Here is a 57,671-nt window from a genome sequence, read left to right as displayed (position 1 = left end):
AAATTAGCCCTTAATCCCGTAGTGATCCAGCATCGCGTCCAGCTGCGGCTCACGGCCGCGGAAGCGTTTGAAGAGGATCATCGGCTCTTCAGAACCGCCGCGACTCAGGATGTTATCGAGGAACGACTGGCCGGTTTCGCGGTTGAAAATCCCCTCTTCCTCAAAGCGGGAGAAGGCATCCGCCGCCAGCACGTCGGCCCACAGGTAGCTGTAGTAGCCCGCCGCGTAGCCGCCGGCAAAAATGTGGCTGAAGGCGTGCGGGAAGCGACCCCACGACGGGCCAGGCACCACGGCGACCTGCTTTTTGATCTCCGCCAGCGTCTCGAGGATTTTCGCCCCTTGCTCCGGCTGATACTCCGCATGCAGACGGAAGTCGAACAGGCCGAACTCCAGCTGGCGCAGAATAAACAGCGCGGCCTGGTAATTCTTCGCGGCGAGCATTTTTTCCAGCAGCGCCTGCGGCAGCGGTTCGCCGGTCTCGTAGTGGCCGGAGATAAACGCCAGCGCCTCCGGCTCCCAGCACCAGTTCTCCATGAACTGGCTCGGCAGCTCAACCGCGTCCCACGGCACGCCGCTGATGCCGGACACGCCCGGGGTATCGATGCGGGTCAGCATGTGGTGCAGGCCATGGCCAAATTCGTGGAACAGAGTGATCACTTCATCATGGGTAAACAGCGCCGGCTTGCCGCTAACCGGACGGTTAAAGTTGCAGGTCAGGTAGGCCACCGGTTTCTGCAGCGAACCGTCCAGCTTGCGCATCTGGCCGACGCAGTCGTCCATCCACGCGCCGCCGCGCTTGTGCTCGCGCGCATAGAGATCGAGATAGAAGCTGCCGCGCAGTTCGCCTTTTTCGTCATACAGCTCGAAGAAGCGCACTTCCGGGTGCCAGACGTCAACATCGGTGCGCTCTTTGGCGCTGATGCCGTAAATGCGTTTAACCACTTCGAACAGGCCGTTAACGGCTCTGTTTTCCGGGAAATAGGGGCGCAGCTGCTCATCGCTGATGCTGTAGAGATGCTGCTTCTGTTTTTCGCTGTAGTAAGCGATATCCCACGGCTGCAGCTCATCAATGCCAAACTCCGCTTTGGCGAAGGCGCGCAGCTGGGCCAGCTCTTTCTCCCCCTGCGGACGGGCGCGCTTCGCCAAGTCGGTCAGGAAGTCGAGCACCTGCTGCGGGTTTTCCGCCATTTTGGTCGACAGCGATTTTGACGCGTAGCTGTCAAAGCCCAGCAGCTGCGCCAGCTCGTGGCGCAGGGCGAGGATCTCCGCCATCACCGGGCTGTTATCCCATTTGCCGGCGTTCGGTCCCTGGTCAGAAGCGCGGGTGGAGTAGGCGCGATAGAGCTCTTCGCGCAGCGCCTGATTGTCGCAGTAGGTCATCACCGGCAGGTAGCTTGGGATATCGAGGGTCAGCAGATAGCCTTCCTGCTCTTTAGCCTGCGCCTGGGCCTGAGCCGCGGCCAGCGCGCTCTCCGGCATCCCGGAGAGCTCGGCTTCATCGGTGACCAGCTTGCTCCAGCCCATGGTGGCGTCGAGCACATTGTTGCTGTACTGGTTACCCAGCTCGGAGAGGCGCGCGGCAATTTCGCCGTAGCGCTTCTGCTGCTCTTTTGCCAGGCCAATACCGGAGAGTTCAAAATCACGCAGCGCGTTATCCACCGCTTTTTTCTGGGCGGTGTTGAGGGTGGCGTAGTGGTCGCCGTCGCGCAGGTCGCGATACGCCTGGTACAGGCCTTCGTTCTGGCCCACCCAGGTGCTGTATTCCGACAGCAGCGGCAGGGTTTGTTCGTAGGCTTCACGCAGCTCCGGACTATTTTTTACCGAGTTCAGATGGCTGACGGGAGAAAAAATACGCCCCAGCACGTCGTCAACTTCCGCCAGCGGCTGGCACAGCGTCTCCCAGCTATAGGGCGCGCCCTGCGCCACGACGCTCTCTACCGCTGCCCGGCAATCGTCCAGCGCTTTGGTGACCGCAGGCACCACATGCTCCGGCTTGATTGCAGAAAAAGGCGGCAACGAAAAAGGCGTCAGTAATGGATTGGTCATATGCGCAGTCCTGTTGAAAAGGGGAAATGAAGCGCGCGTTCCGGCGCTTTAGCATGAGATCTAGAATGGGGGATAGTTGGGTGAATTTCAATGTCGTGCGATGCGCAGAGCCGGGTATTGCTGCAATAAGCCCGGCCGTTGAGCAAAATCCCGGCGGGCGCGCTGCTTCGCCGGGCTGGGTGAGATTAATGCGCCTTCTGCGCCATCTGCCAGGCGGCAGGCAGGTTGAGGCGCTGCCAGAACTGCTGGTCGGCGGTCTCTCCCGACAGCGGATAGCCGGCCGGTAGCGCGCTTTTCACCATCAGCGCCCGACGCTGCGCGGCGGAAAGATGCGGCAAGGCGGCCTCCAGCAGCACCTCGGCCCCTTCCGGTACCTTCAGGGCCGGCTTCTCGCCCTTCTGCTGCGGCAGATCGTAGGTCATAGTGAAGCGATAAAAGGCGTGCATGGCCGGGTCGCGGTACGGATCGTCCTTGCCGGCGGTTTTCGCGCATTCGGCAAGCGAAGTGCCGCACTCTTTCTCCAGCGCGGCGCGCAGCTGGTCGCGCGCCTCGTTAAACAGCGCGCGATATTTTGCATCGTTCAGATAGTGGGCGACGTTACGCTGCGCCACCATCCGCGAGCCCATCACGTCCAGCGGATAGTGCACGCCGAGCACGATCCGCGAGTAGCCGTAGCGCGCGCCGCGGGTCACCAGCGCATCGAAGCGCTCCGGGATCATTTCGGCCATCAGCAGGGCATCGGTATAGCCGGTATTGGTGTGCCCGCTGGGGAACGAGCCGCCGTCGGCGGTGTAAGGCTTGCCATCCTTCACCACCACGTCATCCGGCACCAGGTGGATGGTGTTGCCCTGAATCAGGAACGGACGCGGGTTATTGAAGTGCTTTTTCGCCGCGCCGGTGCTGACTTCGCTGGCCTTAATCAGCGCCGCCGCTTTACCCAGCTCGCCTTTGTCGTAGGCCGCAAGGAACGCTTTGCCCAGCCGGGGCCCCATCGCATCGCTGAGGAAGTAGAGATAGCTTATCCCCTCGGCATCGGCCAGCGCCTGCTGGCGGGTAGCCTGGGTAGCATCGCGGTTAATGGCGGTGACGGTGGCGAGGTTATCTTTCACCACCGAATCCGGGAGCTTGCTGAACGCCGAGAGCAGCGCAATCCCCGCCTGCTGGTTCGCTTTAGCCTGAAAATCGTAGCCGCTGGCCTTAAGCCAGGCTTTATCCGTCTGGGTTTTATTCTGTTTTGCGTGCTCCAGCTGGTCGCGGGTGAGGGTTGCGGCATCCCCTTTCAGCGCCTGGCGTAGCGCCGCCAGCGTCTGGCTTTCCAGCGCGTCAAACGCCGGACCGGCGGCCGCAGGCGTCACGCTGGCGGCGATCGCCGCGGCCTGATTGAGCGGAAGGTCTTTAGCCAGCGCCGGCAGCGCCAGGATCAGCGCCGACGTCAGAAGTGTGATTTGCAGTTTCATTATTTTTCCTTTTATTCAAACGATTACCTTGCCTGCACGCGACGCTAGCGCGACCGTTTGACGCTTTTATGACACCGTTATGTTTTGCAACGCTTTTGCCACAATTGAAACAGCACGGCGCTACAGCGGTAATCCGCACGGATCTGCGGTAAACTATCGGTTATCTTGTTTAATTCCCGGAATCTCTGCATCCATGCTCAGTTATCGCCACAGCTTTCACGCAGGCAACCACGCCGACGTCCTCAAACACACCGTTCAGAGTCTGATCATTGAATCGCTGAAAGAGAAAGAGAAGCCGTTTCTCTATCTGGACACCCACGCCGGCGCAGGTCGCTACCATCTGAGCAGCGAGCACGCCGAGCGTACCGGTGAGTACATGGAAGGCATCGCCCGCATCTGGCAGCAGGATGACCTGCCGGCCGAGCTGGAGCCGTATATCTCCGTGGTTCAGCACTTCAACCGTAGCGGCCAGCTGCGCTACTACCCTGGCTCCCCGCTGGTTGCCCGCCAGCTGCTGCGCGAGCAGGACAGCCTGCAGCTGACCGAGCTGCACCCGAGCGACTTCCCGCTGCTGCGCTCGGAGTTCCAGAAAGACGAGCGCGCGCGCGTAGAAAAATCCGATGGCTATCAGCAGCTGAAGGCAAAGCTGCCGCCCGCCTCCCGTCGCGGTCTGATTCTGATTGACCCGCCGTACGAAATTAAAAGCGATTACCAGGCGGTGGTGACCGGCATTCATGAAGGCTACAAGCGCTTCGCGACCGGCACCTATGCGCTGTGGTATCCGGTGGTCCTTCGTGCGCAGATTAAGCGCATGATCAAGGAGTTAGAAGCAACCGGTATTCGTAAAATCATGCAGATTGAGCTTGCCGTGCGCCCGGACAGCGACCAGCGCGGCATGACCGCGTCGGGGATGATCGTGATCAACCCGCCGTGGAAGCTGGAACAGCAGATGAACAACGTTCTGCCGTGGCTGCACAAAAAGCTGGTTCCGACCGGCATCGGGCACGCAACGGTCAGCTGGATCGTCCCGGAGTAATCGCAGTCATCGGCGGAACCTATTGATTTACGGTATACAATCGCAGCATTCAGATATTAAGGATATGACTCATGAGCAAACATTATGACTACATTGCTATCGGCGGCGGCAGCGGCGGCATTGCCTCCATCAACCGCGCGGCGATGTACGGCCAGAAGTGCGCCCTGATTGAAGCGAAAGATCTGGGCGGCACCTGCGTTAACGTCGGCTGTGTACCGAAGAAAATAATGTGGCACGCGGCGCAGATCCGCGAAGCGATTCACCTGTACGGCCCGGACTACGGTTTCGATACCACCATTAACCACTTCGACTGGGACCGACTGGTTGCCAGCCGCAGCGCCTACATCGACCGCATTCATACCTCCTACGACAACGTGCTGGGTAAAAATAAGGTCGACGTGATTAAGGGCTTCGCCCGCTTTATTGACGCCAAAACGGTGGAAGTCAACGGCGAAACCCTGACCGCCGATCATATCCTCATCGCCACCGGCGGCCGTCCGAGCCACCCGTCAATTCCGGGCGTAGAGTACGGCATCGACTCCAACGGCTTCTTCGAGCTTCCGGCGCTGCCGAAGCGCGTGGCGGTTGTCGGCGCGGGCTATATCGCGGTTGAGCTGGCGGGAGTGATTAACGGTCTCGGCGCCGAGACGCATCTGTTCGTGCGCAAGCACGCGCCGCTGCGCAGCTTCGATCCGCTGATTGTCGAGACGCTGGTTGAGGTGATGAACGCCGAAGGCCCGCAGCTGCATACCAACGCCATTCCGCAGTCGGTGGTGAAAAACGCCGACGGCAGCCTGACCCTGACCCTCGAAGATGGCCGCAGCCAGACCGTCGATTGCCTGATTTGGGCCATCGGCCGCCAGCCGGAGACCGATAACTTCAACCTCAAGGCCACCGGGGTGGAAACCAACGACAAAGGCTATATCGTCGTGGATAAGTTCCAGAACACCAGCGTGCCGGGGATCTACGCGGTGGGCGATAACACCGGCGCGGTCGAGCTGACGCCGGTCGCCGTTGCCGCCGGCCGCCGTCTCTCCGAGCGTCTGTTCAACAACAAGCCGGAAGAGCATCTGGACTACAGCAACATCCCGACCGTGGTCTTCAGCCACCCGCCAATAGGCACCGTCGGCTTAACCGAGCCGCAGGCTCGCGAGCAGTACGGCGACGAGGCGGTGAAGGTCTATAAATCGTCCTTTACCGCGATGTATACCGCCGTCACCTCGCACCGCCAGCCGTGCCGCATGAAGCTGGTCTGCGTCGGTCCGGAAGAGAAGATTGTCGGTATTCACGGCATCGGCTTCGGCATGGATGAAATGCTGCAGGGCTTTGCGGTCGCGCTGAAGATGGGCGCCACCAAGAAGGACTTCGACAACACCGTAGCGATCCACCCGACCGCCGCGGAAGAGTTCGTGACCATGCGCTAAACGTCAAGGCCCCGTACTCACGGGGCTTTTTTCAACGCCTCATGGCGCAGCCGATAAGCCGTTCCCGCCGCCTGATTTTGCAAAATCGCATGCCCGATGTAGTTACTCCAGTTAAAGCTATTTTGCAGCACCACCACCGCATTCTGGTTCGCTTTATCAAAGCCGATATAGCTGGAATAGCCGCCGATGTAGCCCACCTGATAGGTAATCTTCTGCCCGCCGATCGTATCGGTCACCCAGGCAATATTCGCCGCCTCCGTCTGCCGCGGATAGTAGTCGTGGACAACGTCGGTGAAGGCTTTATCCAGCGCCGGATTGCCGGTCGGTGAAAAGTGGGCGCGGGCGTAAGCGATGAGGTCGCGGGCGTCGCTGTACAGGTTTGCCGCCCCCACCATATTGTTGCTGAACTGCCAGTCCGGCGTCAGCGCACCGCGGGTTTTAAATTTCGGCTGATCCCCCGCATGCCCGAGGGCGCGCCGGGAGTATCCGCGCAGCGTTGACGGCACGAAGCTGGTGTTATGCAGGGCCAGCGGCTGGAAAATCATCCGCGATGCCAGCGCCTCAACGGATTCTCCGGTCTGATATTTGAGGATGTAGCCGAGTATGGCGTAGCCGAGATTGGAGTACTCAGGCTCGCGCACCAGCGGCGCGTTGAAGGTGCTGAGATAGCCCAGCGCACCGTCGCCGTCGAGCTCGTGATAGAAGTTTTCCCCATCGCTCAGGTAGGCCAGCAGATGCTCCAGCGACAGCAGGTTCATTGGCTGGCGCGGCAGTCCGGAGGTGTGCGTCACCAGCTGCAGGAGCGTGATGTTTTTGGCGTCTGCGCTCAGCCGGGTCTCCGGCGGCAGCAGCATGGCGAGCGTATCGTCCCAGTGCAGCCGCCCCTCATTGACCAGCAGGGTGATCGCCTCGGCGGTAACCCCTTTGCTCAGCGAGCCGAGGGCAAAGAGCGTATCCGGGGTAATCGGGTAGCGATTTTTGGCATCGGTCACGCCGTAGCAGTGAAATTCCGCCGGGCCGTTATGACGGATAATCGCCACCACCACGCCGCTCACCTGCTTGCTCTGCATATAGTGGTTGACGAAGGTATCGACGGAGAGCCGATGCCCGTTTTGCCCTACCTGACTGGTTTCGTCAGAAGGGACACTCATTTGCGAAAGCGTTCCGGAGCATCCGACAAGCAGCACAGACGCCAGCAACACAGGGCTCAACCGCCTGCTCAAACCATACCTTCCTGCCGTACGCGCTACCGGGTGGATAAAAAAGGGACGCAGATCGTAACGGCAGTGGTCGGTGATTGCAAAGCGAATAGGCTGAATTTAACGTCCGCGGCGCTGTAAAGCTGGACGTTTTTTTATCCTGCCGTCACGCCATGCCGTTGTTGCCGTGGCGCATAAACGCCGGGCGCTGGTTGAGCGCCATATACCAGCGTTCGACGGCCGGCATCTCCGGATGGGCAAAAGGCGTCATTTTCCAGCGATGGACCGACAGCCCAAGGACGATATCCGCCAGCGTAAACCGACCGCCGGCCAGCCAGCCGCCGGTTTGCTGAAGCTGCTGGTCCACTATCTGCACGCAGCGGGTCCAGCTGGCAATGCTCTCTTTCAGCGCCGCCGGGTCCTGAAAGCGCGGGTCCTTGCGCACCAGCCCCATAAACGCATAGCGCCAGGCGTTGTTAAACTCCGTTGCCTGCCAGTCCATCCAGTGCTCAACCTCGGCCGCCGCCTGCGGCGCAACGGGCAGCAGATCCTCCCGTCCGGCCTTACGCGCCAGGTAGCGACAAATACTGTTCGATTCCCACAGCACAAAGTCATCATCCAGCAGAACCGGCACCAGGGCGTTCGGATTCAGCGCGCGGAACTCCGCGGTATCAATCGGCTGAAATCCGCTGCCGTAATCCTCCTGCTGATACTCAAGGCCCGCTTCTTCGCAGGTCCACAGCACTTTACGGACGTTAATTGATGAGCGTTTACCCAATATTGTTAGCATTGTCAGGGATTCCTTAACTAAAGAGACGTTTTATTCACCATACTCCATCGGCTACGCGAGTACAGCCAACAAAGAGTAGCCCGTCGGATAATGTGTCGATACTCGTCATGCTTCACGCTGCGTCCCGGTCACTTACCTGCGCTGCCGCCTTCCTGCAACGCGAATAATTTAGGTTATAGTGGATGCTTGCCTTTTTTGCCGATACAGGAGCCCGTGATGCTGACCCCCTTTAACGTTTTAACCCCGGGAAATATTCGTTTTGGTCGCGGCCTGGCGCCGAGCGCTGCGCCCTGGCTGGCCCAGCGCAGCGACAAGGTGCTGCTGGTACACGGCGCCAGCCCGCAGCGGGCCGACTTTCTGCTGGCCGAACTTCGCGCCCATGCGCTGGAGGTGACGACCCTCTCCATCGCCCATGAGCCCGACCTGCAGGCGATCGAGCAGGGTGTACGCCTGGCGCGCGAAAGGGGCGTCGGGGCGGTGGTAAGCCTCGGGGGCGGCGCGGTGATCGACGCCGGGAAGGCCATCGCCGCGCTGGTGCCGGCATCCGGGGAGGTTATCGAGTATCTGGAAGTGGTCGGCAGCGGCCGGGTGCTGGAAGCGCATCCGCTGCCCTTTGTCGCTATCCCCACCACCTCCGGCACCGGCGCCGAGGTGACGAAAAACGCGGTGATTAACGTCGTGCAGCAGCAGCGTAAGGTCAGCCTGCGCGATGACCGGATGCTGCCGGACCTGGCGATCGTCGACCCGTCGCTTACCGATAACGCGCCGCGGGCGGTAACCCTGGGCTCCGGCCTCGATGCGATCGCCCAGCTTATCGAACCCTGGCTGTGCACCCGGGCCAACCCGTTTACCGACGCCCTGTGCCGGGAGGCGATCCCGCGCGGCATCAAGGCGCTGAAAACGCTAATGACAAAAGAGTGCCCGCAGAGTCGCGATGAAATGGCGTGGGCCAGCCTGTGCGGCGGCCTGGCGCTGGCCAATGCCGGTCTCGGCGTTGTTCACGGCCTGGCGGGGCCGCTGGGCGGCCTGAGCAACGCTTCCCACGGCGCGCTGTGCGGCTGCCTGCTGCCCTTCGGCCTCGCGCTTAACGAATCACTGGTCACCGATGAAGCCCTGCGCGAGCGCTTTAACGACGTGCGCCGCTGGCTGGCCGACGGGCTCAACGTGCATCCGGATACCGCCTGGGAGAGCCTGCACGAATGGAGCCGCGGCGCCGGTCTCGGCAATCTCAACGATCTGGGCGTGGCGCATCGGGCGCTTGAGCCCGCCGCGCTAGCCGCCAGCGGCTCGTCGTCGATGAAAGCCAACCCGGTCACGCTAAGCAGCGAACAACTGCTGGAGATGCTGGAAGCGGCGTGGGAGTAATCCCGCGCCTGCGCCATAAAATAAGATTTTGTTGCAAAACGATTGCTCTGAATTTTTCCACGCGATTCAGAGCACCCGTTCATAAATTAACGATATAAATCAATTAGTAATAAAAATTCCGGCTTCAGGTATTTGCACAGAAGCGTGACCTGACGCACAGTTTCCCCCACGAAAACCGAAGCGAATGACTAAGCTTAAAAGCCATGCCGGGAATATCCGGCGCCATTTAGCGACGCGATCCGGAGGTCCGTATCACTATGTCCAGCCAGACATTACGCAACGATAATAGCGATGAGTTAAAGATCGACGTCGATCTGCGCTACGAAGCCGATCCGTATGAGTTAAAACTGGACGAAATGTTCGACGCCGAACCGGAGCCAGAAATTATCGAGGGGCTGCCGGCGTCTGACGCCCTGACCCCGGCCGATCGCTACCTGGAGCTGTTCGCCCACGTGCAAAAATCGCGCATTTTCGCCGACAGCAAAACCTTCCCCGACTGTGCGCCAAAGCAGGACCCGCTGGATATTTTAATCCACTACCGGCGGGTGAGGCGCACTCCAGGGTTCGATCTGCGGCAGTTCGTCGAGGACCACTTCTGGCTGCCGGATCATCGCGCGGAAGATTACGTTTCCGATCCTAAGCGATCCCTGAAAGAGCATATCGATCACCTCTGGCCGATCCTCACCCGCGAGCCGCAGGATCATATCCCGTGGTCGTCGCTGCTGGCGCTGCCGCAGTCGTATATTGTGCCCGGCGGCCGCTTTAGCGAGACCTACTACTGGGACTCCTACTTCACGATGCTGGGGCTGGCGGAGAGCGGCCGCGAGGACCTGCTGAAGTGCATGGCGGACAACTTCGCGTGGATGATTGAAACCTACGGTCATATCCCTAACGGCAATCGCACCTACTACCTCAGCCGTTCGCAGCCGCCGGTTTTCGCCCTGATGGTTGAGCTGTTTGAAGAGGACGGCGTGCGCGGCGCTCGCCGCTACCTTGAGCACCTGAAGATGGAGTACCGCTTCTGGATGGACGGCGCCGAGTCGCTGATCCCGAACCAGGCCTATCGCCACGCGGTGCGTATGCCGGACGGTTCGCTGCTCAACCGCTACTGGGACGATCGCGACACCCCGCGCGACGAGTCCTGGCGCGAAGATGTCGAAACGGCAAAGCACTCCGGCCGCCCGCCCAACGAGGTTTACCGTGACCTGCGCGCCGGCGCCGCCTCCGGCTGGGACTACTCCAGCCGCTGGCTGCGCGATATCACCCGTCTGGCGAGTATTCGCACCACCCAGTTTATCCCCATCGATTTGAACGCCTTCCTGTTCAAGCTCGAAAATACCATCGCCAATCTCTCCGGCGTTGAGGGCGATCGCGAAACGGAAGCCGCGTTTCGCCAGAAGGCCAGCGACCGTCGGGCGGCGGTGACCCGCTATTTGTGGGATGACGACAGCGGCTGCTTCCGCGACTACGACTGGCGCCGCGAGCAGCTGGCGCTCTTTTCGGCCGCCAGCATCGTGCCGCTGTACGTCGGAATGGCGACGCATGAACAGGCGGATCGCCTTGCCGACGCGGTGCGGGCTCGCCTGCTGACCCCTGGCGGCATTATGGCCACCGAGTATGAAAGCGGCGAACAGTGGGATAAGCCCAACGGCTGGGCGCCGCTGCAGTGGATGGCGGTGCAGGGCTTTAAAATGTACGGCCAGGACCCGCTCGGCGATGAGATAGCCCAAAGCTGGCTGCAAACGGTGAACCACTTCTACAAGCAGCATCATAAGCTGATTGAGAAGTACCATATTGCCAGCGGCGTCCCGCACGAGGGCGGCGGCGGTGAATACCCGCTGCAGGATGGTTTCGGCTGGACCAACGGCGTGGTGCGTCGGCTGATAGGCCTCTACGGCGAGCCATTATAACCAGGTGCTATTCGGGCGGAGAATGTCCTGCTATGGTCACGCTATCGACCTTTGCAGGAACTCCGATCTATGCCTGAACTGCTTACGCCACGGCTGCGCTGCTCGCCGCTGCAGCTGGATGACTGGTCCTTCTTTTTAGCCCTGCAGCGCGATCCGCAGGTGATGCTCTATATTGCCGATTCGCGCCCGCTCGCCGAGATCCGCGAAGCGTTTGATTCGCGCCTGTCGCCGTGGACGCCGGGCGCCAGGCACTGGCTGTGCCTGATCGTCCGCGATCGACAAACCCACGAGCCGCTCGGCATGACCGGCTACCGGCACCACGAGGACGACTGCGCTGAGGTCGGGTTTCTGTTCACTCCCCAGGCCCAGGGAAAAGGCTACGGCTACGAATCACTGCAGGCGCTGTGCGATTTTGCCTTTTCCGCAGGCGGCGTCCGTCGCCTGACCGCCACCGTCACCGCCGGCAACATCGCTTCGAAAAGCCTGCTGCAGAAAACCGGCTTTCTGCTGGAGGGCGAGCTGCGCGAATGCTACTGGCTCAACGGCCGCTGGCATAACGACTGGCTATTTGGCCTGCTGCCGCGCGATTATCACCGGCCCGCCGCTGCGGCAGGCTAGCGCCGCCGGCAGTAGAATACGCCGCCGCGTCCGTTGCAGAGCCAATTGACGCGGCGGCCTCGCCGCTTACAGGAACATCCCGCCGGAAACCTCCACCCGCTGGGCGTTCATCCATTTCAGATCGTCGCTCAGCAGCGCCGCTATCGCATCGCCGATATCGTCCGGCAGCCCTACCCGCCCCAGCGCCGTTTGCGCCGCAATATGCTGGTTTACCTGCGTATTATCGCGCACCACGCCGCCGCCAAAGTCCGTCTCGATGGCCCCCGGCGCAATAATGTTCACCGAGATCCCGCGCGCGCCCAGCTCTTTTGCCTGGTAGCGGGTCAGTACCTCCATTGCCCCTTTCATTGCCGCATAGGCGGCGTAGCCCGGCAGCGCGAAACGGGCCAGCCCGCTCGAGACGTTGAGGATCCGCCCGCCGTCCTGCAGCAGCGGCAGCAGGCGCTGGGTCAGAAAGAACGGGCCTTTGAACTGGATATTCATCAGCTCGTCAAACTGCGCTTCGCTGGTCTGTGCAAAGGCGACGTTGATACCAATCCCGGCGTTGTTTAATAAATAATCAAAGGTGCCGCGCTGCCAGCGCTGCTGCAGGAGCGTCTTCACCTCGAGAGCAAAGCTTTCGAAGCTCGACGTATCGGCGACGTTAAGCGCTAATGCCGCAGCTTTAACCCCTTTTTGTTCGATTTCAGCGACAACTTCCAGCGCCGCCTGGCGGTTGCTGTGGTAGGTGAGGATAATATCGGTTCCCTTCGCCGCCAGCTTCAGCGCCGCGTTTTTTCCCAATCCACGGCTGCCGCCGGTCACTAAAGCAATACGTTGTGTCATCAGAAACCCCTTATCAGTTGCGTTTGCATCGTGAAAGAGCTTATTAGCTGACAGAAAAACAATAAATACGCTAAATTACGTTTTACTGTTTCCCTGGCAACAACAATAGGTCTCGGGTATGGATAAAATTCACGCAATGCAGCTGTTCATTCGCGTGGCGGAGCTGGAGAGCTTTTCCCGCGCCGCCGACACCCTGGGCCTGCCGAAAGGCAGCGTTTCGCGCCAGATCCAGGCGCTGGAAAGCCACCTCGGCGCGCGCCTTCTGCACCGCACCACTCGCCGGGTGCAGCTGACTCAGGACGGGATGGTCTACTACGAGCGCGCCAAAGACCTTCTGAGCAACCTCGAGGAGCTGGACGGCATATTCCAGCACGATCCCTCCAGCATCAGCGGACGACTGCGGGTAGATATGCCGGTCGGCGTGGCAAAAAAGCTGATCATTCCGCGGCTGCCGGCCTTTTTGCAGCAGTATCCGGGGATCGAGCTTGAACTGAGCAGCAGCGACCGGCTGGTTGACGTGATCCGCGAAGGTTTTGATTGCGTCGTCCGCGTCGGTACGCTGAAAGATTCCGGCCTGATCGCGCGTCCGCTGGGTAAGCTGACGCAAATTAACTGCGCCAGCCCGCAGTACCTGGCGCGCTTCGGCTATCCGCACTCTCTTGACGATCTCGGCGATCATGCCCTGATCCACTATGCCAGCACCCTTGGCGTTCGCCCGGTGGGTTTTGAGGTCGTCAGCGACGGCGCCGTGCGCTGGGTAAAAACCGGCGGCATACTGACCGTCAATAGCACCGAAACCTATCAGGCCGCCTGCCTCGCCGGGCTGGGCATTATTCAGGTTCCGCGCACCGGCGTTCGCGAAGCGCTGCGCACCGGGGAGCTGATAGAAATTCTGCCGCAATACCGCGCCGAACCGCTGCCGGTCTCGCTTATCTACCCACATCGGCGCAATCTTTCGCGTCGCGTCCACCTGTTTATGGAGTGGCTGGGTGGCGTGATGAAGGGCTACGTCGACTAGCGCACGGCGGGCCCGTTTCGCCAGAGTCAGGATGCGGGTTTACCGCTCCGCCGCCGCAACCGGCGTTTTGCGTATATAATTTTTGCTGAATCTCGCTGTAAAAAAAGGAAGAAATAACTGATGACACCGGAAAACGACGCGACACGCCCGGCCCAGGATCCGGGCCAGCAGCCGGAAAAGAGTAAAAGCACGCTGGCCGCCATCAACGAATCCGCCGTGGGACAGAAAGCGAACCAGGCGCTGAAAAGCGTGACCGGGACGGCGGAAAAGGTCCAGCGAAATCCGATTATTGCGCACCTGATCCGCGCGGCAGAGCGCTTTAACGACCGCCTGGGTAATCAGTTCGGCGCGGCCATCACCTACTTCTCGTTTCTGTCGATGATCCCGATACTGATGGTCTCCTTCGCCGCCGCCGGCTTTGTCCTCACCTGGCATCCGACGCTGCTGCAGGACATCTTCGATAAAATCCTGCTCAACGTCAGCGATCCGACGCTGGCGGCAACGCTGAAGAACACCATTAATACCGCGGTTCAGCAGCGCACCACCGTCGGCCTGGTTGGGCTGCTGGTCGCGCTTTATTCCGGCATTAACTGGATGGGCAACCTGCGGGAAGCCATCCGCGCCCAGTCCCGCGACGTCTGGGAACGTACGCCGCAGGATCAGGAAAAGATCTGGGTAAAATACTTCCGCGACTTTATTTCGCTGATTGGCCTGCTGGTCGCCCTGATTATTACCCTCTCCATTACCTCTATTGCCGGCGCCGCGCAGCAGACCATCATCTCCGCGCTGTATCTCGACAATATTGAGTGGCTAAAACCGGCCTGGCGGCTGATTGGCCTGGCGATCTCGATTTTCGCCAACTACCTGCTGTTTTTCTGGATCTTCTGGCGCCTGCCGCGCCACCGTCCGCGGCGCAAAGCGCTGATACGCGGCACGATGATTGCGGCAATCGGCTTTGAGGTGATTAAAATCGTCATGACCTGGACGCTGCCGGCGCTGGTGAAGTCGCCGTCGGGCGCCGCGTTTGGCTCCGTTTTAGGGCTGATGGCCTTTTTCTATTTCTTCGCGCGCCTGACCCTGTTCTGCGCGGCGTGGATTGCCACCGCCGAGTATAAAGACGACCGCCGGATGCCGGGGAAAACCCACGATTGATGCCGTATCGGGCTGAACGGAGAGGTATCATTCAGCCCGATCCATCATTTCAGCAGATAAATCCAACGTGTAACTTTTATTTAACCTAAACCTGGTTTTATCTGCCATTATTTTATTTATGTGAAGCATTTCATAGAAGTTATTTTTCAGGCACAAAAATTATCCGCTTTTTGCCCGTTTTTTGGCCTCTCCCGCCTCTTGTTACAGATTGAAATGTCGCTTTTGCTGTGGCTATATGGCTTTTCGTTCGCTAAAAATAAGAAAGATCTATGCAAGCCACAGCCACCACGCTCGACAAGTCGCAGGAAACCGCACCGGTTAACTCGCGCAATAAAGTCGTCGTTGCCTCACTCATCGGCACCGCCATTGAGTTCTTCGACTTCTACATCTACGCCACCGCCGCGGTTATCGTGTTTCCGCATATCTTCTTCCCGCAGGGCGACCCGGCCGCCGCGACGCTACAGTCGCTGGCAACCTTCGCCATTGCCTTCGTCGCGCGTCCGATTGGCTCAGCGCTGTTCGGCCACTTCGGCGATCGCGTCGGTCGTAAGGTGACGCTGGTCGCCTCGCTGCTGACCATGGGGATCTCTACCGTGGTGATCGGCCTGCTGCCCGGCTATGAGAGCATTGGCATTCTGGCTCCGATGCTGCTGGCGCTGGCGCGCTTTGGTCAGGGGCTTGGCCTTGGCGGTGAATGGGGCGGCGCAGCCCTGCTGGCCACCGAGAACGCCCCGCCGCGTAAACGCGCGCTGTACGGCTCCTTCCCGCAGCTGGGCGCGCCGATCGGCTTCTTCTTCGCTAACGGCACCTTCCTGCTACTCTCCTGGCTGCTGACCGACCAGCAGTTTATGGAATGGGGCTGGCGCGTGCCGTTTATCTTCTCCGCCGTGCTGGTGATTATCGGGCTTTACGTCCGCGTTTCGCTGCATGAAACGCCGGTCTTTGCCAAAATCGCCGCGGCGAAGAAACAGGTAAAAATCCCGCTGGGGACGCTGCTGACTAAGCACGTGCGGGTGACCGTGCTCGGCACCTTCATTATGCTGGCCACCTATACCCTGTTCTATATCATGACCGTCTACTCCATGACCTTCAGCACCGGCGCTGCGCCAGTGGGCCTCGGTCTGCCGCGTAATGAAGTGCTGTGGATGCTGATGATGGCGGTGATTGGCTTTGGCGTGATGGTGCCGATTGCCGGCCTGCTGGCGGACGCGTTTGGCCGTCGTAAGAGCATGATCGTCATTACCTCAATGATTATTCTCTTTGCCCTGTTCGCTTTTAAACCGCTGCTGGGTTCCGGTCAGCCGGTGCTGGTCTTCGCGTTTCTGCTGCTCGGCTTGAGCCTGATGGGGCTGACCTTCGGTCCGATGGGCGCCCTGCTGCCGGAGCTGTTCCCGACGGAAGTACGCTACACCGGCGCATCGTTCTCTTATAACGTCTCGTCGATTCTTGGCGCTTCCGTCGCGCCGTATATTGCCGCCTGGCTGCAGGGCAACTACGGCCTGACGGCGGTAGGACTCTACCTGGCGTCGATGGCCGCGCTGACGCTGATTGCGCTGCTGCTGACCCACGAAACCCGCCACCAGTCGCTGTAATCCTTTGCTGCCCGGCGCGCCGCGCCGGGCAGCTCTTCTCCGAATCTACTTTTTCATCTGCGATAAAATCGTCTGACACTGGTTGGCTTCGCCCTCCGCCGGCGATACCAGCGCCAGCAGCGCCGCAGCCGGGGTGACCAGCGTTGCCAGCGCGGCCGCTACCGCACCGCGGGCGATCAGCGGCCCCACCTTCACTCCGGCGTTCGGGGATTTAAACGTGCCGCGCACGTACAGCGGCGAGCGCAGGGTAATAATGCGCAGCCCCTTGCTTTCGGGGTCGATGGTTAAGTCGAGCTGCTCCGAGGCGAAGCTGGCGGTCCCGGTGACGTTAATCAGCGCATTTTCGGTATCAAAGGCAAAGATCTGCGGCCGCGCGACGCCATTAACCACGTCAACGTTGGCCGCCGCGCAGTTTACCCGCACCTCGTCGTCGCCAAAGATCTGCCCGATAAGATAGTTACCGACGTTCAGCCCCAGAATTTCCATCAGGTTTCGGCTAATCAGGCCATCGTTCATCAGCAGCTTGATATTGCCGTTGCTGTTGCCCAGCAGCGCCGCCACCGAGTTACCGGTGCCGCGCAGCTGCATATCGCCGTTCATCTCGCCGAGGGTCTTCTGCATCATCTCCACGTTCGGCATCAGCGCCTTGAGCTTCAGGCGTCTGGCCTGCAGGTTAGCGGTGCCCTGCAGCGGCTTTTTATCGCCCTGCAGATGCAGGCTGCCGGCGATCGTGCCGTTGGCGAGGCCAAAGCGCAGCGGCTGCAGGCGCAGGTCGCCGCGCTCAAGGATAACGTGGGTGCTGAGGTCGCTAATCGGTAACGTGCCGCCGTGCTCAATTCGCCGCCCCTTGAAGCGGACATCGGCATCCATCAGCTGCCACTTGTCGGTCTCAAAGCGATCGTAAGGCAGGATTTTCCCGGCCGGCTGCGGCGTAGCTTCGCCTCTACGCTGCTCGGTTTTACTCGCCTTACTCTCGGCGTTCACGCCAATCAGCGGCCCGAGGTCCGCCAGACGCAGCTGGCGGGATTCAACGTCGCCCTCCAGCTTCGGGCGCGGCTTGCCGGTGGCGTAGGTCAGGGAGCCGTGAATGTCGCTTTCGCCGATTCGGCCATTGAAATCGCGGTAGGTAAAGCGCGACCCGCCCTGCTGATTGAAGGTCGCCCGCAGGCGACCGTCGGTGGAGAACGCCGGCGTATCCGGCAGGACGATTCCGGTAAGATCGTATAAATCCCCCAGCGAATCGCCGGAGAACTTCAGGCGTAAATCGACGCCGCCCAGGCTCAGCGGGTCGTTCACCGTCCCGCTAAAGGCCACCCGGGTATTGCCGGAGCGGAAGTCGCCCTGCAGCGGGAACGGCGTCCCTTCGCTGCGCAGCGCCAGCATGCCGCCAATTTTACCGCTGCCGGAGAGCGGCTGGTCACGATAGCTCCCCCTGGCCGTCAGCCCAAAAACGTAGTCCGCCACCTTCTTTGGCGCCTCTTTGCCTTCCGTGCCGGTGACCTCGCTAAACGGCAGCGGTTTACCCAGCGGATCGACCGTCAGGGTAATATCGGCGCGCGTCACCTTGTCGATAATGGCAATCCGCCCGCGATCGAAGAGAATGTTATCCAGCCGGAAAGACCAGTCCGATGGCCCGGCCTGGCTGGCCGCAGCGTCGTCCGACCCGAGGGTAAAGGTCCAGTTATTGGTTTTCCCGGAGAGCCTGATCAGCCTGGCATCGGGCTGCTGCAGCTTAATCCACGGCAGATAGACCGTTTTGCTCAGCAGCGACAGCGGCGCTAGCGTGGCTTCGACGCGCGGCAGGTGCACCATCGTGACCTGGGGAATATCAGGTGGGTTGCCGAGGACGATATCTTCGGCATGGACGTGGGGCCAGGGCACCCAGCTTCGCCAGCCCCGCTCGTCGCGCTGGCGCTCCCAGACCACGCCGAGGTCGCCGCGAATGGCAAACGGCCGGTTCAGCTCGGCGGACACCTTCTGGTTAATCGTGGGCTTCAGGCGGTTCCAGTCGAAGGTCGCCAGTACGATGAAAAACAGAACGATAAGTAGCGCTATCGTTCCCGAGATAATAGCAATCGTTTTGCGGGTTGTGGTCATACCCTCTCAGCTCCTTTGCTCCTCGTCAGTCCTGAATATAGTTGAAAAGCGCATCTTTCTCCGACAAATGCGCCTTTCGTCACATTACGCGCCTGATGTCAAAAAAATAATGGAACGATGTTTTAATATAGTTGACCATAAAAACGACGCGGCGCACACTAGCGCTAATCCCGATTCAATCCCAGGTCATGATGATGTCTAAAAAAATTGCCGTTATCGGCGAATGTATGATTGAGCTGTCAGAGAAAAACGCGGCGGTAAACCGTGGATTTGGCGGCGACACCTTAAATACCTCGGTCTACATTGCGCGTCAGACCGACGCCAGCGCGCTCGCCGTGCACTACGTTACCGCGCTTGGGACGGACGCCTTCAGCCAGCAGATGCTGGAATCCTGGCAGGCCGAGGAGGTCAAAACCGATCTTATCCAGCGTATGGCCGATCGTTTACCGGGGCTCTACTACATCGAAACCGACGATACCGGCGAACGGACGTTTTACTACTGGCGTAACGAAGCGGCGGCAAAATTCTGGCTGGAGAGCGAGCAGTCTGCCGCGATCTGCGAAGAGCTGGCGACCTTTGACTACCTCTATCTCAGCGGAATTAGCCTCGCCATTCTCAGCCCGCAGAGCCGCGAGAAGCTGCTTACGCTGCTGTGCGAATGCCGCGCTAACGGCGGGCAGGTGATTTTCGACAACAACTACCGCCCGCGCCTGTGGGCCAGCAAAGAAGAGACTCAGCAGGTTTATCAGCAAATGCTGACCTGCACCGATATCGCCTTCCTGACGCTGGATGACGAAGATGCGTTATGGGGTGAAAAACCGGTAGAAGAAGTGATTGCCCGCACGCATGCCGCCGGCGTCAAAGAGGTGGTGGTAAAACGCGGGGCGGACTCGTGCCTGGTGTCGATTGTCGGCGAGCCGCAGCAGGAGATCCCAGCCGTGAAGCTGCCGAAAGAGAAGGTGGTTGATACCACTGCTGCCGGCGATTCATTCAGCGCCGGCTACCTCGCCGTGCGCCTGACCGGCGGTGACGCCCGGTCCGCAGCCGCGCGCGGGCACCTGACCGCCAGTACGGTCATTCAGTATCGCGGGGCGATTATTCCGCGCGAAGCAATGCCGCAGTAACCTTCGCCCGGGCTGCGCCATCAGCGCCGCAGCCCGGGAAGAGCCTCGTCAACCGAACCTACTGAGCGGGGGGAATATCCGTCGCGTCGCTGCGCGCCTCGGCAGCCTCGCCGCTTCCGGCCGTCGCCGTCGTCGCCGTTGGCGCAGGCACCATCAGCTTCTCCCACGTCGCCTTCAGATCCTTCATGTTATATTCCGGCTCGCCCTGCGGCTGCTGCAGCACCAGCGCCATATCCTGCGACAGCTGCTGACGCAGATACTGATTCAGCATATCGACGGTCAGAGAATCAAGAAACTCCTGACGCAGCTTCTGATACTGCTCCGGCGCGATATCCACCACCTGATTCTGCAGCGAGCGGATGCGCTGGCTGATCAGAATATCGGTATCGGTACGCGCGTAGGTGGCGAAGAGCTTTTGCAGCTCGAGCTTTTTCTGCGCAATCAGGGTATCAAACTCATCCTGCGGTAAGCCGTTATCGCGGACCTTCGCCAGCTCGCGGGACACCGCAATCAGGTTCGCGTTGAGCTTGTTGCCCGGCGATTCAATGTTGATCGCACACTGGGCGCGCTGGTACAGCACCCGGCAATCAAAGCCGAGGTTCACGTCTTTGATATTGTTTTTGCTCAGGTTCTGCTGCACGTGCCAGAACAGCGCCTCGCGGGCCAGATCGTCGCGCCAGTAGTGCTGCAGCGCGACCGAATCGCGAATAGGCTGCCACGGAGAGTCCCACATGATCGACAGCTTATCCTGACGCACGGTATTGGTCATGATGCTGACCGGCGTCGTCGGCAGCGGAGCCAGCGTCGGTACCGCGGCCGGCGTTTCTCGTTTACCCTTCAGCTCGCCGAAGTTTTTGTTGATCTGCTCCGCTACGTTACGGCTATCAACGTTGCCCACGACGATCAGCGTCATGGCGTCCGGGGTGTACCATTTCTGATAAAACTCTTTCAGCTGCGCAACGTCGACCGGGGTTTTCAGCGGCGCGGCGGGATCATGCCCCAGCATGGTGGAACCTTTCAGCCGGTAGCGCCACCAGCCCTCTTTGGTATCCAGCGGCCAGGTCGCGACCATGTCGCCGCCCTGCAGGGCGTGATTCACCGCTTCAGGCGTCACCTTTAGCTTCCCGCTGGCGTCGGCCAGCCAGCTCAGCGCCTCCTTCAGCAGGTCGTTACGGTTATTCGGCAGGCTGAGGTTAAACATGGTGTAGCTATAGGAGACGAGCGCCGGCGGGAGCGGACGATTCGGATCGATGCTCTGCTGCCACAGGGAGCGCGCCTGCATCGTCGGAAGGCTGCCGCTCTGCGTTAAGGCCAGGCGGGGAATAAAGTGGCTAAAACCGCTCTGCTGAGTGCTTTCACTCAGCGAGCCAATATTGACGAACAGGCGGACTTCAATACGATCGCTCGGACGCTGCGGAGTGGCTAAAACCTGCCACTGAAGTCCGTTGGCGAGAGTCCCCTGTTGCCAGGCCGGGTCAGGCTGGAGCGCTTCTGCTTGCACATAACCGGCCGCTGCCATCATCAGCAAACCACCCGTTAAGAGTTGAATTTTTGTGCCCTGCATGTGAACCCCTGATGAACATTCCTGGTTACAAAAGCAGCCCGCTGGAGGGCTGCCAAAAAATATGGTGAGTCAGTACGTCGGTTAGACCACGCGGAGAGGAAAATGTCGCACGGAGACGTAAAATAATCATTTAGTATCACTCCCCAACCCCGGGGAGCGATACCTAATTATGCGCAGGAGCCCGGAGTCCAGCAAGGGACAACGGGCCTAACAGATGGATTTAAGAGGATAATTCGTGCGATTTGTTCGCCGGAGTACGGTTATTGAGGACATCATCAAGCTGTTGGGAATCCAGCTCTTTCACCCATTTCGCCACCACGATAGTCGCCACGCCGTTGCCCACGAGGTTGGTCAGCGCGCGCGCTTCAGACATAAAGCGGTCGATACCGAGGATCAGCGCCAGGCCGGCAACCGGTAAATGGCCCACGGCAGAAATGGTGGCCGCCAGGACGATAAAACCGCTGCCGGTGACGCCGGCGGCGCCTTTCGAGGAGAGCAGCAGCACCACCAGCAGCGTTATCTGGTGGAAAATATCCATATGGCTGTTGGTCGCCTGGGCAATAAATACCGCCGCCATCGTCAGGTAGATGGAGGTGCCGTCAAGGTTGAACGAGTAGCCGGTGGGGATAACCAGCCCCACGACAGATTTGCGACAGCCCAGCTTCTCCATCTTGTCCAGCATGCGCGGCAGCGCCGATTCGGACGAGGAGGTCCCGAGAACAATCAGCAGCTCTTCGCGGATATAGCGGATGAATTTAAAGATGCTAAAGCCGGTGATCCGCGCGATGGAGCCCAGCACCACCACCACAAACAGAATACAGGTGATGTAGAAGCAGACGATCAGCTGGCCCAGCTGCACGAGGGTGCCGACGCCGTATTTGCCGATGGTAAAGGCCATGGCCCCGAAGGCGCCAATCGGCGCGAGGCGCATAATCATGTTGATGATGCCGAAGATCACCTGCGAGAAGCTTTCGATAACGTTAAAAATCAGCTGGCCCTTGCTGCCCAGGCGATGCAGGGCAAAACCAAACAGCACCGCAAACATCAGCACCTGCAGGATGTTACCGCTGGCAAAAGCGCCGATCACGCTGCCGGGAATAATATCCAGCAGGAAGGCGACAATGCCCTGATCTTTTGCCTGCTCGGCGTAGACCGCCACCGCCTTCGCATCAAGGGTGGCCGGATCGACGTTCATGCCGCCGCCGGGTTGCACCACGTTGACGATGATAAGTCCGATAATCAGCGCGAGGGTACTGACAACTTCAAAATAGAGCAGCGCTACCGCACCGGTACGGCCAACGGCCTTCATGCTTTCCATCCCGGCAATCCCCGTCACGACGGTGCAGAAGATAACCGGTGCAATAACCATTTTAATCAGTTTAACGAAGGCGTCGCCGAGGGGTTTCATCTGCGCGCCCAGTTCCGGGTAGAAATGGCCCAGCAGAATACCGATCGCGATGGCCGACAAAACCTGAAAATAAAGGCTTTTGAAGAGAGAGGTTTTCATAGGGTGTCCTTTGGGTATAACCACAGACCTGGAAGGGTTATAGGTCGTCTGTGGCTTAAAAGTAACACCCGGGAAACATTTCAGAAATAACTAAGCGCGAAATTGCAACGGAATTGTTAAAAACTTAGAGCTGACTCGCACAAGTCAGCCCCTAGTTACAGGCTTGCACCCTCTTCATTCACCGGCAAAAACTGCGCCGCAAACGCCTCCTGCGGTAAAGCGCAACCGAAGAGGTAGCCCTGGCCGATATCGACGCCGGCTTCCTGCAGCCACCGGTGCTGCTCCTCTCTCTCAACGCCTTCCGCCACAATGCGCAGGTTAAGGCCGCGCGCCAGCTGAATAATCGCCGGCACCATGCTGGTATCTTCGGGCAGCATATCGATGAAGGCCTTATCGATTTTCAGGATATCGACCGGCAGCGACTTCATATGCTGGAGCTGGCGCAACCCGGCGTAACCCATGCCAAAATCATCGAGGGCGATGCGCACCCCGGCCTCGCGCAGCGGGCGCAGCAGGGAGACGACCATCCGCGGATCGTCCAGCCGGCGGCTTTCGGTAATTTCGATAATCAGCGTGCCCGGCGCAATGCGATAGCGCGACAGCAGGGTCAGCATCTCCGTGCCCCGGTCGTGATGCAGCAGCTGCAGCAGCGACACGTTCACCGATAGCGGCAGCATAATGCCCTGGCTTTGCCATGCCGCAAGCTGGCGACAGGCCTCTTCCATCACCCAGTAGCCGACCGGGACAATCAGCCCGCAGGCCTCAATGCGTTCAATCAGATCCGGCGGCAGCAGCCAGCTGCCATCCTCCTGGCGCTGGCGCAGCAGAACCTCCGCGCCGCACACTTCGCCGCTGGCGATATTCACCTGCGGCTGCAGCCAGATGGCGAAACGCTGATTATCCAGCGCCGCCAGAATATCGTGCTCTTCCATCAGCCGGCGCTGGGCCTTCTCCATCTGCAGCGGATCGAAGAACTCAATCTGGTTTTTACCTTTGCGCCGCGCGGCGACGGCAGCGGAAACCGCGCGTCGGTAGAGCTGCTCCGCGCTCAGCTCGCCGTTAAACATCGCAATTCCGACGCTGGCGCAGGGGCGAAGCTGGATACCGTGCAGCGGCAGACGCTCGCTGATTGCAGTGAGCACTTGCTTACTTAACGTCACCGCTTGCCAGGGCTCGGTAATGCCGTTGGCCAGAATCGCAAAGTCATAGCCGCTGACCTGCGCCAGCACCATGCGCGAGGGGATGATTGACCGCAGCTTTTCCACCAGCGTCAGCAGCAGTATTTCGCGCTGGGCCTCCTTCAGGACGCCGGCGGTGTCCTGCAGCGTTTCGCAGGCGACCACCAGCAGCGCCGAGGTTTGCGGGCGGGCCACCGCCTGCTCGAGCAGCGCCATCAGGAAGGCCTTATTCGGCAGGTCGGAGACCGGGAAGCGAGTGGACTGTAAAGAGAGCTCATCGTACCGGCGCAGCAGGGTTTGCTGGTTGCGATTGTAGCTGCGCACCAGCATGCCTATCTCATCATCGTGATGCAGCCGCGGCAGGGTCAGCTGATGCCCGAGACGCTCCTGCTGCGGAACGTCGTTAAGTTCACGCGCCACCTTACGCAGCGGACGGACGATCAGCCGGTTGATGCACCAGGTGATCGACACCGTCAGAACCAGCACCAGCAGAAAGTAAGCAGTCACTAACGTTGAAAGCGTGCTCATCACGAATTTATACATCCGGTATGAGTCGGCCTGCAGCACCAGATAGGCAAGCGGCTGCGGGTTCGCGGGGCGTTCCTGGGAGTAGATAGGCAGCGATATCTGTACCGGCAGCTCAAACATGCGGGTAATCATCACCGGAACCGGGCGCTCGGGAATAAAGCGCATCCGCAGCGCCTGGAACTGGTTCGGCAGCACCACGTCCGCCCGGCTGACGATGCCGGCGGGCTGGATACGACCGAGAATGGCTTCCGCCTCAGGAATATCCGCCTTCAGGATCGCCGCAGAGAGCGGCTCGCGAACGGAACGGGCGATGCTTTCTAACTGCGTGGCCGTAGTAAAGCGACTCTGTTGCACAAAGTGAAAGAGTAAAATAGAGCAAAAGACCAATACAAATGCCATGGACACGCTTGCGACCATCGCCATCTGTTTAATTGTAAGTGAGCGGCTGACGCGCAACTGTGTTCTCCACTGATACTGAATACTGTCCGGATTTCGTCCTTCAACGCCGGTATTTTGCGGCTGATTGTCTCTGCGAAATAGCGCGCAAACGCCCGACAGAGAGCGCCAAACGGATCGCCAGGACGGGTACCAGGCACCGCCCTCGGGCTTGCGGACACGCCGGGCCGGCGTCGCGATTAGCGCAGCGCGAACGGGGGGATACCCCCCGCGGCGCGAAGTACGACGAGTATACGCGAACACGGGGGTGGAGTGACGGTTGATCGCGTAATTCAGCCTATTCTGCTACCAATCAGCGTAGGGAACCAGCGGCTGCGGCGGCATATTCATATCGCCCTGCCAGCCGGAGGCCGAGTAACGAACGTAGAGCAGCGCGTGGCTCGGGGTGTAGTCCTTGGCCTGCTGGATATCAACCGCCGCGCCCACGAACCAGTTGCCGGTCACCCGCCGTTCGACCAGCGCCCGGGCGGTATAGCCGAAGCCCTGGCTGCTGCTGCCCTCCTCGCTGAACTGGCTGGCATCGGCGCGATACTCAGAGGGAATGAGGTTCAGCAGCGGATAGCGCGCCTGGGTTTTCGTCCGCGAGTGTGACCAGGAGACGGAGCCGCCAAGCTCCCACGACCAGTTTTCGGTACGCTGACGCCAGGTCACCGGCACCGCGAAAGAGACGTACTCCTGCGGGCTATAGTAACCGCCCTGTCCCAGAGTATAGCCGCTGAGATCCTTGTCATAGTGCCAGAGCATATTGCTCAGGCCGACCGTCACGCGGCGGTTATCCTCGTTGATAACTTTATAGTAGTAGCCGGTCATCCAGCGCACGCGCCAGTTGTCGGCGACGTTTTTGCCGGTGAGCTGGTCGGCTCCCAGCGAAGACCAGACGCCGTTGGCTTCCCCTTTGTCGTAGCTCAGGCTGATGCCGCCGCCGTCGGCGCGCACCCCGCCCCAGGTTTTACCGGTATGGCTGGGGCTGTCCTTCTGCCCGCCAAACGCCAGCAGGGAGCTGGAAATCGGCCGACGGTGCAGATTGAGGGTGTAGCCCAGCGGGCCAAGATCGTCGCTGTAGCTCAGACCGCCGACGACATCGACGACGTTAAAGCCCATCGGCGTGGTGCCGATGTCGCCGCTCCAGGTGTCGTTCTTCCACCCGACCGCCACGCTCGCCCCGCCGTCGCTCTGGTGAAGGCTACCGTTGGTGCAGGCAATCTCTCCGCAGGTGCCCCAGCTCGGCGAATAGCTGCCGTCGCTGTTGGTTGAGAAGCTGCCGGCGTTCATATTGACCAAATCGGTGCGGAAGAACATCCGGCCGTCGGCCAGCGGCGCATCCACGTGCAGCATCGTCGTTTGGGCTTTTAAATCGGAATAGCCGCCGGTACCGCTGGATCCCCAGTAATCATGCTCCAGCGTGACGTTAAGATCCTGCTGGCGATAAAGATCCGCCGCGTCGCTGCGGATCCCGCGCTTAAGCCAGTCATCCTTCGCGTCGTTGCGGGTGAGGCGGGTGAAGGCGTCGTTATCCTGCGGACGGGCCGTGGCCACGCCAGCGGCCACCATCGCGTCTTTATAGCTTTCCAGCGCCTGCTGCGGCTGGCCGTTTTGCGCCTGAAACCGCGCCGCATCGCGCAGTACCAGCGCGCTCTCCATCGACGGCGGCTGCGCTTTCGCCTGGGTGGTGATACGGCTAAAGATCTGCTGCGCCTGCGCCGCGTTGCCCAGTCCGGCCTCGGCCAGCGCCACTCGCCGCTGCATATTGATCGATTCGGCGTCCTCGCCCTTCAGCTGCGCGACCTGCGCGCGGGCGGCGTTTTTGTCGCCCTCGGCAAGGTAGACTTCCGCCAGCCCCAGGCGCGCGTCGCCGTTGTTGGCCTCTTTGCTCAACGCCGCGTTGTACTGGAGGATCGCCGTCTGCGCGTCGCCGCGCTGCTGCGCCCAGTCGGCGAGGGTCAGATCGTAGCGCACCGACGCGGGCTGCTGCTTAATCAGCGCAATCGCCTGCTCTTCCTGCCCTGCCTCGCGCAGCCCGTTGGCCTGACGCAGAATATTGTCGCTCTGCAGGCGCGCCTCAAGCTCGCGAATATTATCGCTCCACTGGCTACGCGGCAGCGCGTTAATCTGCGCGAGGGCCATATCGTCCTGGTCGTTGCCGGATAAATAAAGGCCCCAGGCGTAGACCCGATCGGCGTCGCCGGGCTTACGGTTGACCATCGTGCGCATCAGCGTATCCGCCTCGGCCCGCTCGCCTGCGCTCACTAAATCTCGCGACAGCCGGTAGGTTATCCAGACGCTATCGGGGTCGAGCGCCAGACGTCGACGCTGCACTTCCGCAGCCTGCGCCCAGTTGCCCTGGCTCTCCAGCCCTTCGGCCTGCTTTTCCAGACGTTCGTTCGCCAGGCTGCGCTCAATATCGTCAATGCTGCGCCGCTGGGACGGCGTCAGCCCGGCGATAAAGGCGCTGGCTTTCTCCGCCGACTCCGCACGATAGAGGTTCGCCAGCCCGCGTACCGCCAGGCTGTTGTCGCGATCCATGCGCAGCGCGCGTTGATAGTAGCTCTGCGCCGCGGCGCTCTCTTTACGCGCGGCGGCCACGTCGCCGAGGCCAAGGACCGCGTAGCTGTCGGTGCTATCCACCCGCTGCGCCTGCGCGTAGGCGCTTTGCGCCTGCGCCAGCTGCCCGGCCTTCAGCGCGCTGTCGCCCTGCTTAATCAGCAGCCAGTAGCGGTTGGTCTGCAGCAGGCTGCGCCATTTGTCGCGATTCGGGCTATCCGGGTCCATGGCGAGCGCTTTATTCAGCTGCGCCACGGCGCGGGCGCGATCCCCGCGCTGCGAATAGGCCTGGCCCAGCGCGCCCACGGCGTCGCTGTCCCTGGCATCCGCGCGGACGGCCTGCTGTAAATCCGCCACCGCCTGACCCGGCTTATCGCTTTTAACCGCCGCCAGCCCTTCGGAGCGGGCGAGGAAGGTCGGGTCTTTGAGCTGCCCCTGCTGCTGCTCGAGCAGCACCCGGGCATTGGCCGCCGATTCGCCGGTGGCGAAGAGCAGCAGAAAGCGCTGAAGCGCCTGCACGCTGGCGCGGCTGACCGGCATATCTTTTATTTTGTCGAACCATATCGAGGCGGCGGTGCTGCGCCCGGCGGCCGAGCGCGACATCTGCTCTAGCCAGGCGAATCCTTCATCCGGCTTATTGTCGGCAAACATCAGCTTAGCCAGCTCGGTTTGCAGGGCAACGTTGCCCGGAGACCTGGCGTTAATTTTTCTCAGCTCAAGGACGGCTTCGTTATGCCGGGCCGGCAGCCGTGCGACCAGCGACCAGTACTCAATGGCGAGCGTTTCGTCCGGGGGGGGGCCGTTGAACAGCTTTTCAAATGCGGCCACGCCCTCTTCTACATGCCCCGACACGCCCAGCAGGCGCGCCTGCTGCAGCGCCTGGCGCCCGTCGCCGGTGCTGAGGTTCATTTCGCTGCGCGAGGATTTCAGGGCGGTCGAGTCCGGAGCCAGCTTCGACAGGCGATCGAGCTGTTTCTTTGCGCCATCGGTATCGCCCTGGCGCAGCAGATAGCGCATCCGCGCGGAGATAACGTCCGGGTTATTCGGGTCAATCAGCTCCAGCCGGTACAGCGATTGACGCACCAGATCTTCACGATTGCTCGCTTCCCCCAGCCGCACCTGTTCCAGCAGATGGTCCTGAGCAGGCGTGGTCGCGGCCTGCGCCAGCGGCAGAAGCGCAGCCCCCAGGGCCAGGGTGATAAACGTTAGTGAGAACTTGCGCATTCCTGGTTCCAGTCAGGTTGTAATTCGCCATCGGCGGTAAAGCGAAAACGATGTTGATCCCATCCCTGGCCAAAAAGGGTCAGGACCGCGCTGTAGTACGCGTCCGCGCCGGGATAGTTGTCGCTGACGCGCTGGCGCTGAACGGCCCGGGCATCCTCATTTTGTAAGAACGGCAGCAGCGCGGCCGAGAAGCCCACCGGGCCATTTACTGCGGTCTTCGCGGTGGTGATATTCACCTTTTCCGGCGGCAGGCCCTGGCTGATGGTCTGCTGCGCCATCGGTTTAAAATGCGCCAGCAGGCGCGCCTTCTGCTTATCGCCGTCGTTGAGCATGCCGACCCACAGATAGACGCGGATCGCGTCGTAGCTGCCAATAATCGGTTTATCCGCCTTCAGCTCCCAGCCCTTACCTTTCTCGTAGCGTACCCAGTCAGGAGAGAAGCCCTTGGGCGCCGTCTCCAGCAGCAGGCGGATATTGCCATCGCGCAGCTTCGGCCACGGGGCGCCGTAGCGGACAAAATAGTTCGCCAGCTGCGGCGGGAGGTAGCTGGGGTTAAAGCGCCAGCCCTTATCGTCAGCAAAGCCGACCTTCCCCGGCAGCACCATCGGCCCCAGCCCCGGCACGTCCGCCACCTCTTCTTGCGCAATCCGCGACAGCAGCGCTTTACCCGTCTCAACGTACTGCGGCATCTGCCACAGGCGCCCGGCTTCCAGCAGCGACCAGGCTATCCACAGGTCCGAATCGGAGGCCGAGTTGCTGTCCAGCATCGTCCACTCGCTGTCGCTCTTTTTGCCCCACAGCCAGCCGGGCAGGCGCGCGCGCAGGTCGCCCTCGGCGAGGTTGTTTTGCGTCCACTGCAGCAGCTTGCCGAACGCATCGCGATCGTTGGCCGCCAGGGCAAAGAACAGGCCGTAGCTCTGCCCTTCCGAAGTGGTGATTTTTCGCGGATCGCTGGGGTCAACGACGCGCCCTTCGGCGCTGACGTACTCTTTCCTGAACTGATCCCAGGCCGGCCACCGGCAGGCGGCGCTGACCTGCGCCGCCGCCAGCATCAATAGCAATGTCACCCCTGTGCGTAGCGCATTCATCATGGGTTACTCGTCATCCAGGTGCAGGCGACGACGGCTGACGATACGCAGCATCCGCCACAGTACCCACGCCAGCAGCACGATGCTGACCGCCGCCAGAATAGCCAGCAGCACCGGATGGCTGGAGAGCGCAAACCAGATGCGTTCAAACCACGGCAGATGCCCGACATAATAGACATCGCCCACCCGCAGGCTATTGACGCCGGATTCACGCACCACCACCGCCGAGCCGAACATCGCCGCTCGTTTACCGCTGTCGTTCAGCGCATCGTTGAGCAGTTCGTTGCCGCGTGTGCTGTCCGCCAGCAGCGCCACGACGCTGCGCTGGTCGTGATACGGCGACTGGAAGCCAATAATGGCCGCCATCGGTCCGGAAGAGGTGATGTCCGCGCGCGTGTTCGGCGTCCGGGCTTCATCGTCAGGATAAATGCTCGGCAGCTCGTAGTGGCGCATCGGCATTTTCACCCAGCTTTTCGTCGCTTCAACCAGCAGGTTAATCTGCGTATCGTCCTTCAGCGCAGGTGGAATCGAGCCGATCAGCAGCAGGTCGGCGTCTTTGCCCTTAACCTGGCTGCCGTCATCGGTAATCTGGATATTGATCGCCGCCAGGCCGGTCTGAGCGCTGATGCCGCCAACGGACTCCAGCAGGGTGGCAACCTGGCCCTCGGTCGGAGTTTTCGGCACCACCACCAGGGTTTCGGCGAGATCGGCCATCCGGCTATACGGGAAGCCCGAGTTGGCAAAGACCCGCAGGTCCGGCATGGTGATAAAGTGGTAATACTTCGAGAAATCAATCGTCGAGTCGTCGCCGATCACCACGTGGTTCTGTACCGGCTGGAAGGTAATACAGTTATCAATTGAGCCGCCCGGCATCGGGTTCATGTACTGGAAATCAAAGCGCAGCTGGTTCATGGCGCCCAGGCGCAGCGCCGGAATAGTCACCGCAGAGTTACCGTCCAGCAGCCCCTGCAGCACCGGCAGGCGGAGTATCAGCTTGTTAACGTCCTGAGAGCTGTTGAGGCTGAACGACTGCAGGAACTGGTCGTTCAGGCTGATATCCATGCGCGAGCTATCTTTGACCGGCGGCATGGTGTAGCGATATTTCAGATCCATATCGATGCCGTTGGCGCGCAGCAGATAGAGATCCGGCGGCAGGTTGAGCGCCACGTTAATCGAGTCCGGCACCAGTCCGCTGGACTGCAGCTGCTGTTCGTAGGTCTTCAGCTCCGCAAAGGTCACCGCGCGATCGGTCCGCACCCAGTTTGGCGCATCGTAAGGTTTGCGCGCCTGCAGCTGCTTAACGTCGTCCACCACCACGCTGTTACCGCGGAACAGGATATTGCCCTGCGCAATGCCCTTCGCCGCCAGCAGCAGATCCTTATCGTCACGACCCAGCACCACCAGCAGCTTGACGTACGGGTTGTCCGGGTGGTCAATCATTTCGATGGTCGGCGCGTTCACCGGTGGATGCTCGCGCAGGAAATCCGGGCGCCTGTCGTTGGTGGCAAAAACGATGGCGTTGCGATCCGGCAGCGCGTTGAAATAGACCGGGAACTGCTGACCGCGCCAGCCGGCCTTGCTGCCAAACCAGGAGGCGACAATCGCCGCCGCCTGCTGCTGCTGCCCGTCCGGGGCGGAGGCGAAAACCATCGGCAGGTTCAGCGGGCGGTTATCCCGGGAGTCGTAGAACGGCACCGGGAAATGGGAGAGATCGTTGCGCACCTTCAGCGACTGATAGGTCAGGTCCAGGTTGCTGCCGCGCCCGATGTCCAGCCACAGCGTGCTGCTGGCCGGGTTCTCACAAACGTCGCGATAGTGGCCGACAAACTCGAGGCGCACGCGGTTAAAGTCGGTGATGTAGAGCGGATCGATAGGGATCTGCGCTTTGACCTTTTTACCCAGCTGCTCTTTGGTGACCGGCAGAACGCCCATCAGCTCATCGTTGAGGTAGACCTTCAGCTGCGACTGCACCGGCAGCAGCGACGGCGACGGCGTATAGTCGAGATTCAGCAGCGCCTTAGCCACCACCTCGTCGCTGCGCATGCCGAATTCCACCGAGCCATCGGGACGCGCGCCGCGCAGCACCATGCTGCCCGGCGCCGGGGCGATTTTAGCAAAGCTCAGCTTGACGTCGCGGGTCGGGACATTTTCCACCACCACCACCGGCGCGGCCGGGTCAACGACGTTCGCCGTCGGCTGGTCTTGCGCAAGAGTAGGTTCAGGGGCGGTTAGCGGCGCGGCAGCGGTCGGTGCCGCAGTAATGGCCGTCGTTGGTTCCGGGTAAGACGCGAAGGGGTACCAGCCAGCCATTCCCACCGCCACTGCACAAATCAAGGAGAGTTTTCTTTTCATCGCATTATCATCATTGTTGAGCCATTTCTGGTTCCGAAGTTAGTATCGCCGCGGCGCGTTCGGGACGACGGGGAATAAACGAGACTATCCAGGCAACCAGCAGGATAAGCGAGCGGAAAATAACCTTCACCGACGGCGGGGAGAACTCCGCCAGGTGACGATATCCACGGAACCCCAGTTTCAGGATATCCAGCAGGCTTTCCATCGGTTTATCTTCCGGGAAGCTATCCTGCCAAAGCGCCCACGTATCGGCGCGGGCAAACGTACACTGCACAAAATCGATATGCTGCTTATTGGTCAACGGCAGCAGCTGCAGGCCGACTTCACTGTCGTTCACGCGGGCTACCCGCGTCGGGAAGACGTACTCCTGCTGCCCGCGTTTGAGCAACAGGTTGACCTTCTGCCCTTCCAGGACCTGCGCTTTGCCGTGAATTTTGATCCCTATCCCACCGTCAGAATAGTCGTGGACGGTGCAGGAGAAGAGGTGGCCATCTTCGCGGGCAATCGCCGCCGGCATGTTCATTTCCACGCGGTGTGAGCGGCGGACCTGCTTGCTTTCCACCGACACCGCCACCGCGCCGCCAAGAATAATCAGGTTATAAAACACCCACACAATGCTGACCCACACGGTCAATATTTCGTTTTCCGGGCCATAGAAGTGGCGCCAGATGCCGACCGCGACGCCAACCAGGTTAAGCAGCACGAGGTAGATGTAGGGACGAGAGATAACCCAGTCGACGTACTCGTCCTCTACCAGACCGCCCTTCGCGGTAACGTTGAACTTGCCCTTATGCGGGTTAATCAGCGCGACGAAGGTCGGCGGCGCAATGTACCAGGCCAGCACCGTTTCGTAGATTTCACTCCAGAAGGAGTGGCGATATTTACCCTGAATCTTCGAGTTGGTCAGGCTGGCGTGAATCATATGCGGCAGCACAAAGAGCGCGATCATCAGCGCGGGCGCATAGATGATATAGGCGTGCAGCAGTAAAAAGGCCAGCGGCGCGGTCAGGAAGATCAGCCGCGGAATACCGGACAGGAAGTGCATCATCGCATTGACGTAGCACAGCCGCTGCGCCAGCTTCAGCCCTTTACCGAACAGCGGGTTGTCGAGACGGAAAATCTGCACCATCCCGCGCGCCCAGCGGATACGCTGGCCGATATGCGCCGACAGGCTTTCGGTCGCCAGGCCGGCAGCCTGCGGAATACGCATATAGGCGGAGGTATGGCCCCGGCGGTGCAGGCGCAGGGAGGTGTGCGCATCTTCGGTCACCGTTTCGACGGCAATACCACCGATCTCATCCAGCGGGCCGCGGCGGATCACCGCGCAGGAGCCACAGAAGAAGGTGGCGTCCCACATATCGTTGCCGTCCTGCACGAGGCCATAAAACAGGGTGCCCTCGTTCGGTGTTTTACGAAAACGCCCGAGGTTGCGTTCAAACGGGTCCGGGGAGAAAAAGTGGTGCGGCGTCTGCATCATCGCCAGCTTTTTCTCTTTCAGGAACCAGCCCATGGTCATCTGCAGGAATGAGCGCGTCGGAACGTGGTCGCAGTCAAAAATAGAGACGAACTCGGCCCTGGCATACTTCAGCGCGTTGTTGATATTGCCGGCCTTCGCGTGCTCGTGCGTCTCACGGGCGATGTAGTGCACCCCCACGTCTTTGGCAAACTGGCGAAACTCTTCCCGCCCGCCGTCATCGAGGATCCAGATATTCAGCTTGTCCTTCGGCCAGTCGATGCCCTGAGAGGCGTAAATGGTGTTTTTCACCACGCTGAGGTCTTCGTTATAGGTCGGCACAAAAATATCGACCGTCGGCCACTCGGCCATATCTTTGGGCAGCGGCACCGGCTGACGGTTGAGCGGCCAGATCACCTGGAAATACCCCAGCACCAGCACCAGCCAGGCGTAGGTTTCAGCAAACAGCAGCACCAGCCCGCACACCAGGCTGACGGGATCGTCCCAGTTCAGCGTCGAGGTATAGCGCCACCAGATATAGCGACAGGAGACGGTGAGCGAGAGCACGATGAGCATCAGCGCCGAGAAGCGCCCCGGAATGCGCCGCACCAGCAGCGCCACGCCCCACAGCAGCAGCAGGAAGATAAACTGTGAAATCGGGTTAAACGGCTGGGTGATGCAGAGCAGCGCCAGGATCAGCGAGAAAAAAACCACCACGCTGAGGATCGCCTTACGCAGCTTTGGATTGAGATGCGCCAGCTCTTTGTATTTATCCAGATGACCGGTGCGGGTGTTCACCCGTTCGGGGAGCCGGTCCATCCACTGGGCATAGCGGCCGTGCACGCCTTCAAGGGCCACCAGCGAGCGCCAGTTGACCTTTTTCTCAGGCTCGGGCACCCGCGTCACCAGCAGCCACACCGACTGCAGCAGGTAGCGCAGCGGATCGAGCGGCCGCGGCCGATGGGGATTAATATGCGGGAAATAGTCGCCGTGCCTGGTGAGGATCGCCTGCCAGCGCGGCGTTTCCAGCGGTATCAGCGCCCACGCCAGCGCCGCCCACAGGCAGCCCAGCATCGCCGATAGCCACGAGGCGCCGTGCTGGCGATAGTCGCCGTAGCGTTCGCTCAGGCGTTCGGCAACCGGAGGAGCCAGCAGCAGCGTGCTCAGGCGCATCATTGCGCCTCCCGGTCGGAGGAGTAGTGCAGCAGGCACCAGTTGGCAAGGGTCAGGATCTCTTCTGCCGCCAGCGAGTCCTGCCGATACTCACCCAGCGGCTGCTTCGCCGCCAGGCACTCCGCCATCGCCTCATCGCGATGGATGGCGATCGGCAGAATGCGCCGCTGGCTCTCCAGCCAGAGCTGGTATAAATCTTCCTGCAGCTGGCTGCCCACCCGCAGATCGTTGATCAGAATATCGCGATTCGCCGCCAGCGCCTGCTGATGCAGGCGAATATGGCTGTTGCCGTCCGGATGCACCACCACCAGCGTACGGTCGCAGACGTCGAGCAGCGAGCGGGTCAGCGGGGAAAAATCGGCGGGTAAATCGAGCAGCACCCAGCGACGATCGCCCTGCTGGCCGAGCTGCTGCACGATAGCGGCCAGGGGATCCAGCGTCGGGTAGAGCCTGTCGAGATGTTCTCTTTCACCCGGCGTCAGCTGACCAAAGGGCAAAATATCAATATGGGAGGTGTAGCGCATACCGGCATCGCGCCAGTCGCCGCCGTCAATTAAGGAGCGCGCCCAACCTTCACGATGGTCGGCATCGACGTTGAAAAAAAAGCGCAGCATGTTATCCGGGCTGGCATCAACCACCAGTACCGTTTCCCCCAGCAGCTGTAGCGCCCAGGCGAGCGACGCGGCAATCGACGTTGTGCCCACGCCGCCACGGATGCCCTGTAATCCAAGAATAGCCATCGACGGCGTCCTTACTTTTTACTTTTTCTCTGCTAATTCTGCCAGTAGTGGCCAGCGTTTCAGCGCCGCAGCTAGCTGCTCGCGTCGGGAAATGTCGTGGTAATCAATTTCAGGCAGGGAAAATGCCCGGCTTAACGCCAGGAAATCATTTTGAAAGGTATAACCCAGCGTTGCATCTGAGGGCACTACAGGCTCTTTTCCTGGCATTTCTCTGTCCATTCAAACAACACATAAATAATAACCGAAGTGTACCGGGCTCATTCTTAAATTGCTCTATATGCTAAGACCGATGCTCTTTAATTTCAATGTTAGGTTTACTCTGCCGCTTTCGCTAGTAAACTAATCCAGTGTAAATCAGGGCTGGTGAGGGGCGTCGTGGATATCGTATATACTTTGGGTATTTCGTCATTATGGGACGAGGTCAGCCATATGCCCGTTGGCGGGGTATGGTGGCTCAACGTTGACCGCTATGTTGATGCGGTAAGTCTGCTCAACCATACGCTGGCCGCGCAGGCTAAAGACGGCAAAGTTGCAGCGATCGTAATGGGTGAGAAACCAAGTAAAATCATTTCATTAGATAATCACAACGGCCCGGAAAAAATCGTGTTATTTACCCTACCGAACCTCACGGAAGGGTTAGAAGAAATGCATCGTGATTTACTCTGTTCGCTTGAACCTGGCAATTATCTATTTATTCTGCTATGCGCTGAAAATGCCTGGCAAAATATTAAAAGTGAACAATTATGCAAATGGGTAGAAAAGTCATCGCGATGGGCCAAATACCACAATTGTGCCTTATTAGTACTTAATTCGGGTAATGATAATGATAAGCAGCTGTCTCCGCTATTATATCAGTATCGTTCTCTTTCTGGTCTCGCCAGCATCCGCTATCAGGGCGATAACTTCCTGTTTGATATTGCCTGGTGGGGCAGTGAAAAGGGAATGAGCGCGCAGCAGCAGCTGGTTGTTTTACAAGACCAGGCCGGATGGCGGCTGGCGCAGGAAGAAGAAACAATCGTCCAGCCGCGCAGCGATGAAAAGATCGTATTAAGCAATTTACGCGTCCTTGAGGGTGCCCCGGCGCTGTCGGAATACTGGACGCTGTTTGATACCAACGACGCCGTGTTTAATGCCGCCAGAACGGCGCAGGCGGCAACCCTGCTGTTCAGCGTAACGCAAAATGTACAGATCGAGCAGCTGGGGCGCCATATTCATACCCTGCGCCGCCAGCGCGGAAGTGCATTAAAAATCATTGTCCGCGAACAGACTCCCTGCCTGCGCGCTACCGATGAACGACTGCTACTCAGTAGCGGCGCTAATATGGTCATCCCCAGCGGCGCGCCGCTGTCGCGCTGCCTGACGCTCATTGAGAGCGTTCAGAAACAGAAATTTAGCCGCCATATTCCGGAAGACTTCGCCACCCTTATAGCCTGGAGCCAGCCGCTCAAGCTGCGCGGCTATCAGAAGTGGGACGACTTTTGCTCCGCGGTCTATAACATCATGGCCAACACCATGCTGCCTGCGGACAGCAAAGGCGTGATGGTCGCGCTACGTCCGGCGCCGGGCCTGCGCGTTGAGCAGGCGCTGACGCTCTGCAAGCCCAACCGCATGGGCGATATCATGACCATCGGCAACAACCGGCTGGTGCTGTTTCTCTCATTTTGTCGCGTCAACGATCTGGATACGGCGCTGAACCATATTTTCCCGCTTCCTACCGGTGACATATTCTCTAACCGCATGATTTGGTTTGAAGATAAACAAATCACCGCGGAGATCTTGCTGATGCGCGGCATCACGGCGGATAAATGGAACACGCCGCTGCCCATTACGGTAGGCAAAAACGAGGCGATCAACGCCACCCACGACGGGCGCAGCTGGCGCCGGATACCCGAGCCGCACCGGCTGTCCACCGACGTGGAGCAAAAGTCATGATGTCTCTTAGCGATATTATTCAGCTGGTGGTGCTCTGCGCGCTGCTGTTTTTCCCGTTAGGTTACCTTACGCGCCACTACCAGCGCCGTATCCGCACCACCTTACGATTGATGTTCTTTAAACCCCGTTACGTTAAACCGGCTGGCGTACTGCGCCGGGATGCGACGGCTAAGCAAGGCAAAGTGAATAAATGACCAATCCAAAAACTACCGCAACGCCGCTTCCGCTCTGGCAATACTGGCGCGGCCTTGCCGGGTGGAATTTCTACTTTCTGGTGAAGTTTGCTCTGCTGTGGGCGGGATATCTTAATTTCCACCCGATGCTTAACCTGGTGTTTCTCGCCTTTTTGCTGGTACCGCTGCCGAAATATAAGCTGCACCGCCTGCGCCACTGGGTGGCGATCCCGGTCGGTATCGCGCTGTTCTGGCACGACACCTGGCTGCCCGGCCCGGAGAGTATTTTCAGCCAGGGCTCCCAGCTTGCCGGCTTTAGCGCGGATTATATCTGGGACCTGGTGACCCGCTTTATTAACTGGAATATGGTCGGCGCCTTCTTTGTGCTGCTGGTCCTGTGGCTGTTTATCAGCCAGTGGCTGCGCGTCACGGTGCTGGTCTCGGCGATGATGATATGGCTCGCCGTCAGCCCGCTGCTCCCCTCCTTTACCCTGTGGCCAGCCGGCCAGCCGACGACGGCGGCGGCAACCACCGCGGTCATCACCGCCACCAACGCCGGGGGAACGGCGGCGGGCAGCGCTTCCGCTAACGGCGATATTCCGCCGCAGACCGAACCGCCGACTTCCGCCAACCTCACCAGCTGGCTGAATGCGTTCTATGCCTCGGAGCAGAAGCGTAAAACGCCGTTCCCGCAGCAGCTGCCGGCGGATGCCCAGCCGTTTGATCTGCTGGTGATTAATATCTGCTCCCTATCATGGTCCGATATCGAAGCCGCCGGGCTGATGGACCATCCGCTGTGGAAGCACTTTGATATCGTGTTCAAAAACTTTAACTCGGCGACCTCCTACAGCGGCCCGGCGGCGGTTCGCCTGCTCCGCGCCAGCTGCGGCCAGCTGTCGCACTCCAACCTGTATCAGCCGTCGGGCAGCGAGTGCTACCTGTTTGAAAACCTGGCGAAGCTTGGCTTCAACCAGCAGCTGATGCTGGGCCACAACGGCCTGTTTGGCGACTTCCTGAAGGAGCTGCGCAGCCTGGGCGGCATGCAAAGCCCGCTGATGGACCAGAAAGGTCTGCCGGTCAGCCTGCAGGCCTTCGACGGCTCGCCGGTGTATGACGATCTGGCGACCCTGAACCGCTGGCTGGAAACGGAAGATAAGCAGGGCGATGCGCGCACCGCGACCTTCTACAACATTCTGCCGCTCCACGATGGCAACCACTTCCCGGGCCAGAGCAAAACGGCCGATTACAAGGTGCGCGCCCAGAAGCTCTTTGATGAACTGGACAACTTCTTTACCGGGCTGGAAAAGTCGGGCCGTAAAGTTATGGTGGTGGTGGTGCCGGAGCACGGCGGGGCGCTGAAGGGCGATAAAATGCAGGTCTCCGGCCTGCGCGATATCCCAAGCCCGTCAATTACTAACGTTCCGGCCGCGGTGAAGTTCTTCGGCATGAAGGAGCCGCGCCAGGGCGCGCCGCTGGTTATCGATCAGCCGAGCAGCTATCTGGCGATCTCTGAGCTGGTGGTTCGCGCCCTCGACGGCAAAATGTTTACCCAGGATAACGTGAACTGGCCGCAGTACACCGCCAACCTGCCGCAGAGCGCCGCGGTATCGGAGAACGCCAACGCCATCGTCATTCAGTATCAGGGGAAACCTTACGTACAGCTGAACGGCGGAAGCTGGGTTCCGTACCCGCAGTAAAACGAAAAAGGCCGCAGGGTTTCACCCCCGCGGCCCGTTCAGACGCCGGTAGCTGCCTGGCGGCGGTCGTTCTTCGCCAGCCAGACCAGCATCTTCAGGCTGGCAGAGTAATAGTCATCCTGCGCGCTAAGCTGCGGATCGTCCTGTGCTTCTCCGGTGGTCAGGTCGCGAACGGCCAGCAGGCCGCCGGTCATAAACCACGGGGCCACGTCGTTGGTATTGACGTTGACCCACGCCGGAGTCTGCAGCCGCGGATAGCTCTGAAACCAGCTTTTCCACGGCGTCAGCAGGGCGCTTTGCGGATCGGCCCAGGAGAGATAAAGCGGGATGCGAATCGCGTCGTAGCTCATCCGGGGCGGCCACTCCTTTGCCGGCTCCATTCTGCCGTCCGCTCTCAGCGCCACCCAATCGCTGGGCAGCTGCGCCTTACCCCACGCCATTTTACCCAGCAGCGCCTTCCCGTCGCTCTGCAGCTTACGCCACGCCGTCAGGTGCGTACGCGCGGCAAAGGCCTGCCATGCGGGGAAAATAAAGTAGGAGGGATTGAGGTTGACATGATCGTTGCGGTTGAAGCCCTTCGCACCGGGCAGCATCACCTGATGACCGGCAAAGGTGATGACCGTAGACTTCAGCAGCGACGCGGTGATGGCATCTGAAGCGATGCCGTAGGATTTATCACCCCACTGCTGCTGGGCGCGCAGCAGCGCCCACGCGATCAGGGTATCGCCGTCGGTCGCATCGTTTTTATCCGCAATAGGGTCCGGCGCGACGGGATTGTAGCGCCAGTAAAAAAGCCCGTTGTCTTTATTACGCAGCGTTTTATCCGTCCACTGCCACAGCTTATCAAAGGCAGGGCGATCGTTTTTGGCGACCGCCAGAAGCATGGCGAACCCCTGCCCTTCGGTATGGGAAACGCTGCCGTTGCCGGTATCAACGATTCGCCCATCGGCCATCATAAAACGGGATTTATAGCTTTCCCAGGCGGTATCTGCCCACGCGCGGGGAAGCACCATCATCGTCGTCGTAACCATGACTGCGACTAAAGCACGCAAGGACATAAGTGCACTCGTTATGGATGAAAGTAGAGAAACTGAACGTCAGACACAGAAAACAGCCGCTCACGCTGCAACACAACGTGCGCGCCGCCGCCCTGCCCCCTCAGCCAGCGGGAATAAAGCCCTTCGAGTATGGCACAGAATGCATTACACCAGCGCACGCGACGCGCTTCGTCGCGGCTGACCGGGATCGCCCGATGGCGGAGCCGCAGCCCGTCGTCGCCGACGTCAACGCTGACCACGCCCCACTTGAAGCGGCTCAGCAGCTGGTTGATATTGGCCTCCAGCTGGCCGACCGTCTCCGATTCCGGCAGAGGATAGTTGTCCGCCAGCTCCTCACCCATCTGGCGCAGAAAGGGCTGACTCTCCAGCTCACCCGCGTTGCTGAGCATGCCATCCACCATCACGATCAAGAGATCGAACCATCCGGCAGGAGTCTGCTGCTGCTGAAACCAGGCCAGCGCCTCGGCGTTATTATTTTCCGTCATGATCAGTTATCTCCTAACATATAGCGGATATAAAGACCGGCGGTGCTTTCGTTATAATCGCCGAAGGTGTCATAGCCTACCTGGCCGCCAAGGGTCATCTGTTTGTTTACCTTGTAATCCGCACCGGCTCGCAGGGTGTAGCCAATGCCGCTCTTCGAGGTTGCCGAGTAGTAAGCTTCCTTGGCGTACCCGTTCGTTACCGCGGTTTCCAGCGTCTGCTGCCACTCGGAGTTGGTCGGGAAGTAGGCGCTCTTATCCTGGCTATAGGACTGGTAGCCCACCGAACCGCCCAGCTTCATCGTCCAGTTATCGTATTTCTCCGTCAGGTTGACCGGCAGCGAGACGCTCACGTAGTTTTGCGGGCTGAAATAGCCCCCCTGGCCGTAGGTGAAGTAGCTCAGGTTTTTCGAGTAGTCCATATAGCTCATGCTCAGGCCGGTCTGCAGCTGACGATACTCGTCGTGGTAAGGCCGCAGATAGACCCCGGCGTTGGCGTTAACGCTGGTGTTGCTGGCAACGTTGTCGCCAATATAGCTATAGCCCCCGCCGCCGACGTAAAAACCGGCGTCGCCGTCATCGTAGCTCAGCTGCAGGGTACCGCCGTTTTTGGTCACCTGGCCCCAGTTTTTCCCCGAGTAGGAGTCTTTAAGGCCGACGTAGGAGAGCAGGCTGTCGGTCAGCGAGCGGCGCTCGCCGGTGAGGATCAGCGACAGATAGTTGGTCAGCTTCGGCGACCACTTCACGCCCCCGACGACGGTGTTCAGATCCTGGCCCAGCGGGGTGCTGCCGATATCCACGCGGTAATTATCCCCGCTTAGCGCCAGCGCCAGCTCAACGCCGTTGGCCTTCTGCGCGTCCGTTGAGCCGCTGGCCTGGTCGACGTTCGGTTTCAGGCTGGAGGAGGCCAGATAGCTGGCAACCTGACCGGAATCATAGGCTCCCAGCTTCGCCAGGTTCTCCATGCCGCTGCTGGTCGTGGCGTTAAAATCTGAGGCGTTCAGCGTCCCCAGCGTGCTCAGCGCTTCTGCCCCAGGGTTGCTGGCAAAATACGTCGTCCGCTCGGTAGCCGTCATCGCCGCAATCGCCGCCTGCTCGCTGGTCACGGTACTAATCATATTGGAGACCGCGTTAGAGAGCGGGTTCGCGCCGTAGCGCCGCCACGCATCGCCTGTCGCGGTCCCGGCATTCAGCGTGATCGGCGTGACCGTGAAATCAAAGCGCGAATCGCCAAACGGCGACGAGGACCAGGTCAGCGGCGTTTTCATTTCCGTCAGCTTGCTGGTACCGGATTCGCCATCGCGCCCGCGCACCTCCATGCCGCCCTGCAGCCAGCTGCCGGTTTTTTCCTGCAGCGACTCCATCATGGTATCCACCTGACGCAGCATCCGGGTCTGCGCGGTTTCTACCGGCAGGTCGGGACGCTGGATCCCCGGCAGCGAGGTCCCGGCACCGGCCGATACCTGCGAGACCTGCCACGGCATATACTGCCCGTAGGTGGAGGCCGTCCGCGTCGCCGTCGGCGTGCGGGAGACGCCCACAAAGGGGTTATCCGCCGCCAGCACGCCGCCAACGGTCGGCGTTTGCGCGCTGTTGCTGCTCTGTAAGCCCAGCAGCTTGCCGCGCGCGCTGCGCAGATAGGTCATCGCCTGCTGATGGTTACCCTGCGCCTCTTCGACCCGCGCCAGCAGCAGCAGGCGGTCCGGCGAATTATCCTGGCGCAGGCCGCCGGCGAGCTGCTCCGCACGGCGGCTGTCGCCGGACGAGAGCGCAACGTCAATCGCCCCGCTGCGCGCCGCCTGATCCGGCGTATCGCGGGTCATCAGATAGTCGTAAACCACCCCGGCTTCTTTGTTCATTTTGCCGCTCTGGTAGAGGCGCGCCATCGCGAACATCAGGTCGGTATTTTGCGGGTCGCTTTGCATCGCGCCCATCAGCTTGTCGTACGCCGCGGCGTAGTTCCCCTGCTCGCGCAGATGATCCGCTTCGTTAATCACATAGCCATTGCGAATGCTCGCCAGCTGCGTCGGCGTACTGCTGGCCTGCAGCTGCGGGTTGGTCAGCAGGTTCTGCGCTTCGCGGGTCAGACCCGCCTGATTCAGCACCGTCACCTGATCGGCATAATCGCCGGCGTTGCCCGAGATCCCGCCGCTAATATTGTTGCGTACCAGCGAGACGGCGGTCGTGACATCGCCGCTCTGCGCCAGCAGCCGCGCCAGCTTGCCGACGTCCGCCGGCGATTTCGGCGGCGTAGCGGCCATCGCCCGCAGGGTGTTGGAGGCGGCAACCGTATTGCCCTGCGCCAGGTAGTTTTGCGCCGTCACCAGCTGCAGGTTGTAGTTCACCCGCTGATGGAGATCGCGCATCTGGCTGGTCTGGCTGGCGGCGGGAATACGCCCCAGCAGCGTTTGCGCCTGCTGCCAGCCGCCGTTTTCGCTGGCATAAAGCGCCGCGGCGTACAGCGAGGTGCTGCTGGCGCCGGGACGCCAGGCCGCCGCCATCGTCGAGGCGGCCTCGCTCTCGTTGCCCGATTTTTGCAGCAGCCGGGCTAAATCAAGCCGCATCCAGGCGTCATCCGGGTAGCGGGATACGCCCTGACGCAGCAGCGCGATAGCGCCGCTCACGTTACCGCTGCTGGCCTGCTCCTGCGCCTGCCGGCGCAGCGAATCTCCCGGCATACCGGTCACCACGCGCGGCTGCAGTTTTTGCTGCAGGCTCTCCGGCAGGGTGCGCAGCATCGCCTGCGCCTCCGCCGTTTTATTCTGCTCACGCAGAACGTAATAGAGGCTCTCCCGCGCCGGGCCGTTTTGCGGCTGCTCGTTGAGCAGCGAACGCAGCGTCTGCTCGGCCTGCGGCAGGTCTTTGTTATGTCGCAGAACGTCGGCGCGGAACAGTTTTGCCGAGGTGCCTTGCGTCCCGCTCTGCTGGGCCAGCGGGGCGGAAAGCGCCAGCGCCTGGCTGATATTGCCCTGCTTATAGGCCTGCTGCGCCTGGGCCAGCTGGCCGTAGAACAGCGCATCGGCAGCCTGCTGGCGCCGCGCGGCGGAATCATCGCCGCCGAGATCCGCCGCCCGGGTCAAATACTGCGATGCCGCCTGGAAATCGCCGTTACGCTGCGCGATATAGCCCATGCCGGCCAGCGCATCCGCATCCTGCGGGTTGGTTTGCAGCACCTGTTCAAACTGCTGCTTCGCGGCGGTGGTATTGCCGCTGTTGAGGTTGGCATACCCCTCCCCGCGCGCCTGGCCGCTGAGCCGCTGGCGATAGTAGTTCTGCACCTCGGTATCCTGCGGGTGGCGCTGCATCCAGGTGTCGTAAAACTGCTGATCTCCGGACTGCGGCCCCAGCCACAGCAGCGCCTGGCGCAGCCCGCTGTCGGCATCTTTGCTGCCGCTGGCCATCGGCTCCAGCATCGCAATCCCTTCCCGACGGGTGTCCTCACGCCAGGTCAGCGCTTTACCCAGCGCCACGCGCGGCGCGTTCTCCTGCGGATGCTGCGCCACGTACTGGCGCAGTTCGCCGATCGCCTGCGAATAGAGCGCTTTATCGCTGGCCATCGTCATGTAGTATTCGGCCGCCAGTCCCGACGGCGGAACGTTGCCGTTAAACATGCTGCGCCAGGTGGCGAGGGCGGCGGGCACGTTGCCGCTGCGCGCCTGCTGCCTGGCGAGACTCAGCTGCCCCTGTGGCACCTGGGTCATTTTTTTGGCATTGTCGAGCTCCTGCAGGCTGGCGCTGTTCGGCGAGGTTTTCGCCAGCCGCGCCCGCCACTGCGCCGCCGCCTGAAGATCGCCGCCCTGCTGCGCCCAGAGCGCCATCAGGTACAGAGCCTGAGTGTTGTTGGCATCCACCAGCAGCACCTTTTGCAGCGACTCCATCGCCAGCTCGTCGTGGGATTTTTCATGCCAGTAGTTGGCCTGGGCAAAAAGCGCCTGCAGCGCGGCATCGTTGCTCGCGGCAAGGGCATCGCCGAATGCGCCTAGCGTCAGCGCGCCTGACAGGCAGAAGGTCGATAGTCTGCGGGTTGCCCTGCTATTCATTTTGATCGCTCGTTTCATTGGCCATCCCCCGAACTCAAACGCTTGCGAGCATGCCGTTTAAACATGGCGGTTAACGCCAGGCCGATTATCGATGTGGCGAGAAGCCCGAGGATCGCCAGCAGGCCGGAATGCTGGTTAGCGTACCAGATAGCCATCATGTACCAGGGCATCTGCCCGCTTGGGAACGGCGTGCTGACCTGGAAGCTGCGTACGCCGTTATCGTTGGTGATCACCGCCGTATCGCCCCGAATGCCGGCGTTGATCCGCGGCGAGTCGAGGTCGCTTTTCAGCCTCGCGAGCTGATCGTCATTGCTGGCCATCGCCACCACCACCGTACGCTGGGAATTCCACGGCGAACGGTAGCTGATAAAGCCGCGCCAGGCGCTGCTGGAGGAGAAGTAGCGGTCGGCATCGACGCTTGCGGAGGTCCAGTCGCCGGTCAGCCAGCGCTGCACCTTCGCCCAGCCTCCCGACTCGCGGACGCTGAGCTGGTTATCCACCGGACTGTACGGAGAGTCCGCCAGCAGGCGCTGGTTAAAGGTTTTCTGGTCCAGGGCGCTGACCGCCAGCACGTCGCGATCCCGCAGGTACTGCAGGCCCGCGCCGCCCTCAGGAACTCCCAGCACTACCCGGTTGTTGGCCAGCGCCGTGCCGGTGGCGTTACCCGAACGCGCGGCCAGGTTTAACAGGGTCGCCACCTGCGTATCCGACGGCTGCTCCGGCAGAAGCAGCACGGTTTGCGAATAGTCCGCCAGCCGCGAGAACGGGAAGGAGGCGCCGACGAAATAGGAGAGGTTCGGCAGCAGCGAGAAGTGCCGCGTGTTGCTCAAATCAATCCATGAGTCATCGGTAATGCGGCTCTTGATGTTGTTATTCAGCAGCACCGAGCAGGGGGCGTTATCCTTCGGCACCACGTTGAAGTAGAGCGAGAGCTGGTTATCCCCGTAGATCAGGTAAGGCGCCAGCGGGATGGTAAAGCGCTCCTGGCGGGCATCGCCGCCCATGTAACGCCACAGCTTCTCCAGCGGCCCCTGCTTGTTCATCGGCAGGTTGTGCAGGAAGGTGTTGTTCAGCGTGACGCTCAGCAGCGACTTGTCTTCGTTGATCCAGCTTTCGGACGGGAAGCGGTAGCTAATCTGCAGAGGAATGGTTTCGCCATCCCACAGGTAGAGATCCGGCGCCGCGCGGAAAGCGACGCGCAGCGGCTCATGCCACACTCCGCTCACCGTGGTGCTTTGATCTTTACGCAGCAGCTCGCTGATTTTGACCGGCCGATCGGTTGGGATCCAGCGCGGGGCGTCGTACGGTTTACCCAGCGGAATGGCCTGCGGCTCCACCGTCATGCTCGCGGTCTGCGGCGCAATATTGCCGCGGGTCAGCCGCCAGGCCGCCGCGCGCAGCGCCGCATCGTTGTGCCCGACGATCAGCAGCAGCTTGTAGCTCGGGTTGCCGGGGTTATCAACAACCTGCAGCAGCGGCTTGTCGGTTTGCGGCAGGGTCAAACCGCCCACCTGGTCGCCCGGGTGGCCGATGATAATGCCGTTTCGCTCCGGCAAACGGTCGCGCAGGGCGTTGAAAGCAATCCCGCGATAGTCCGCCTGAATGCCCAGCCATGACGACAGCAGCGCCGCCGTGCTGAAGATATCCGCACCCGCGTTTTGCGGGTAGGCGACCGCGATATCCGCCGGGGTCATCTGCATGCTGTCGAAGAACGGCCGCGGGAAGAAGCTCAGGTCGTTGCTGATATTCAGCGGCTGGCTTTCCCAGCTAAAGCGCGAGGCGGGTAAAACGGTGATGCCGGAAGTGTCGCGCGCGTTGAGCAGACACTGCATGGCGTCGCCGTCGTTCACCTTAAAGCTTAAATTATTGCTCGAAACCATCAGCGCGGCCGGGATATCGAGCTGGAAGTGCGAGATATCGGCGCCGTCCGTGCCCAGCGGTACCGTACCCAGCGGCTGGCCGTTGAGCATCAGCTGCAGGGTGGCGTTGCGGGCGGCCATCTCCGGAGAAACCCGGACGTCCAGCATCAGCTCAGCGTGGGTGACCACCTGATCGGAGGGCAGCGTAAAGCTCGCGCCGCCCTGCAGCTGGCCGCCGCTGAGCATAATGCCGTCCGGCATCCCCATTTGCGCCAGATTCAGGCTACCGCCGACGATCGGCGTTAGCGGCACCACTTCCGGAGCGGGGCTGCTGACCGGCGGCAGCGCCGGCAGGGAAGCCGGCTCCTGCGTCGATTCGGCTTGTGCCGACGTCGGCGCCGCGCCCTCATCAGGCGCGCTATCGGTCGCCGCGTCCGGCAGCGGGAAGTTCAGCGGGGCCGAGGGATCGGCCGGGGCCTCTTCGCTATGCAGCGCGGGGGCCGAGAGCATCCCCGCCAGCAGCGCAAGGGTCGTTAATCGCTTCATAGCTGCCCCTCCTCCTGCGCGGCCTGCGCAGCAGAAGGTTGCCGACGGCGGTCGCGCCGCGTTTTCCAGGTCAGCCAGAAGAGCTCAAACACGCAGCGCAGGATAGTGGCGAAAGAGCGGAACGGCTTATCCTGCGGACGCGGCGGATTAATCCACGCGTCGGCGCGGGCCAGCACCACGCGCACCAGCTCGCGGCGCAGGGAGAGCGGGATGTTTTCATCAAATTTGAGGCGTATAAAGCGCGCATCCGCGGTGACCTGCTCGGCCGGGATAGAGATAGCCCCTGATTGCAAAATCAGCTCAATCTCTTCGATTTTATCCTGCAGGTGGCGATCGTCAGGCACGGCGATACGACAGCCGCCCATCGACAGGTCGGCGGTATGGCTGCGCGAGACAATGCCGCTGGCATAGTGGATGAGCACCGGGATATCGACATCAATACGGATCGTTTTACGCACCTGGCGGGTTTCCCGCGCCACCGCAATCGCCGCCAGCAGGAAGATCAGGCTGTAGATCCCCCACCCGACGTTGAGCGCGATAACGTTGGGATCGGAGCCGAAGTAGTCATGGCCGATGGCGCGCACGATACCCACCACGACGCCCGCGCCCAGCAGGCAGGCCACCACCAGATGCGGCCTGACCACGGTAAAGTCGAAATAGCCGACGTCCAGCAGGCCGCCCTTATCGGTCACGTTGAATTTGCCGCGTTTGGGGAAAATCATCGTCACCAGCGTCGGCAGCACCAGGTGGAATGCCAGAACGATGTCGTAAATTTCACCCCAGAAGCTGTAGCGGTAGCGGCCGTTCATTCTCGAGCCAACGTAGATGGCCAGGAACAGGTGCGGCAGGGCATACGAGACGATTAGGCTCGCCGAGGAGTAGATAATATTCAGGTTAAACAGCAGATAGGCCAGCGGCGCGGTAACAAAAACCACGCGCGGCAGCGCAAACTGGTAGTAGAGCATGGCGCTGAGATAGCACAGGCGCTGCTGGATGGTCAGCCCGCGGCCAAAGAGCGGGTTATCGAGGCGGAAGATTTGCGTCATACCGCGCGCCCAGCGGGTTCGCTGAATGACGTGCACCACTAAGCGTTCGGTGGCTAAACCTGCCGCCAGCGGGATATCGAGGAACGCCGATTTCCAGCCCAGGCGCTGAAACTTCAGCGCGGTGTGCGCATCTTCGGTGACGGTTTCTACCGCAAAACCGCCAATCTGCTCCAGCGCTTTACGGCGAATAACGGCGCAGGAGCCGCAGAAGAAAGTCGCGTTCCAGTTGTCGTTGCCCTGCTGGATTGGGCCATAAAATAGCATCCCTTCATTGGGAATATTGCGCCCAACGGAGAGGTTGCGTTCAAACGGGTCCGGCGAGTAGAAGTAGTGCGGCGTCTGCACCAGCGCCAGCATCGGGTCCTTGAGGAAGCCGCCCACCGTGGCCTGCAGGAAGACGCGGGTGGCGACGTGGTCGCAGTCGAACACGCAGATAAGCTCGCCTTGCGTCAGGGTCATCGCATGGTTCAGGTTGCCCGCTTTGGCATGCTTGTTGTCGTTACGGGTGATATACCCGACCCCAACGTCGGCGGCAAACACCGCAAACTCGCTGCGCTTACCGTCATCCAGCAGATAAATTTTCATCTTGTCCGCTGGATAATCAATGCACTGCGCGGCCAGCACCGTATCGCGAACCACCTCGAGCGGCTCGTTATAGCTGGGGATATAAATATCGACCGTCGGCCAGGTGCTCATATCGTCCGGTAGCGGGACGATTTCGCGCTTCAGCGGCCAGATCGTTTGCAGGTAGTTCAGCAGCAGCATCACCCAGATATAGACTTCCGCCAAAAACAGCCCCATCCCCAGAATCGTTTCGATTCCGGAGTTAAAATGCAGGGTTTGCGTCAGGCGAAAATACATATAACGGGTCGACATCAGCAGCGAAGTCACGACCATAATGACGGAAATGCTGCGATTCTTACTAAACCCCATTAAGAACAGAATACCGATACTCAGCAGACCAAAAAGATACTGCTTTTGGCTGTCCATCGGCGTGATAACGACCAGTACGGCAACCGGCGACAGCAGCAATACCAGCAACCAGAAAAGTGACTTTTTCATTCAGCAGCCCTGCAATAAGTTAAAGCCCTGACATGCGAGGCTGGCTGTGCACCGTGCCGTCGCCAATATTGATACCCAACAGCGCAGAGATTTTTTTTGCAATGATTTCAATATCAAAGGCGGCTGCAGAGGATGAACTAAAGTCGAGAATCGACTTTTGGGAAGCATTTGCCTCTACGACGCTTTCATCACGGTGGATAATGCCCAGCAGGCGGTCGCTCAGCTTCTCCTCCATTAACGCAACCACGTCGCGACTCACCTGGCGGCGAGTATCGCTCTGGTTTATCACGAAAAAGTGTCCGAGCTTGTGATTGAGTTCACCGCCGGTTAAACGCTGCTTTTCCACATGGGATAGCGTTGACATCGAGGCGGTGTCCGCCAGCAGCGGCACCAGATGCAGGTCTGCCAGCGGCGTTAACGCCGTCAGCGCCGCGGAGGGACCCGGCGGCATATCGGCGATAATAATCAGTCCCGGGTAGTTGAGCAGCGCCGACAGCCCGCGCGTCAGGAAATGCGGATCGCTGGCGAGCCGTTCGTCAAACGCCTGACGCTGCTTTTCGGTGACGTCACCATAGGGCAGCACGAAGATATTGCTGCCCGCGCTGAGCACGCACTGGCTCCAGTCGTGCAGCTCGAGCGACTTCGCCACGTACCCGCGCTCATCGCTAAGCGGGACGCCAAAATGCAGGCGCAGCGCATTCTGGACGTCAAAATCCAGTGCCAGGACTTTGCTACCCGCGCGCGCCAGCGAGTAGGCCAGATTTGCTGCGAGGGTCGTTTTTCCTACGCCGCCTTTTGGAGAACACACGCAAATCAGCGGCATGTCGCAATCCTTTCTAATAGAGATTTAAGCGGCTGATCTTTATCTTTAGCCGCAGGTTCAGCGACTTTCGTCGCAAATAAGTGCGCATAGCCTTCCGCGGCCGGCAGCGGACGAGGCGCAGCGGATGGCGGCGGGCTCATTGAAGGCGCGGGCGCTGTAGCCGGTGCAGGGGCGGGGATTGGTGCGGCAGCGGGGATCGCCGGCACCGCCTCCGCCGGGGCAGCGGCCTGGGCAACCGGGGACGGCGCAACGGCAGCCGGCACGACGACAGCAGCCGCGGGCGTCGGCTCTGGCGTCAGGATCGGCGGAGTTGGCTCGGGAGCGGCCTGCGCTGGAGCAGCCTCAACCCACAGAAACGTATCCGCGGGGACCTGCTGCGGCAGAGGTAGCGAGACCGATCCTCCCATTGCCAGCGAGGATTCTTTTTCCCCAGGCGCAAGCTGATTGAGAATGACCCAATCTCCCTGCTCCCGGGCGGCTGACTGTGATGAAAGGTCCTTGAAATGAAGACTTTGTGTACGAGTCTTTTCCTTGAAGCGCTGCAAATCATCATAATGGTTCATAGATAACCCCATGATTTTAAATTCATTATATTTTAGCTGTTTTTATTTGGACCCTATACTTCTAGAGCATAGTGTATTTTATTGTTTTTCATAAAGTTAAGTTGATCAGGACGATCGGCTATGCGACGGCTTTTATCTGGATATGGGTTCGAGTGGCTTTAATGCACTGATAGTTATGCGGTTACCCTATCACTTCTTATCTGAAATGATAGCTCCATTTTTTAGGAGGTATCTTAAGGCGCAGTTCACATTCACCTCACCAATGAAAATAACCAGTTTTTTATTCCGACCTTCAATCTGTGATAAGCACAATAAGCATTAAATTGACGCCGTATTATATATTTTAGACTTTTTATGGCGCTCTATATATAAGTCGAATGACTGATTCTTCTAAGAACAGAGGGCGCCTTTTTCGGCGCAAAAAAGGGGAAGCAGGGCAATAGGCTGCTGCCGACAGCATTTGTCCTTCGGCAGCAGCGGGGTCATTACACCGGGCGTTTTTCCTGGTTTTCGTCCTGGTCAACGGCAAAGCAGGCCACCAGCTGACCGCCGTACTCCTTCAGCTGCGGCTGCAGCTGGGTGCACGGGCCGAAGCGACGGCGGCAGCGGGCGTTAAACGCGCAGCCCGGCGGCGGATTCAGCGGGCTTGGCAGCTCGCCGGTCAGCTTAATGCGCTCCCGGCGATCGTCCGGATTCAGACGCGGGGTGGCCGACAGCAGCGCCTGGGTGTACGGATGCTGCGGGTTGCTGAAGATCTGCTCTTTCGAACCTTTCTCTACGCAGCGCCCGAGATACATCACCATCACCTCATCGGCGATGTGCTCAACAACCGACAGATCGTGGGAGATAAACACGTAGGAGAGCCCCAGATCCTGCTGCAGGTCCATCATCAGGTTCAGCACCTGCGCGCGCACCGACACGTCCAGCGCGGAGACTGGCTCATCGGCAATCACCACGTCCGGGTCGAGCATCAAACCACGGGCGATGGCAATACGCTGACGCTGGCCGCCGGAGAACATATGCGGATAGCGATCGTAGTGCTCGGTTTTCAGCCCCACTTTCGCCATCATCGCCAGCGCCTTTTCGCGACGCTCCGCCTTGCTCAGCGACGTGTTGATCTGCAGCGGCTCTTCCAGAATCTGCCCCACCTTTTTACGCGGGTTCAGCGAACCGTACGGGTTCTGGAACACAATCTGGATTTTCTGCCGACGCAGGCTCTGGGCCTGGGGATCGTGCTTCAGCAGATCCTGTCCCTGGTAGTACAGTTCGCCGCCGGTCGGGATTTCAATCATCGTCAGCAGGCGGCCGAGGGTAGATTTCCCGCAGCCTGACTCCCCTACCACCGCCAGCGTTTTGCCGCGTTCGAGGGTAAAGGAGACGCCGTCCAGCGCCTTAACCAGCCTTTCAGGGGAAAATATCCCCTTCTTCACCGGGTAGTATTTTTTCAGATCGATGGCCTGCAACAGAAGCTGTTGCGCGGTGGCCTGTTCGGTACTCATAGGGTTGGCCTCCCGGCATCATCGAGTGGGAAGTGGCATTTGGACTGACGTCCGTGGTCCACCAGGTTCAGTTCTGGCTCTTCGCTGCGGCAGCGGTCCGTGGCATACGGGCAGCGCGGATTGAGCAGGCAGCCGTTCGGGCGGTCATATTTCCCCGGAACCACGCCCGGCAGCGACGCCAGCCGCGCCTTATCCTGGGCAAACTCCGGCAGCGCGCGCAGCAGCGCCTGGGTATACGGATGGCGCGGCGCGCGGAAGATATCCTTCGCGTCGCCGGCTTCCACAACCTGACCGGCGTACATCACGATAATTTTGTGCGCCGCTTCGGCCACCAGCGCCAGATCGTGAGTAATCAGCACCAGCGCCATATTCTCTTTCTGCTGCAGATCCAGCAGCAGCTCGATGATCTGCGCCTGGATGGTGACATCCAGCGCGGTGGTTGGCTCATCGGCAATCAGCAGCTTGGGCCGACAGGCAATCGCCATCGCAATCATCACGCGCTGGCTCATCCCGCCGGAGAGCTGGTGCGGATAGACGTCGAGGCGCGATGCCGGATCGGGAATGCCCACCAGCGTCAGCAGGTCAATCGCCCGCTGAACGCGCGTTTTTTTATTGCCGCCCTGGTGCACCTTGATGGCTTCCATAATCTGGTAGCCCACGGTATAGCACGGGTTGAGGCTGGTCATCGGGTCCTGGAAGATCATCGCCACTTCGGCGCCCACCAGCTGGCGGCGCTCTTTCTCGGAGATACGCTTCAGATCGCGGCCGTTAAACTCCAGCTTGTCCGCCATCACCCGGCCGGGGTAATCGATCAGCCCCATAATCGCCAGCGAGCTCACCGATTTACCGGAGCCGGATTCACCGACAATGCCCACCACTTCGCCCTGATTTACGCTGTAGCTCACGCGGTCTACGGCGCGGAACGGCGTCCCTTCGTCGCCGAAGTGCACCGATAATTTATCAACATTCAATAACGCCATCTCGAACCTCTTACTGCTTCAGTTTGGGATCGAGCGCGTCACGCAGACCGTCGCCCATCAGGTTAAATGCCAGCACCGTCAGCAGGATCGCGACACCCGGGAAGGTGACGACCCACCAGGCGCTCTGCGCGAACTGCAGCACATCGGAGAGCATGGTGCCCCACTCCGGTGTCGGCGGCTGCGCACCCATGCCAAGGAAGCCAAGAGCGGCCATGTCGAGAATGGCGTTAGAGAAGCCCAGCGAGGCCTGAACAATCAGCGGCGCCAGGCAGTTAGGCAGAATATTGACGAACATCTGACGCAGCGCTCCCGCCCCCGCCACGCGCGAAGCGGTGACGTAGTCGCGATTCACCTCAACCATCACCGCCGCGCGGGTCAGACGCACGTAGTGCGGCAGGGCGACAAAGGTGAGCGCCAGGGAGGCGTTGACAATCGACGGGCCGAAGATAGCCACCAGCACCAGCGCCAGCAGCAGGCTTGGCAGCGCCAGCATGATATCGACGATGCGCATGATGATGGAATCAGCCACCCCGCCAAAATAGCCCGCTACCAGGCCAAGCACCACGCCGAGGATCAGCGACAGCACGACCACCAGGCAGCCGACCAGCAGCGACAGGCGGGCGCCGTACATCAGGCGCGACAGGATATCGCGGCCCACGTCGTCGGTACCCAGCAGGTGCGCGAAGCTCCCGCCTTCCTGCCAGGCCGGCGGCGCCAGCAGCACGTCGCGGAACTGGTCTGCCGGGTTATACGGTGCCAGGAAGTTGGCAAATACGGCGATGATAATCATGATCGCCACGTACACCAGGCCGACAACCGCGCCCTTGTTGCGTTTGAAATAGTGCCAGAACTCCTGCAGCGGGGTCATTGGCACCGGTGCGGCGACAACTTTATTTTCAGTAACTTGTGACATGATGGCCCCTTACTTCCTATGCCGAATACGCGGGTTCACCACGCCGTACAGCAGATCGACCAGCAGGTTGACGAGGATAATCATCGTCGCTACCAGCAGAACGCCGCCCTGCACTACCGGATAATCGCGGCGCTGCAGCGCGTCGATGAGCCAGCGCCCTAAGCCGGGCCAGGAGAAGATAGTTTCGGTCAGAATGGCGCCCGCCAGCAGCGTGCCCACCTGCAGACCGATGACCGTGACAACCGGCAGCATCGCGTTACGCAGCGCGTGGACCACAATGACGCGCATCCGGGTCAAGCCTTTGGCGCGCGCGGTACGGATATAGTCCTCACCCAGCACTTCCAGCATCGACGAGCGGGTCATACGCACAATCACCGCCAGCGGAATGGTGCCCAGCACCACGGCGGGCAGGATCATATGCATCACGGCATCGATAAAGTCGCCCGGTTCGCCCCAGATAGCGGTGTCGATCAGCATGAAGCCGGTCAGCGGCAGGGTATCGTCAAGGAATACGGTATCGCTGATACGCCCGGAGACCGGCGTCAGGTTAAGCTGCACCGAGACCAGCATAATCAGCATCATGCCCCACCAGAAGATAGGCATGGAGTAGCCGGTCAGCGCGAGGCCAACGGAGGTGTGATCGAAGATAGAACCGCGTTTTACCGCAGCCAGTACGCCAACCGGAATACCGACGACGACGGCGAAAATCATCGCGCAGACGCCCAGCTCCATCGTGGCCTTAAAGCGCGGCACAAACTCTTCCCATACCGGAATACGGCTTTTCAGCGAGATGCCTAAATCGCCGTGCAGCACGCCCCAGATATAGTGGACATACTGCTGCCACATCGGCTTATCAAGGCCCATTTCGGCCAGCAGCTGAGCGTGACGTTCAGGGGAAATACCACGTTCGCCCGCCATAATCATCACCGGGTCACCGGGGATCATATGCACAAAGGCAAAGGTGAGAAGGGTAATACCGATAAATGTCGGGATGACAAGTCCCAAACGTCGGAGGATGAACTGCAACATAACCCGGATTCTCTATAGTGACGTTCTGCCTGGTGACAGGACGTCTGCATTGCTCACAATTGTCAATTCCCTCTCCCGGGAAGGGAGAGGGGGACCACACTGTTTATTATTCGATTGAGACGTTTTCGAAGTGGTGTTTGCCTAACGGATCGACCACGTAGCCTTTGACTTCTTTACGCACCGGCTCAAATACGGTGGAGTGAGCGATAATCAGCGCCGGAGCCTGATCGTGCATCACTACCTGGGCCTGTTTGTAGAGTTCAATACGCTTGTTATGGTCGTCGGTTGCGCGAGCCGGCTGAATCAGATCTTCAAACGGCTTGTAGCACCAGCGGGAGTAGTTGGAGCCGTCTTTCGCCGCCGCGCAGCTGAACAGCGTCGCGAAGAAGTTATCCGGATCCCCATTATCACCGGTCCAGCCCATCATCACGGTCTGATGCTCGCCCGCTTTCGCGCGCTTGAGGTATTCGCCCCACTCGTAGGTCACGATCTTGGCCTGGACGCCAACTTTGGCCCAGTCGGCCTGAATCATCTCAGCCATACGGCGCGCGTTCGGGTTGTACGGACGCTGTACCGGCATTGCCCACAGGTCGATGGTGAAGCCTTTTTCCATGCCGGCTTCTTTCAGCAGCGCTTTCGCTTTTTCCGGATCGTAGCTGTAGTCTTTAACGTCGTCGTTATAGCCCCACATGGTCGGCGGAATCAGGTTCTTCGCCGCCTGGCCTGCGCCCTGGTAAACGGCTTTGATGATCGCTTCTTTGTTGACCGCATAGGTCAGAGCCTGACGGACTTTGACATTATCCAGCGGCTTCTTCTCGGTGTTGAACGAGAGGTAGCCGACGTTCAGACCCGGCTGCTCCAGCAGGGTAAGATTTTTATCTTCTTTCATGCGCGCGATGTCAGCCGGGTTCGGATACGGCATGATCTGGCACTCATTTTTCTGCAGCTTGGCGTAGCGCACGGAGGCATCAGGCGTGATAGAGAAGACCAGGCGGTCGATCTTCGGCTTGGTGCCCCAGTAGCCCGGGAAGGCTTTGTAGAGGATGCGCGAATCTTTCTGGTACTGCAGCAGCTGGAACGGACCGGTACCAATCGGGTTGAGGTCCACTTTCTCCGGCGAGCCGGCTTTCAGCATGTTGTCAGCATACTCTTTTGACAGAATAGAGGCGAAGTCCATCGCCAGGTCGGCGAGGAACGGAGATTCAGGACGAGTCAGCACGAACTGGACGGTATTGTCGTCCACTTTCTTCACTTCGCTAATCAGGTCCGGCAGGCCCATACCTTCGAAGTATTCATAGCTGCCGCCAGAGACTTTATGGTACGGGTTTTGCGCGTTTTTCTGACGATCGAATGAGAACACGACGTCATCGGCATTAAGATCGCGGGTTGGTTTAAAGTCTTTATTGTCCTGCCACTTCACGCCTTTACGCAGGTGGAAGGTATAGGTTTTACCGTCCTCGCTCACTTCCCATTTTTCAGCCAGGCCAGGAATAACTTCGGTGGTCCCGGTTTTGAATTCTACCAGGCGGTTATAGATTGGCACCGAGCTGGCGTCATAGGTGGTACCAGAGGTGAATAGCTGTGGGTTAAAGCCTTCCGGCGAACCTTCAGAACAGTAAACCAGGGTCTTAGCTTGTACGCTTGCGGCAACGGTCAGAGCGACCAGGCTCAGGCCAAGCTTCAGCATCCCTGACTTTTTCAAGGAAATACTCATTATTCTGCTCCAGATGTGATGTTGTTTGCATATTTCCGCCAGACCTTTATTTATTTTTTACCCGGTCTGGTCGGTTGTGCCCGAGGGCGCTGAGAGAGATGGGGATTCCTTTCACAAAAACGACTGAGTTGCAGTGCGGATTCTCCATGAAATGCCCCTCATGCCCTACAATCTGTCAACAGAATGGGAAAACGTCAATACAGCCAACCTGGTTTTACATCCGGGGTGAGAAACCGCAGGCAAAGATTAAAAAAACTCCATGAGCCTATTTTCAGCAGAGAAATTTATGCTACCGGCAATGAGCCAGCATAAACGCCTTAATACCTTTCAACATGTAGTGATAAGCAATTCTGGCAAATGGTCAAAATTTATTACTATGTGACCAATATGTGAGCGATTAATAGCGCGAACGTTAAAACGCACAGCGGAAAATGCTGCCATTATCCATAAGCTTCGCGAAAAAAGATCGGTTCATATATAAAAAAATACAATGGAAGATGTCACAAAACGATAAACAGGCGGATAGAAACGGGGATCAGCGCCTTTTTAACGAGTCGGCTGGAATAGCGCCCCCGCTCAACGCGCATAGTACCAACCCTTCCTGACTCCGCCATGCAGAGCGTTCTGTGAAAAAAAGGCGTGCAGCGGGGCTCTGGCTCTCGGCCAGACGTCCGGTGAACGGAACGCCTCCTGACTGACAAACACCCGCACCGGCCACAAACGTAAAAAAGCCCGTTCAACGCGTATCATGCCATTCAGTTAAGCACTCATCGCCTCATACATTCATCTCCCCCTCAC

At 60.0% G+C, this 57,671-nt stretch carries 38 protein-coding genes and 1 pseudogene; 12 read left to right on the top strand and 27 right to left on the bottom strand.

Features of this window, described 5'->3' with window-relative positions:
• Nucleotides 1-3: 3 nt before the first annotated feature.
• Both prlC and RTE01_RS13025 read right to left on the bottom strand, forming a co-directional pair.
• The gene (gene prlC / locus RTE01_RS13030; RefSeq protein ID WP_115191708.1) at nt 4-2,046 is read right to left on the bottom strand and encodes an oligopeptidase A; all 2,043 of its coding nucleotides are present in this window, start codon (nt 2,044-2,046) and stop codon (nt 4-6) included.
• Nucleotides 2,047-2,231: 185 nt separating this feature from the next.
• On the bottom strand, nt 2,232-3,503 hold the full coding sequence (locus tag RTE01_RS13025) for an acid phosphatase (protein ID WP_134528077.1): 1,272 nt from the start codon (nt 3,501-3,503) through the stop codon (nt 2,232-2,234).
• Between the two features lie 193 nt (nt 3,504-3,696).
• Here RTE01_RS13025 and RTE01_RS13020 point away from each other — a divergent pair, with 193 nt between their 5' ends.
• Nucleotides 3,697-4,539: a 23S rRNA (adenine(2030)-N(6))-methyltransferase RlmJ gene (locus RTE01_RS13020; protein ID WP_041143107.1), complete on the top strand. Its 843-nt coding sequence runs from the start codon at nt 3,697-3,699 to the stop codon at nt 4,537-4,539.
• A gap of 71 nt (nt 4,540-4,610) precedes the next feature.
• A complete protein-coding gene (gene gorA, locus RTE01_RS13015; protein ID WP_041143108.1) occupies nt 4,611-5,963 on the top strand; it encodes a glutathione-disulfide reductase in 1,353 nt (450 codons plus the stop codon).
• Nucleotides 5,964-5,980: 17 nt separating this feature from the next.
• Here gorA and RTE01_RS13010 read toward each other — a convergent pair whose 3' ends face one another.
• On the bottom strand, nt 5,981-7,114 hold the full coding sequence (locus RTE01_RS13010) for a serine hydrolase domain-containing protein (RefSeq protein WP_052474431.1): 1,134 nt from the start codon (nt 7,112-7,114) through the stop codon (nt 5,981-5,983).
• A gap of 214 nt (nt 7,115-7,328) precedes the next feature.
• Complete coding sequence (locus RTE01_RS13005; RefSeq protein WP_041143110.1) at nt 7,329-7,952, bottom strand: glutathione S-transferase family protein; 624 nt, start codon at nt 7,950-7,952, stop codon at nt 7,329-7,331.
• Between the two features lie 216 nt (nt 7,953-8,168).
• On the opposite strand from RTE01_RS13005, the gene RTE01_RS13000 reads away from it, so the two are divergent.
• From RTE01_RS13000 to RTE01_RS12990, 3 genes are all read left to right on the top strand, one after another.
• Nucleotides 8,169-9,317: an iron-containing alcohol dehydrogenase gene (locus RTE01_RS13000; RefSeq protein WP_134528080.1), complete on the top strand. Its 1,149-nt coding sequence runs from the start codon at nt 8,169-8,171 to the stop codon at nt 9,315-9,317.
• Nucleotides 9,318-9,574: 257 nt separating this feature from the next.
• Nucleotides 9,575-11,227, top strand: coding sequence for an alpha,alpha-trehalase (locus RTE01_RS12995; protein ID WP_041143112.1), 1,653 nt, complete (start codon nt 9,575-9,577; stop codon nt 11,225-11,227).
• A gap of 69 nt (nt 11,228-11,296) precedes the next feature.
• Complete coding sequence (locus tag RTE01_RS12990; RefSeq protein WP_041143113.1) at nt 11,297-11,845, top strand: GNAT family N-acetyltransferase; 549 nt, start codon at nt 11,297-11,299, stop codon at nt 11,843-11,845.
• A 66-nt stretch (nt 11,846-11,911) separates the two neighbouring features.
• Here RTE01_RS12990 and RTE01_RS12985 read toward each other — a convergent pair whose 3' ends face one another.
• The gene (locus RTE01_RS12985) at nt 11,912-12,670 is read right to left on the bottom strand and encodes an SDR family NAD(P)-dependent oxidoreductase (protein ID WP_041143114.1); all 759 of its coding nucleotides are present in this window, start codon (nt 12,668-12,670) and stop codon (nt 11,912-11,914) included.
• A 118-nt stretch (nt 12,671-12,788) separates the two neighbouring features.
• On the opposite strand from RTE01_RS12985, the gene RTE01_RS12980 reads away from it, so the two are divergent.
• The 3 genes from RTE01_RS12980 to RTE01_RS12970 all read left to right on the top strand — a co-directional run bounded on the left by RTE01_RS12980 (nt 12,789) and on the right by RTE01_RS12970 (nt 16,432).
• The gene (locus RTE01_RS12980) at nt 12,789-13,688 is read left to right on the top strand and encodes a LysR family transcriptional regulator (RefSeq protein WP_134528083.1); all 900 of its coding nucleotides are present in this window, start codon (nt 12,789-12,791) and stop codon (nt 13,686-13,688) included.
• Between the two features lie 120 nt (nt 13,689-13,808).
• A complete protein-coding gene (gene yhjD / locus RTE01_RS12975) occupies nt 13,809-14,840 on the top strand; it encodes an inner membrane protein YhjD (RefSeq protein ID WP_041143116.1) in 1,032 nt (343 codons plus the stop codon).
• A 269-nt stretch (nt 14,841-15,109) separates the two neighbouring features.
• Nucleotides 15,110-16,432, top strand: coding sequence for an MFS transporter (locus RTE01_RS12970; RefSeq protein ID WP_134528086.1), 1,323 nt, complete (start codon nt 15,110-15,112; stop codon nt 16,430-16,432).
• A gap of 45 nt (nt 16,433-16,477) precedes the next feature.
• Here the strand turns inward: RTE01_RS12970 and RTE01_RS12965 are convergent, their stop codons facing one another.
• Entirely contained in the window at nt 16,478-18,529 is a 2,052-nt protein-coding gene (locus RTE01_RS12965; RefSeq protein WP_141335073.1) for an AsmA family protein, read from the bottom strand.
• A gap of 194 nt (nt 18,530-18,723) precedes the next feature.
• On the opposite strand from RTE01_RS12965, the gene kdgK reads away from it, so the two are divergent.
• A complete protein-coding gene (gene kdgK, locus RTE01_RS12955; protein ID WP_115191701.1) occupies nt 18,724-19,653 on the top strand; it encodes a 2-dehydro-3-deoxygluconokinase in 930 nt (309 codons plus the stop codon).
• A 58-nt stretch (nt 19,654-19,711) separates the two neighbouring features.
• Here the strand turns inward: kdgK and RTE01_RS12950 are convergent, their stop codons facing one another.
• From RTE01_RS12950 to bcsR, 9 genes are all read right to left on the bottom strand, one after another.
• On the bottom strand, nt 19,712-21,217 hold the full coding sequence (locus RTE01_RS12950) for a M16 family metallopeptidase (RefSeq protein ID WP_041143120.1): 1,506 nt from the start codon (nt 21,215-21,217) through the stop codon (nt 19,712-19,714).
• Nucleotides 21,218-21,437: 220 nt separating this feature from the next.
• Nucleotides 21,438-22,724, bottom strand: coding sequence for a dicarboxylate/amino acid:cation symporter (locus RTE01_RS12945; protein ID WP_041143121.1), 1,287 nt, complete (start codon nt 22,722-22,724; stop codon nt 21,438-21,440).
• 155 nt (nt 22,725-22,879) lie between these two features.
• A complete protein-coding gene (gene hmsP / locus RTE01_RS12940) occupies nt 22,880-24,886 on the bottom strand; it encodes a biofilm formation regulator HmsP (RefSeq protein ID WP_041143122.1) in 2,007 nt (668 codons plus the stop codon).
• Between the two features lie 285 nt (nt 24,887-25,171).
• A complete protein-coding gene (gene bcsC, locus RTE01_RS12935; RefSeq protein WP_134528089.1) occupies nt 25,172-28,651 on the bottom strand; it encodes a cellulose synthase complex outer membrane protein BcsC in 3,480 nt (1,159 codons plus the stop codon).
• A complete protein-coding gene (gene bcsZ / locus RTE01_RS12930) occupies nt 28,633-29,742 on the bottom strand; it encodes a cellulose synthase complex periplasmic endoglucanase BcsZ (RefSeq protein ID WP_174824242.1) in 1,110 nt (369 codons plus the stop codon). Before bcsZ ends, bcsC begins: the two co-directional genes overlap by 19 nt.
• Before the next feature lie 3 nt (nt 29,743-29,745).
• A complete protein-coding gene (bcsB, locus tag RTE01_RS12925; RefSeq protein WP_134528092.1) occupies nt 29,746-32,091 on the bottom strand; it encodes a cellulose biosynthesis cyclic di-GMP-binding regulatory protein BcsB in 2,346 nt (781 codons plus the stop codon).
• Nucleotides 32,092-32,101: 10 nt separating this feature from the next.
• The gene (gene bcsA / locus RTE01_RS12920) at nt 32,102-34,720 is read right to left on the bottom strand and encodes a UDP-forming cellulose synthase catalytic subunit (RefSeq protein ID WP_134528095.1); all 2,619 of its coding nucleotides are present in this window, start codon (nt 34,718-34,720) and stop codon (nt 32,102-32,104) included.
• A complete protein-coding gene (bcsQ, locus tag RTE01_RS12915) occupies nt 34,717-35,457 on the bottom strand; it encodes a cellulose biosynthesis protein BcsQ (RefSeq protein ID WP_123552502.1) in 741 nt (246 codons plus the stop codon). Before bcsQ ends, bcsA (RTE01_RS12920) begins: the two co-directional genes overlap by 4 nt.
• A gap of 18 nt (nt 35,458-35,475) precedes the next feature.
• Complete coding sequence (gene bcsR / locus RTE01_RS12910; RefSeq protein ID WP_071844861.1) at nt 35,476-35,664, bottom strand: cellulose biosynthesis protein BcsR; 189 nt, start codon at nt 35,662-35,664, stop codon at nt 35,476-35,478.
• Nucleotides 35,665-35,832: 168 nt separating this feature from the next.
• Between bcsR and bcsE the strand changes: the two genes are divergently transcribed.
• The 3 genes from bcsE to bcsG are packed head-to-tail and all read left to right on the top strand — an operon-like array spanning nt 35,833 to nt 39,259.
• Nucleotides 35,833-37,389, top strand: a complete 1,557-nt coding sequence (bcsE, locus tag RTE01_RS12905) for a cellulose biosynthesis protein BcsE (RefSeq protein ID WP_041143128.1) — start codon at nt 35,833-35,835, stop codon at nt 37,387-37,389.
• Nucleotides 37,386-37,583, top strand: coding sequence for a cellulose biosynthesis protein BcsF (gene bcsF / locus RTE01_RS12900; protein ID WP_041143129.1), 198 nt, complete (start codon nt 37,386-37,388; stop codon nt 37,581-37,583). The genes bcsE and bcsF overlap by 4 nt, the downstream gene beginning before the upstream one ends.
• Nucleotides 37,580-39,259: a cellulose biosynthesis protein BcsG gene (gene bcsG / locus RTE01_RS12895; protein WP_041143130.1), complete on the top strand. Its 1,680-nt coding sequence runs from the start codon at nt 37,580-37,582 to the stop codon at nt 39,257-39,259. The genes bcsF and bcsG overlap by 4 nt, the downstream gene beginning before the upstream one ends.
• Nucleotides 39,260-39,297: 38 nt before the next feature.
• Here the strand turns inward: bcsG and RTE01_RS12890 are convergent, their stop codons facing one another.
• From RTE01_RS12890 to dppA, 12 genes and pseudogenes are all read right to left on the bottom strand, one after another.
• Nucleotides 39,298-40,317 carry a glycosyl hydrolase family 8 gene (locus RTE01_RS12890; RefSeq protein ID WP_115191697.1) on the bottom strand — a complete coding sequence of 340 codons (1,020 nt, stop codon included), beginning with the start codon at nt 40,315-40,317 and terminating at the stop codon, nt 39,298-39,300.
• Nucleotides 40,318-40,328: 11 nt separating this feature from the next.
• Nucleotides 40,329-40,805: a cellulose biosynthesis protein BcsD gene (gene bcsD / locus RTE01_RS12885; protein WP_167692380.1), complete on the bottom strand. Its 477-nt coding sequence runs from the start codon at nt 40,803-40,805 to the stop codon at nt 40,329-40,331.
• Nucleotides 40,805-44,857: a cellulose biosynthesis protein BcsC gene (locus RTE01_RS12880; protein ID WP_141335071.1), complete on the bottom strand. Its 4,053-nt coding sequence runs from the start codon at nt 44,855-44,857 to the stop codon at nt 40,805-40,807. Before RTE01_RS12880 ends, bcsD begins: the two co-directional genes overlap by 1 nt.
• The gene (gene bcsB / locus RTE01_RS12875) at nt 44,854-47,244 is read right to left on the bottom strand and encodes a cellulose biosynthesis cyclic di-GMP-binding regulatory protein BcsB (RefSeq protein ID WP_134528098.1); all 2,391 of its coding nucleotides are present in this window, start codon (nt 47,242-47,244) and stop codon (nt 44,854-44,856) included. Before bcsB (RTE01_RS12875) ends, RTE01_RS12880 begins: the two co-directional genes overlap by 4 nt.
• Nucleotides 47,241-49,352 (bottom strand): UDP-forming cellulose synthase catalytic subunit, encoded by a 2,112-nt coding sequence (bcsA, locus tag RTE01_RS12870; protein WP_052474432.1) that lies wholly within the window; start codon nt 49,350-49,352, stop codon nt 47,241-47,243. Before bcsA (RTE01_RS12870) ends, bcsB (RTE01_RS12875) begins: the two co-directional genes overlap by 4 nt.
• Before the next feature lie 19 nt (nt 49,353-49,371).
• Nucleotides 49,372-50,164: pseudogene (locus tag RTE01_RS12865) on the bottom strand (cellulose synthase operon protein YhjQ/BcsQ).
• Between the two features lies 1 nt (nt 50,165).
• On the bottom strand, nt 50,166-50,738 hold the full coding sequence (locus RTE01_RS12860; protein WP_115191693.1) for a cellulose biosynthesis protein BcsO: 573 nt from the start codon (nt 50,736-50,738) through the stop codon (nt 50,166-50,168).
• A gap of 485 nt (nt 50,739-51,223) precedes the next feature.
• Complete coding sequence (gene dppF / locus RTE01_RS12855; RefSeq protein ID WP_041143137.1) at nt 51,224-52,237, bottom strand: dipeptide ABC transporter ATP-binding subunit DppF; 1,014 nt, start codon at nt 52,235-52,237, stop codon at nt 51,224-51,226.
• Nucleotides 52,234-53,217 (bottom strand): dipeptide ABC transporter ATP-binding protein, encoded by a 984-nt coding sequence (dppD, locus tag RTE01_RS12850; protein ID WP_041143138.1) that lies wholly within the window; start codon nt 53,215-53,217, stop codon nt 52,234-52,236. The genes dppF and dppD overlap by 4 nt, the downstream gene beginning before the upstream one ends.
• Before the next feature lie 10 nt (nt 53,218-53,227).
• Nucleotides 53,228-54,130, bottom strand: coding sequence for a dipeptide ABC transporter permease DppC (dppC, locus tag RTE01_RS12845; RefSeq protein ID WP_041143139.1), 903 nt, complete (start codon nt 54,128-54,130; stop codon nt 53,228-53,230).
• Between the two features lie 9 nt (nt 54,131-54,139).
• Nucleotides 54,140-55,159, bottom strand: coding sequence for a dipeptide ABC transporter permease DppB (gene dppB / locus RTE01_RS12840; protein WP_041143140.1), 1,020 nt, complete (start codon nt 55,157-55,159; stop codon nt 54,140-54,142).
• A 106-nt stretch (nt 55,160-55,265) separates the two neighbouring features.
• Complete coding sequence (gene dppA / locus RTE01_RS12835) at nt 55,266-56,873, bottom strand: dipeptide ABC transporter periplasmic-binding protein DppA (RefSeq protein ID WP_041143141.1); 1,608 nt, start codon at nt 56,871-56,873, stop codon at nt 55,266-55,268.
• Nucleotides 56,874-57,671 lie beyond the last annotated feature (798 nt).

Source organism: Klebsiella terrigena, assembly GCF_006539725.1.
Taxonomy (GTDB): domain Bacteria; phylum Pseudomonadota; class Gammaproteobacteria; order Enterobacterales; family Enterobacteriaceae; genus Klebsiella; species Klebsiella terrigena.
The sequence above is the reverse complement of the archived record's forward strand: the minus strand, read 5'-3'. Positions and strand labels throughout refer to the sequence as shown.

Coding starts and splice junctions, on each gene's coding strand:
- bcsG (WP_041143130.1), top strand. CDS start 37,580: ATGACCAATCCAAAAACTACCGCAACGCCGCTTCCGCTCTGGCAATAC.
- RTE01_RS12995 (WP_041143112.1), top strand. CDS start 9,575: ATGTCCAGCCAGACATTACGCAACGATAATAGCGATGAGTTAAAGATC.
- RTE01_RS12880 (WP_141335071.1), bottom strand. CDS start 44,857: ATGAAACGAGCGATCAAAATGAATAGCAGGGCAACCCGCAGACTATCG.
- RTE01_RS12945 (WP_041143121.1), bottom strand. CDS start 22,724: ATGAAAACCTCTCTCTTCAAAAGCCTTTATTTTCAGGTTTTGTCGGCC.
- bcsC (WP_134528089.1), bottom strand. CDS start 28,651: ATGCGCAAGTTCTCACTAACGTTTATCACCCTGGCCCTGGGGGCTGCG.
- bcsB (WP_134528092.1), bottom strand. CDS start 32,091: ATGAAAAGAAAACTCTCCTTGATTTGTGCAGTGGCGGTGGGAATGGCT.
- RTE01_RS12990 (WP_041143113.1), top strand. CDS start 11,297: ATGCCTGAACTGCTTACGCCACGGCTGCGCTGCTCGCCGCTGCAGCTG.
- prlC (WP_115191708.1), bottom strand. CDS start 2,046: ATGACCAATCCATTACTGACGCCTTTTTCGTTGCCGCCTTTTTCTGCA.
- RTE01_RS13025 (WP_134528077.1), bottom strand. CDS start 3,503: ATGAAACTGCAAATCACACTTCTGACGTCGGCGCTGATCCTGGCGCTG.
- RTE01_RS13005 (WP_041143110.1), bottom strand. CDS start 7,952: ATGCTAACAATATTGGGTAAACGCTCATCAATTAACGTCCGTAAAGTG.
- RTE01_RS12965 (WP_141335073.1), bottom strand. CDS start 18,529: ATGACCACAACCCGCAAAACGATTGCTATTATCTCGGGAACGATAGCG.
- bcsR (WP_071844861.1), bottom strand. CDS start 35,664: ATGCCAGGAAAAGAGCCTGTAGTGCCCTCAGATGCAACGCTGGGTTAT.
- yhjD (WP_041143116.1), top strand. CDS start 13,809: ATGACACCGGAAAACGACGCGACACGCCCGGCCCAGGATCCGGGCCAG.
- bcsA (WP_052474432.1), bottom strand. CDS start 49,352: ATGAAAAAGTCACTTTTCTGGTTGCTGGTATTGCTGCTGTCGCCGGTT.
- dppA (WP_041143141.1), bottom strand. CDS start 56,873: ATGAGTATTTCCTTGAAAAAGTCAGGGATGCTGAAGCTTGGCCTGAGC.
- dppF (WP_041143137.1), bottom strand. CDS start 52,237: ATGAGTACCGAACAGGCCACCGCGCAACAGCTTCTGTTGCAGGCCATC.
- dppC (WP_041143139.1), bottom strand. CDS start 54,130: ATGTCACAAGTTACTGAAAATAAAGTTGTCGCCGCACCGGTGCCAATG.
- RTE01_RS12890 (WP_115191697.1), bottom strand. CDS start 40,317: ATGTCCTTGCGTGCTTTAGTCGCAGTCATGGTTACGACGACGATGATG.
- bcsZ (WP_174824242.1), bottom strand. CDS start 29,742: ATGATGAATGCGCTACGCACAGGGGTGACATTGCTATTGATGCTGGCG.
- kdgK (WP_115191701.1), top strand. CDS start 18,724: ATGTCTAAAAAAATTGCCGTTATCGGCGAATGTATGATTGAGCTGTCA.
- bcsQ (WP_123552502.1), bottom strand. CDS start 35,457: ATGGCTATTCTTGGATTACAGGGCATCCGTGGCGGCGTGGGCACAACG.
- gorA (WP_041143108.1), top strand. CDS start 4,611: ATGAGCAAACATTATGACTACATTGCTATCGGCGGCGGCAGCGGCGGC.
- bcsB (WP_134528098.1), bottom strand. CDS start 47,244: ATGAAGCGATTAACGACCCTTGCGCTGCTGGCGGGGATGCTCTCGGCC.
- dppD (WP_041143138.1), bottom strand. CDS start 53,217: ATGGCGTTATTGAATGTTGATAAATTATCGGTGCACTTCGGCGACGAA.
- bcsA (WP_134528095.1), bottom strand. CDS start 34,720: ATGATGCGCCTGAGCACGCTGCTGCTGGCTCCTCCGGTTGCCGAACGC.
- bcsF (WP_041143129.1), top strand. CDS start 37,386: ATGATGTCTCTTAGCGATATTATTCAGCTGGTGGTGCTCTGCGCGCTG.
- dppB (WP_041143140.1), bottom strand. CDS start 55,159: ATGTTGCAGTTCATCCTCCGACGTTTGGGACTTGTCATCCCGACATTT.
- RTE01_RS13010 (WP_052474431.1), bottom strand. CDS start 7,114: ATGAGTGTCCCTTCTGACGAAACCAGTCAGGTAGGGCAAAACGGGCAT.
- RTE01_RS12985 (WP_041143114.1), bottom strand. CDS start 12,670: ATGACACAACGTATTGCTTTAGTGACCGGCGGCAGCCGTGGATTGGGA.
- RTE01_RS12950 (WP_041143120.1), bottom strand. CDS start 21,217: ATGCAGGGCACAAAAATTCAACTCTTAACGGGTGGTTTGCTGATGATG.
- RTE01_RS13020 (WP_041143107.1), top strand. CDS start 3,697: ATGCTCAGTTATCGCCACAGCTTTCACGCAGGCAACCACGCCGACGTC.
- RTE01_RS12980 (WP_134528083.1), top strand. CDS start 12,789: ATGGATAAAATTCACGCAATGCAGCTGTTCATTCGCGTGGCGGAGCTG.
- RTE01_RS13000 (WP_134528080.1), top strand. CDS start 8,169: ATGCTGACCCCCTTTAACGTTTTAACCCCGGGAAATATTCGTTTTGGT.
- RTE01_RS12970 (WP_134528086.1), top strand. CDS start 15,110: ATGCAAGCCACAGCCACCACGCTCGACAAGTCGCAGGAAACCGCACCG.
- RTE01_RS12860 (WP_115191693.1), bottom strand. CDS start 50,738: ATGAACCATTATGATGATTTGCAGCGCTTCAAGGAAAAGACTCGTACA.